This is a genomic window from Micromonospora humi, assembly GCF_900090105.1.
Lineage (GTDB): Bacteria > Actinomycetota > Actinomycetes > Mycobacteriales > Micromonosporaceae > Micromonospora > Micromonospora humi.
Genome location: NZ_FMDM01000005.1, coordinates 334,609 through 391,043, shown reverse-complemented (window position 1 = coordinate 391,043; position 56,435 = coordinate 334,609). Strand labels below are relative to the sequence as shown.

Annotated in this window: 53 protein-coding genes and 1 pseudogene (1 of these 54 running past the window's edge); 25 read left to right on the top strand and 29 right to left on the bottom strand. The window is 73.2% G+C overall.

The features are described from left to right. The first annotated feature begins 3 nt into the window (after positions 1 to 3). The 4 genes from GA0070213_RS12570 to GA0070213_RS12555 all read left to right on the top strand — a co-directional run bounded on the left by GA0070213_RS12570 (position 4) and on the right by GA0070213_RS12555 (position 3,805). Complete coding sequence (locus GA0070213_RS12570) at positions 4 to 456, top strand: SCP2 sterol-binding domain-containing protein (RefSeq protein ID WP_091062186.1); 453 nt, start codon at positions 4 to 6, stop codon at positions 454 to 456. Between the two features lie 2 nt (positions 457 to 458). After that, positions 459 to 1,673, top strand: a complete 1,215-nt coding sequence (locus GA0070213_RS12565) for an acyl-CoA dehydrogenase family protein (RefSeq protein WP_091062183.1) — start codon at positions 459 to 461, stop codon at positions 1,671 to 1,673. 145 nt (positions 1,674 to 1,818) lie between these two features. Beyond that, positions 1,819 to 3,384, top strand: a complete 1,566-nt coding sequence (locus GA0070213_RS12560; protein ID WP_091062181.1) for an AMP-binding protein — start codon at positions 1,819 to 1,821, stop codon at positions 3,382 to 3,384. A 172-nt stretch (positions 3,385 to 3,556) separates the two neighbouring features. Then, positions 3,557 to 3,805 (top strand): hypothetical protein, encoded by a 249-nt coding sequence (locus GA0070213_RS12555; RefSeq protein ID WP_091062179.1) that lies wholly within the window; start codon positions 3,557 to 3,559, stop codon positions 3,803 to 3,805. A gap of 24 nt (positions 3,806 to 3,829) precedes the next feature. Here GA0070213_RS12555 and purD read toward each other — a convergent pair whose 3' ends face one another. The 3 genes from purD to GA0070213_RS12540 form a co-directional block, all read right to left on the bottom strand. Beyond that, positions 3,830 to 5,077, bottom strand: a complete 1,248-nt coding sequence (purD, locus tag GA0070213_RS12550; RefSeq protein ID WP_091062177.1) for a phosphoribosylamine--glycine ligase — start codon at positions 5,075 to 5,077, stop codon at positions 3,830 to 3,832. A 91-nt stretch (positions 5,078 to 5,168) separates the two neighbouring features. Continuing rightward, a complete protein-coding gene (locus tag GA0070213_RS12545) occupies positions 5,169 to 6,239 on the bottom strand; it encodes a type IV toxin-antitoxin system AbiEi family antitoxin domain-containing protein (protein WP_245716365.1) in 1,071 nt (356 codons plus the stop codon). Between the two features lie 42 nt (positions 6,240 to 6,281). After that, positions 6,282 to 7,571 (bottom strand): adenylosuccinate synthase, encoded by a 1,290-nt coding sequence (locus GA0070213_RS12540; protein WP_091062175.1) that lies wholly within the window; start codon positions 7,569 to 7,571, stop codon positions 6,282 to 6,284. Positions 7,572 to 7,693: 122 nt separating this feature from the next. On the opposite strand from GA0070213_RS12540, the gene GA0070213_RS12535 reads away from it, so the two are divergent. After that, positions 7,694 to 8,692, top strand: a complete 999-nt coding sequence (locus GA0070213_RS12535; RefSeq protein ID WP_091062173.1) for a diacylglycerol kinase family protein — start codon at positions 7,694 to 7,696, stop codon at positions 8,690 to 8,692. 568 nt (positions 8,693 to 9,260) lie between these two features. Then, a complete protein-coding gene (locus GA0070213_RS12530; protein ID WP_425412822.1) occupies positions 9,261 to 10,910 on the top strand; it encodes a MinD/ParA family ATP-binding protein in 1,650 nt (549 codons plus the stop codon). Positions 10,911 to 10,961: 51 nt separating this feature from the next. Here the strand turns inward: GA0070213_RS12530 and GA0070213_RS12525 are convergent, their stop codons facing one another. After that, a complete protein-coding gene (locus tag GA0070213_RS12525) occupies positions 10,962 to 11,390 on the bottom strand; it encodes a DUF3151 domain-containing protein (protein ID WP_091062169.1) in 429 nt (142 codons plus the stop codon). Positions 11,391 to 11,651: 261 nt separating this feature from the next. Here GA0070213_RS12525 and GA0070213_RS12520 point away from each other — a divergent pair, with 261 nt between their 5' ends. Next, positions 11,652 to 12,863 carry an SLOG cluster 4 domain-containing protein gene (locus GA0070213_RS12520; RefSeq protein WP_091062167.1) on the top strand — a complete coding sequence of 404 codons (1,212 nt, stop codon included), beginning with the start codon at positions 11,652 to 11,654 and terminating at the stop codon, positions 12,861 to 12,863. A 93-nt stretch (positions 12,864 to 12,956) separates the two neighbouring features. Here the strand turns inward: GA0070213_RS12520 and fbaA are convergent, their stop codons facing one another. Together fbaA and GA0070213_RS12510 are read right to left on the bottom strand one after the other, a co-directional pair. Continuing rightward, positions 12,957 to 13,979, bottom strand: a complete 1,023-nt coding sequence (gene fbaA, locus GA0070213_RS12515; RefSeq protein WP_091062164.1) for a class II fructose-bisphosphate aldolase — start codon at positions 13,977 to 13,979, stop codon at positions 12,957 to 12,959. A 132-nt stretch (positions 13,980 to 14,111) separates the two neighbouring features. Further along, positions 14,112 to 14,495: a phage holin family protein gene (locus GA0070213_RS12510; protein WP_091062162.1), complete on the bottom strand. Its 384-nt coding sequence runs from the start codon at positions 14,493 to 14,495 to the stop codon at positions 14,112 to 14,114. Positions 14,496 to 14,629: 134 nt separating this feature from the next. Here GA0070213_RS12510 and GA0070213_RS12505 point away from each other — a divergent pair, with 134 nt between their 5' ends. Beyond that, a complete protein-coding gene (locus tag GA0070213_RS12505; protein ID WP_091062160.1) occupies positions 14,630 to 14,839 on the top strand; it encodes a hypothetical protein in 210 nt (69 codons plus the stop codon). A 7-nt stretch (positions 14,840 to 14,846) separates the two neighbouring features. On the opposite strand, the gene GA0070213_RS12500 is transcribed toward GA0070213_RS12505, so the two are convergent. Both GA0070213_RS12500 and GA0070213_RS12495 read right to left on the bottom strand, forming a co-directional pair. Further along, on the bottom strand, positions 14,847 to 15,899 hold the full coding sequence (locus GA0070213_RS12500; protein WP_091062158.1) for an LCP family protein: 1,053 nt from the start codon (positions 15,897 to 15,899) through the stop codon (positions 14,847 to 14,849). Continuing rightward, positions 15,899 to 16,381, bottom strand: a complete 483-nt coding sequence (locus GA0070213_RS12495; protein WP_091062156.1) for a SigE family RNA polymerase sigma factor — start codon at positions 16,379 to 16,381, stop codon at positions 15,899 to 15,901. The genes GA0070213_RS12500 and GA0070213_RS12495 overlap by 1 nt, the downstream gene beginning before the upstream one ends. Positions 16,382 to 16,548: 167 nt before the next feature. Here GA0070213_RS12495 and GA0070213_RS12490 point away from each other — a divergent pair, with 167 nt between their 5' ends. The 4 genes from GA0070213_RS12490 (at position 16,549) to GA0070213_RS12475 (ending at position 23,098) form a co-directional block, all read left to right on the top strand. Further along, a complete protein-coding gene (locus GA0070213_RS12490; RefSeq protein WP_091062154.1) occupies positions 16,549 to 18,105 on the top strand; it encodes an LPXTG cell wall anchor domain-containing protein in 1,557 nt (518 codons plus the stop codon). Between the two features lie 169 nt (positions 18,106 to 18,274). After that, positions 18,275 to 19,723, top strand: a complete 1,449-nt coding sequence (locus GA0070213_RS12485; protein ID WP_091062153.1) for a 3' terminal RNA ribose 2'-O-methyltransferase Hen1 — start codon at positions 18,275 to 18,277, stop codon at positions 19,721 to 19,723. Beyond that, positions 19,720 to 22,236 (top strand): polynucleotide kinase-phosphatase, encoded by a 2,517-nt coding sequence (locus tag GA0070213_RS12480; protein ID WP_091062152.1) that lies wholly within the window; start codon positions 19,720 to 19,722, stop codon positions 22,234 to 22,236. Before GA0070213_RS12485 ends, GA0070213_RS12480 begins: the two co-directional genes overlap by 4 nt. Positions 22,237 to 22,315: 79 nt before the next feature. Then, positions 22,316 to 23,098, top strand: coding sequence for a DedA family protein (locus GA0070213_RS12475; RefSeq protein WP_091062427.1), 783 nt, complete (start codon positions 22,316 to 22,318; stop codon positions 23,096 to 23,098). 211 nt (positions 23,099 to 23,309) lie between these two features. Here GA0070213_RS12475 and GA0070213_RS12470 read toward each other — a convergent pair whose 3' ends face one another. The 15 genes and pseudogenes from GA0070213_RS12470 to GA0070213_RS12400 all read right to left on the bottom strand — a co-directional run bounded on the left by GA0070213_RS12470 (position 23,310) and on the right by GA0070213_RS12400 (position 36,463). Continuing rightward, positions 23,310 to 23,687 carry an ArsR/SmtB family transcription factor gene (locus tag GA0070213_RS12470; RefSeq protein ID WP_007073957.1) on the bottom strand — a complete coding sequence of 126 codons (378 nt, stop codon included), beginning with the start codon at positions 23,685 to 23,687 and terminating at the stop codon, positions 23,310 to 23,312. Positions 23,688 to 23,744: 57 nt separating this feature from the next. Beyond that, positions 23,745 to 24,284 carry an orotate phosphoribosyltransferase gene (pyrE, locus tag GA0070213_RS12465; protein ID WP_091062149.1) on the bottom strand — a complete coding sequence of 180 codons (540 nt, stop codon included), beginning with the start codon at positions 24,282 to 24,284 and terminating at the stop codon, positions 23,745 to 23,747. Positions 24,285 to 24,440: 156 nt separating this feature from the next. Further along, positions 24,441 to 25,250, bottom strand: a complete 810-nt coding sequence (locus GA0070213_RS12460; protein WP_091062147.1) for an SDR family NAD(P)-dependent oxidoreductase — start codon at positions 25,248 to 25,250, stop codon at positions 24,441 to 24,443. A gap of 239 nt (positions 25,251 to 25,489) precedes the next feature. Continuing rightward, positions 25,490 to 26,086, bottom strand: a pseudogene (locus tag GA0070213_RS12455) (hypothetical protein); the annotation flags it as partial. Between the two features lie 72 nt (positions 26,087 to 26,158). Next, positions 26,159 to 26,953 carry a hypothetical protein gene (locus tag GA0070213_RS12450; RefSeq protein ID WP_091062146.1) on the bottom strand — a complete coding sequence of 265 codons (795 nt, stop codon included), beginning with the start codon at positions 26,951 to 26,953 and terminating at the stop codon, positions 26,159 to 26,161. Positions 26,954 to 27,020: 67 nt separating this feature from the next. Further along, a complete protein-coding gene (locus GA0070213_RS12445) occupies positions 27,021 to 28,019 on the bottom strand; it encodes a hypothetical protein (RefSeq protein WP_175441326.1) in 999 nt (332 codons plus the stop codon). Between the two features lie 40 nt (positions 28,020 to 28,059). Further along, the gene (locus tag GA0070213_RS12440; RefSeq protein WP_091062141.1) at positions 28,060 to 29,628 is read right to left on the bottom strand and encodes a polyamine aminopropyltransferase; all 1,569 of its coding nucleotides are present in this window, start codon (positions 29,626 to 29,628) and stop codon (positions 28,060 to 28,062) included. Beyond that, the gene (locus GA0070213_RS12435) at positions 29,625 to 30,458 is read right to left on the bottom strand and encodes a hypothetical protein (RefSeq protein ID WP_091062138.1); all 834 of its coding nucleotides are present in this window, start codon (positions 30,456 to 30,458) and stop codon (positions 29,625 to 29,627) included. The genes GA0070213_RS12440 and GA0070213_RS12435 overlap by 4 nt, the downstream gene beginning before the upstream one ends. Next, positions 30,458 to 30,880, bottom strand: a complete 423-nt coding sequence (locus GA0070213_RS12430) for a DUF350 domain-containing protein (protein ID WP_091062136.1) — start codon at positions 30,878 to 30,880, stop codon at positions 30,458 to 30,460. The genes GA0070213_RS12435 and GA0070213_RS12430 overlap by 1 nt, the downstream gene beginning before the upstream one ends. A 33-nt stretch (positions 30,881 to 30,913) precedes the next feature. After that, complete coding sequence (locus GA0070213_RS12425; protein ID WP_091062134.1) at positions 30,914 to 31,339, bottom strand: DUF4247 domain-containing protein; 426 nt, start codon at positions 31,337 to 31,339, stop codon at positions 30,914 to 30,916. Next, positions 31,336 to 31,830 (bottom strand): DUF2617 family protein, encoded by a 495-nt coding sequence (locus GA0070213_RS12420; protein ID WP_091062425.1) that lies wholly within the window; start codon positions 31,828 to 31,830, stop codon positions 31,336 to 31,338. The genes GA0070213_RS12425 and GA0070213_RS12420 overlap by 4 nt, the downstream gene beginning before the upstream one ends. A 2-nt stretch (positions 31,831 to 31,832) precedes the next feature. Next, positions 31,833 to 32,468 carry a DUF4178 domain-containing protein gene (locus tag GA0070213_RS12415; RefSeq protein ID WP_091062133.1) on the bottom strand — a complete coding sequence of 212 codons (636 nt, stop codon included), beginning with the start codon at positions 32,466 to 32,468 and terminating at the stop codon, positions 31,833 to 31,835. 93 nt (positions 32,469 to 32,561) lie between these two features. Further along, positions 32,562 to 32,927 (bottom strand): hypothetical protein, encoded by a 366-nt coding sequence (locus GA0070213_RS12410; protein WP_091062131.1) that lies wholly within the window; start codon positions 32,925 to 32,927, stop codon positions 32,562 to 32,564. Positions 32,928 to 33,140: 213 nt separating this feature from the next. Further along, positions 33,141 to 35,732: an ATP-dependent chaperone ClpB gene (gene clpB / locus GA0070213_RS12405; RefSeq protein WP_091062129.1), complete on the bottom strand. Its 2,592-nt coding sequence runs from the start codon at positions 35,730 to 35,732 to the stop codon at positions 33,141 to 33,143. An 86-nt stretch (positions 35,733 to 35,818) separates the two neighbouring features. After that, positions 35,819 to 36,463, bottom strand: coding sequence for a TetR/AcrR family transcriptional regulator (locus tag GA0070213_RS12400; RefSeq protein WP_091062128.1), 645 nt, complete (start codon positions 36,461 to 36,463; stop codon positions 35,819 to 35,821). A gap of 82 nt (positions 36,464 to 36,545) precedes the next feature. Here GA0070213_RS12400 and GA0070213_RS12395 point away from each other — a divergent pair, with 82 nt between their 5' ends. Further along, on the top strand, positions 36,546 to 37,682 hold the full coding sequence (locus GA0070213_RS12395) for an epoxide hydrolase family protein (RefSeq protein WP_091062126.1): 1,137 nt from the start codon (positions 36,546 to 36,548) through the stop codon (positions 37,680 to 37,682). A 60-nt stretch (positions 37,683 to 37,742) separates the two neighbouring features. On the opposite strand, the gene GA0070213_RS12390 is transcribed toward GA0070213_RS12395, so the two are convergent. Then, a complete protein-coding gene (locus GA0070213_RS12390) occupies positions 37,743 to 38,006 on the bottom strand; it encodes a hypothetical protein (RefSeq protein ID WP_091062124.1) in 264 nt (87 codons plus the stop codon). Positions 38,007 to 38,234: 228 nt separating this feature from the next. Between GA0070213_RS12390 and GA0070213_RS12385 the strand changes: the two genes are divergently transcribed. The 4 genes from GA0070213_RS12385 (at position 38,235) to GA0070213_RS12370 (ending at position 40,844) form a co-directional block, all read left to right on the top strand. Continuing rightward, positions 38,235 to 38,453, top strand: a complete 219-nt coding sequence (locus GA0070213_RS12385) for a GntR family transcriptional regulator (protein ID WP_091062423.1) — start codon at positions 38,235 to 38,237, stop codon at positions 38,451 to 38,453. Positions 38,454 to 38,528: 75 nt separating this feature from the next. Beyond that, on the top strand, positions 38,529 to 39,029 hold the full coding sequence (locus GA0070213_RS12380) for a cation:proton antiporter regulatory subunit (RefSeq protein ID WP_091062123.1): 501 nt from the start codon (positions 38,529 to 38,531) through the stop codon (positions 39,027 to 39,029). Between the two features lie 5 nt (positions 39,030 to 39,034). Beyond that, the gene (locus GA0070213_RS12375; RefSeq protein ID WP_091062121.1) at positions 39,035 to 40,246 is read left to right on the top strand and encodes a cation:proton antiporter; all 1,212 of its coding nucleotides are present in this window, start codon (positions 39,035 to 39,037) and stop codon (positions 40,244 to 40,246) included. A 169-nt stretch (positions 40,247 to 40,415) separates the two neighbouring features. Then, positions 40,416 to 40,844, top strand: a complete 429-nt coding sequence (locus GA0070213_RS12370) for a hypothetical protein (RefSeq protein WP_091062119.1) — start codon at positions 40,416 to 40,418, stop codon at positions 40,842 to 40,844. A gap of 330 nt (positions 40,845 to 41,174) precedes the next feature. Here the strand turns inward: GA0070213_RS12370 and GA0070213_RS12365 are convergent, their stop codons facing one another. The 5 genes from GA0070213_RS12365 to dnaK form a co-directional block, all read right to left on the bottom strand. Further along, positions 41,175 to 41,381 (bottom strand): hypothetical protein, encoded by a 207-nt coding sequence (locus GA0070213_RS12365; protein WP_043327580.1) that lies wholly within the window; start codon positions 41,379 to 41,381, stop codon positions 41,175 to 41,177. A gap of 300 nt (positions 41,382 to 41,681) precedes the next feature. Next, a complete protein-coding gene (locus tag GA0070213_RS12360; protein ID WP_091062116.1) occupies positions 41,682 to 42,122 on the bottom strand; it encodes a heat shock protein transcriptional repressor HspR in 441 nt (146 codons plus the stop codon). 24 nt (positions 42,123 to 42,146) lie between these two features. Then, positions 42,147 to 43,334 carry a molecular chaperone DnaJ gene (gene dnaJ / locus GA0070213_RS12355; RefSeq protein ID WP_091062114.1) on the bottom strand — a complete coding sequence of 396 codons (1,188 nt, stop codon included), beginning with the start codon at positions 43,332 to 43,334 and terminating at the stop codon, positions 42,147 to 42,149. Positions 43,335 to 43,413: 79 nt separating this feature from the next. Further along, entirely contained in the window at positions 43,414 to 44,166 is a 753-nt protein-coding gene (grpE, locus tag GA0070213_RS12350; RefSeq protein WP_091062112.1) for a nucleotide exchange factor GrpE, read from the bottom strand. Positions 44,167 to 44,214: 48 nt separating this feature from the next. After that, positions 44,215 to 46,092: a molecular chaperone DnaK gene (dnaK, locus tag GA0070213_RS12345; RefSeq protein WP_091062107.1), complete on the bottom strand. Its 1,878-nt coding sequence runs from the start codon at positions 46,090 to 46,092 to the stop codon at positions 44,215 to 44,217. 211 nt (positions 46,093 to 46,303) lie between these two features. On the opposite strand from dnaK, the gene GA0070213_RS12340 reads away from it, so the two are divergent. The 8 genes from GA0070213_RS12340 to GA0070213_RS31500 all read left to right on the top strand — a co-directional run. Then, a complete protein-coding gene (locus GA0070213_RS12340) occupies positions 46,304 to 48,142 on the top strand; it encodes a P-loop NTPase family protein (protein ID WP_091062105.1) in 1,839 nt (612 codons plus the stop codon). Continuing rightward, positions 48,139 to 49,818: a GTPase gene (locus tag GA0070213_RS12335; protein WP_091062103.1), complete on the top strand. Its 1,680-nt coding sequence runs from the start codon at positions 48,139 to 48,141 to the stop codon at positions 49,816 to 49,818. Before GA0070213_RS12340 ends, GA0070213_RS12335 begins: the two co-directional genes overlap by 4 nt. Positions 49,819 to 49,870: 52 nt before the next feature. After that, positions 49,871 to 51,097 carry a hypothetical protein gene (locus tag GA0070213_RS12330; RefSeq protein ID WP_091062100.1) on the top strand — a complete coding sequence of 409 codons (1,227 nt, stop codon included), beginning with the start codon at positions 49,871 to 49,873 and terminating at the stop codon, positions 51,095 to 51,097. 108 nt (positions 51,098 to 51,205) lie between these two features. Further along, positions 51,206 to 51,844, top strand: a complete 639-nt coding sequence (locus GA0070213_RS12325; protein WP_091062097.1) for a hypothetical protein — start codon at positions 51,206 to 51,208, stop codon at positions 51,842 to 51,844. 609 nt (positions 51,845 to 52,453) lie between these two features. Then, complete coding sequence (gene pdhA, locus GA0070213_RS12320) at positions 52,454 to 53,632, top strand: pyruvate dehydrogenase (acetyl-transferring) E1 component subunit alpha (protein ID WP_091062095.1); 1,179 nt, start codon at positions 52,454 to 52,456, stop codon at positions 53,630 to 53,632. Next, positions 53,632 to 54,621, top strand: a complete 990-nt coding sequence (locus GA0070213_RS12315; protein ID WP_091062093.1) for an alpha-ketoacid dehydrogenase subunit beta — start codon at positions 53,632 to 53,634, stop codon at positions 54,619 to 54,621. The genes pdhA and GA0070213_RS12315 overlap by 1 nt, the downstream gene beginning before the upstream one ends. Positions 54,622 to 54,626: 5 nt before the next feature. Next, positions 54,627 to 56,078 carry a dihydrolipoamide acetyltransferase family protein gene (locus GA0070213_RS12310; protein ID WP_091062091.1) on the top strand — a complete coding sequence of 484 codons (1,452 nt, stop codon included), beginning with the start codon at positions 54,627 to 54,629 and terminating at the stop codon, positions 56,076 to 56,078. Positions 56,079 to 56,300: 222 nt separating this feature from the next. Further along, positions 56,301 to 56,435, top strand: the 5' portion of a protein-coding gene (locus GA0070213_RS31500) for a hypothetical protein (RefSeq protein ID WP_175441309.1). 3 nt of this gene lie beyond the right edge of the window; the window shows 135 of its 138 coding nt (coding positions 1-135); the start codon lies at positions 56,301 to 56,303; its stop codon lies off the right edge, out of view.

Genomic DNA, 56,435 nt, shown 5'->3' with positions numbered 1-56,435 from the left:
CCCATGACTGACTTCGACCCGGCCAACTTCGCCAACGTCGGCCCGAAGGAGTTCGCGCAGCTGGTCAAGTCCACGCCGGACGACAAGATCGCCGAGATCATGTCCGGTGAGCAGCGCGGCAAGATCCTCAGCGAGGTCTTCAACCGGATGCCCACGCTGTTCCGCGCCGACCGCGCCGGCTCCACCAACGCGGTCATCCACTGGAACATCACCGGCCGTCCGGACGGCGGCACCGACACCTACGAGATCGTCATCGAGAACGGCACCTGCACCGTCTCGGAGACCCCGACCCGGGACCCGAAGCTCAGCCTCACCATGGGCCCGGTCGAGTTCCTGAAGATCGTCTCCGGCGGCGCCAACCCGGTGATGATGTTCATGACCGGCAAGCTGAAGGCCAAGGGTGACCTGGGCCTGGCGGCCAACATCGCCAACCTGTTCGACATCCCCAAGGCCTGACCATGGCCGAGTTCTCGCTCGACCTGAACGAGGAGCAGCGAGACCTTCGCGACTGGGTGCACGGCTTCGCCGCCGAGGTCGTGCGCCCGGCCGCGGCCGAGTGGGACGCCCGGGAGGAAACTCCCTGGCCGGTCATCCAGGAGGCGGCGAAGGTCGGCCTGTACGGGTTCGAGTTCCTCGCCACCTGCTGGGCCGACCCCACCGGCCTCTCGCTGCCGATCGCCAGCGAGGAACTCTTCTGGGGTGACGCCGGCATCGGCCTGAGCATCTTCGGCACCGCGCTCGCGGTCGCCGGGATCTACGGCGCCGGCACCCCCGACCAGCTCGTCGAGTGGGTGCCGCAGTGCTTCGGCGACGTCGATTCCCCGGCCGTCGCCGCGTTCTGCACCAGCGAGCCGGAGGCCGGCTCCGACGTCGGGTCGATGCGCACCCGCGCCGTCTACGACCAGGCCACCGACGAGTGGGTGCTCAACGGCCAGAAGGCGTACGCCACCAACGGTGGCATCGCCGGGGTGCACGTGGTCACCGCCTCGATCGAGCCGGAGCTGGGTTCACGCGGGCAGGCCGCGTTCGTCGTACCGCCGGGCACGCCCGGCCTCAGCGCCACCCGCAAGCTGCGCAAGCTCGGGCTGCGCGCCTCGCACACCGCCGACGTCTTCCTCGACGACGTCCGGGTGCCGGGCCGCTGCCTGCTCGGGGGCAAGGACGCCCTCGACGAGCGGCTCGCCCGGGCGCGCGCCGGCCAACGCGCCTCCGGCCAGGCCGCGATGCGCACGTTCGAGCTGTCCCGCCCGACCGTCGGCGCGCAGGCGCTCGGCGTGGCCCGCGCGGCCTACGAGTACGCGCTCGACTACGCCAAGAGCCGGGTGCAGTTCGGGCGGCCGATCATCACCAACCAGGCGGTCGCGTTCGCGCTCGCCGACATGAAGATGGAGATCGACGCGGCCCGGCTGCTGGTCTGGCGGGCCTCCTGGATGGGCCGCAACAACCGGCCGTTCACCGCCGGCGAGGGCTCGATGTCCAAGCTCAAGGCCGGCGAGGTGGCCGTCTCGGTGACCGACCGGGCGGTCCAGCTCCTCGGCGGGGCGGGCTTCCTGCGCGACCACCCGGTCGAGCGGTGGTACCGGGACGCCAAGATCTACACCATCTTCGAGGGCACCTCCGAGATCCAGCGGCTGGTCATCTCCCGGGCCATCTCCGGGATGCAGATCCGCTGATCGCCGCCGGACCCCGACCCGCGACGGGCCGCGCCGTGCCGGGCGCATCCGTTGCGGGTCGGGCCCCCTCCGGCCCGTCCGGTCGCATCGGCCGGACGGGCCGGAGGCAAGATCGGGAGACCACGAACGCGAAGGAGGTTGCGCCGTGGACCTGCCGTTCATCGTCGCCACGCTGACCCGACGCGGTCTGCTCACCCCGGGCCGCCCGATCCGGGTCGCCTCGCAGCTCAACGCGCTGCGCCGGTGGGGCTGGAGCCTCGCCGGGGAACTCCGCCAGGCCGCCGCCCGGGATCCGGGCCGCGTCGCCGTCGTGGACGAGCACGGCGCCACGTTCACCTACCAGCAACTGCTGGACCGGTCCGAGCGGCTGGCCCGCTCCCTGCGCGCCGGGCTCGGCGTGCAGGCCGGCGACCGGGTCGGGCTGCTCTGCCGCAACCACCACGGCCTGATCGAGGCGATCGTCGCGTCGATGCTGCTCGGCGCGGACGCCGTCCTGGTCAACACCGGTCTCTCCGCCGCGCAGCTGGTCACCGTCGCCGAGGAACAGGGGCTACGCGCGCTGGTGCACGACGCCGAGTTCGCCGACCGGGTCCTCGGCCTCCCGGCCGAGCTGCACCGGGTCGACGAGCGGCGACAGGAGGAGCTGATCGCCGGCGCCGTGCCGGGCGACAAGCTCCAGCCGCCGGAGCGCGACGGCCGGACCATCGTGCTGACCTCCGGCACCACCGGCACCCCCAAGGGCGCCCGCCGCCCCACCCCGCACGGCTTCGGTCCGCTGGTGTCCATCATCGACCGGATCCCGCTGCACGTGCACGACGTCGTGATGATCGCCGCGCCCGTCTTCCACACCTGGGGGTACGCCGCCCTCCAGGTGTCGTTCGCGCTGCGCGCCACGGTGGTGCTGCACCGCCGCTTCGACCCGGCCGCCACCCTGGCCGCGCTGGCCGAGCAGCCGTGCGACGCGCTCTTCGCCGTACCGGTGATGCTGCAACGGCTCATGGAGGTCGCGCCGCCGCAGCCCCGGCCGCCGCTCAAGGTCGCCGCGGTCAGCGGCTCCGCCCTGCCGGGCAATCTGGCCACGGCGTTCATGGACCGTTACGGCGACGTGCTCTACAACCTCTACGGCTCGACCGAGGTCTCCTGGGCGTCCATCGCCGGCCCGGCCGAGCTGCGCGCCGCGCCCACCACGGCCGGCCGGCCCCCGCACGGCACCCGGCTGGAGATCGTGGACGAGGCCGGCCAGCCGGTCCGCACCGGCCAGGTGGGGCGGATCTTCGTCGGCAACGAGATGCTCTTCGAGGGCTACACCTCGGGCGCCGGCCGGGAGAGCCGCGACGGCCTGCTGGACACCGGCGACCTCGGCCGGCTCAACCCGGACGGCCTGCTCTTCGTCGACGGACGCGCCGACGACATGATCGTCTCGGGCGGGGAGAACGTCTTCCCCTCCGAGGTGGAGGATCTGATCGCCCGGCTGCCGCAGGTCCGTGAGGTGGCGGTGATCGGCGTGCCGGACCCGGAGTACGGGCAGCGGCTGGCCGCGTTCCTGGCGCTGCGCCCCGGCGAGACGCTCGACCCGGAGGCGGTCCGCGAGTACGTCCGGCGCTACCTGGCCCGCTTCTCGGTGCCCCGGGACGTGGTCCTCGTGAAGTACCTTCCCCGCAACGCCACCGGCAAGGTGCTCGGCCGGGAGCTGCGCCGCTACTTCGGCTGACCGGGCCACTCGCCGACTCTGCGTTATGCGGCTTATGCCGTTATGTGCATGGGAATCTCATCGCCGCTCTCCCATTTACGTGCTCCCATCGCCTACTGTCCATAGAGAAGCATGAGCGGGTTCTCGAACGGTCGGCGTCGTCGACGCCGGCACCGGCGGAGGGACGTGCGGCATGGGACTCCCGGTCCCGGGTGACACGGGCGGCGGCAACGGTGACGACGACGGCCACCCCGTCGGCGTCGAGAGGTGGATCTGGGCCATCGCGGGCAGCGGGCTCCTGACCGTCCTCCTGCTGACCGTGCTCGCCGCGTGCGGCGTGGACGTCGGCGAGACCGCCACCGCGGGCATGGGCGTGGTCGGCACCATCGTCACCGCGGCCTTCGGCGTCCTCGCGGTGCTCATCCGCAAGCGCGGCCGTTGACCGGCGCGCCGGCCGCCCCGACCGTCAGCCGGGGATCGTGATCCGGCCGTCGACCGCCGCCGCCGCGATGTCGGTGCGGTGGTGGGCGCCGGCCAGCTCGATGCCGCGTACCAGCTGGTAGGCGGCGTCGCGCGCGGCGGCCAGGTCCGCGCCGGTCGCCGTACCGCAGAGGACCCGGCCGCCCGCGGAGCGCAACGTGCCGTCGGCGTCCCGGCGGGTGCCGGCGTGGATGATCCCGGCGCGGTCCGCGCCGGTGATCACATCACCGGTACGCGGACCCTGCGGATAGCCCTCGGCCGCGACCACGACGGTGACCGCCGCGCCGTCGCGCCACCGCAGCGGCGGGTGCGCGCCCAGCGAGCCGGTGGCGGCGGCGTGCAACAGCCCGCCCAGCGGCGTCTCCAGCAGGGCCAGCACCACCTGGGTCTCCGGGTCGCCGAAGCGCGCGTTGAACTCGATCACCCGCGGGCCGGCCGGGGTCATCGCCAGGCCCACGTAGAGCAGGCCGCTGAACGGGGTGCCCCGGCGGCGCAGCTCGGCCAGCGTTGGGTGCACCACGTCCCGCATCACGTCGTCGACCAGGTTCGGTGGCGCCCACGGCAGCGGCGAGTAGGCCCCCATGCCGCCGGTGTTCGGCCCGGTGTCGCCGTCGCCGACCCGCTTGAAGTCCTGCGCGGGCAGCAACGGCAGGGCCGCCTCGCCGTCGGTGACCACGAAGAGCGAGACCTCGGGGCCGGACAGGTACTCCTCGATCACCACCCGGCCGCACTCGGCCGCGTGCCGCTCGGCGGCCGACCGGTCGTCGGTGACCACCACGCCCTTGCCGGCGGCGAGCCCGTCGTCCTTCACCACGTAGGGCGCGCCGAACTCGTCGAGCGCCCGCGCCACGGCCGCCGCGTCGGTGCAGGTGTACGCGCGCGCGGTCGGCACGCCGGCGGCCGTCATCACGTCCTTCGCGAACGTCTTCGAGCCCTCCAGCCGGGCCGCCTCCGCACCCGGGCCGAACACCGCGATGCCCTTGGCGCGTACCGCGTCGGCGACGCCCGCCACCAGCGGCGCCTCGGGGCCGACGATCACCAGGTCCGCCGCGACCTCGACGGCGAGCGCGGCCACCGCCGCCGGATCGGTCGCGGTCACCTCCCGCAGCGAGGCCACCTCGGCGATCCCCGGGTTACCCGGAGCCGCGACCACCGCCTCCACCGACGGATCGGCGACCAGTCCGAGCGCGAGAGCATGCTCCCGCCCCCCACCACCCACAAGAAGAACCCGCACGACCGAGCATCCTACCGACCCCCACCCTCCACATCGTTGATCAAGGAGTTCGCGTCCCAGAATCGTGTTCCGGCTGACGCGAACTCCTTGGTCAACCGGCGTGGTGCAGAGCCCGTCGGACCGTTTCCGGGATGTAGTCGGGGCGGAGGGTGTCGGCCCAGGTGAAGCGGAGCAGGCGCCAACCGGCGTTCACGAGACGGTTCTGCCGGAACCGGTCGGCATAGACGGCCGGTGGAGTCAGGTGCGGGGCCCGACCGTCCGCCTCCGCGATGAGGCGAGCGTCCCGCCAGGCCAGGTCACCGATACCGAGCAGGTAACCGTCGTCATCCCGGACATGCAGTTGCAGGGCATCCGGCGGGACGCCGCCGTCGACGCATCGGAGCCGGGCGCGCGTCTCCAGGGGCGACTGGGCCCGGCCGTCGGCCTCGGCCACGTGTCGGCGCGCGGCAACCGCGCCGCGGCGCCCGGCGACGAGCGCGAGCAGCAGGGGCAGGTCGGACTCGGCCAGGAGTCGCTGGTTGAGCGCCGAGTCGAGGACGCACACCGCCGGATAGCGCTCCGCACGCAGCACGAGGTCAGCCACCGTGCGAACAGGATCCGTCGTCGGCACGCCGCCGACCTGGACGATCTCCGCCGGGTCGAACGCCAGTTGATGCACCGCAAGTGCCGGCTCGGACCTGCGCTGCGCGTGCGGGCGATCGGGCGGTACGGACACGTGTATCGCGGCCGTCGGTCGTAGACCGGCGATGCCGTGCAACTCGGCAGCGGTGTGCAGCACGGCGACCGCACCCGGGCCCAGGCTCGCCACCGCAGCGCTGATGCGGGTACGTCGCAGTGCGGCGGCGGGCGGATCCGGCATCGGCAGGTAGCAGCCGCGCGAGACACGAGTCCACCGACCCGAGCGGACCAACTGGCGGATCTGGTCACGGCTGAGTCCCCGCCGCAACGCCTCCGACACCGTCACGAACTCACCCTGCCGAAGGGACCGCCGTCCGAACTCGTCGAGTTGCCTCACCGACCCACGGTCCCGCTCCCATCCCACCCGGGAAACCCCTGTGGAAAACCCTGTGGAGAACCCCCCACCCCCGCCCACCCTCGGGAAGTCGACCAAGGAGTTCGCGTCACCGTTCGCGCCGGTTTCCGACGCGAAATCCTTGATCACCGGCGACTCGGGAGGGCAGGGGGTGAGAGGCAGGCAGCGGGGTTAGGGGAGGAGGGGGTGGCGGAGGACGTTTTCGTCTCGGCCTGGGCCCACTCCGACGACGCTCACGCGGGTGTTGGTGAGTTCCTCGATGCGGGCGATGTAGCGGCGGGCGTTCTCGGGGAGCTCGTCCTCGGTTCTCGCCTTGGTGATGTCCTCCCACCAGCCGTCCAGCTCTTCGTAGATCGGCGTGGCGTGGTGGAAGTCGGTCTGCGTCATCGGCATGTCGTCGAAACGCTCACCGTTGATCTCGTAGCCGACGCAGATCGGGACCTTCGGCAGGCCGGTCAACACGTCCAGCTTCGTGACGACCAGGTCGGTCACACCGTTCAGGCGACACGCGTAGCGGGCCACGACGGCGTCGAACCAGCCGGCGCGGCGTTCCCGGCCGGTGGTGGTGCCGTACTCGTGACCGATCTTGACCAGGTGACGGCCGTTGTCGTCGAACAACTCGGTGGGGAACGGGCCCGCGCCCACCCGGGTGGTGTACGCCTTGCTCACCGCGATGACCTTGGTGATCGCGGTCGGCGGGATGCCCGTGCCCACGCACGCGCCACCGGCCGTCGGGTTCGACGAGGTGACGAACGGATAGGTGCCGTGGTCCATGTCGAGCATGGTGGCCTGGGCACCCTCCAGCAGCACGGTCTCACCGCGGTCCAGCGCGTCCCAGAGCATCACCCGGGTCTCCGCGATGTACGGCCGCAGCCGCTCGGCGTACTGGAGGTATTCCTCGACGGTCTCGTCGACGTCGATCGCCTTGCGGTTGTAGATCTTGAACAGCAGCTGGTTCTTCTCGCGCAGCGCCAGTTCCAGCTTCTTGCGCAGGATGCCCGGGTCGAGCAGGTCCTGCAGCCGGATGCCCATCCGGGCGACCTTGTCGCCGTAGGCGGGGCCGATGCCCCGGCCGGTGGTGCCGATCCGGGAGCTGCCCAGGTAGCGCTCGACCACCCGGTCGATCCCCCGGTGGTGCGGCATGATCAGGTGCGCGTCACCGGAGATGCGCAGCCGGGAGACGTCCACGCCCCGCTCGGCGAGACCGTCGATCTCCTGCAGCAGCACCTTCGGGTCGACCACCACACCGTTGCCGATGACGATCATCGCGCTCGGGGAGAGCGCGCCGGACGGCATCAGGTGCAGCGCGTACTTCTGGCCGTCCGGGGTGATCACCGTGTGACCGGCGTTGTTGCCGCCGGAGTAGCGCACGACGTAGTCGACCCGCTCACCCAGCAGGTCGGTAACCTTGCCCTTGCCCTCGTCGCCCCATTGGGCGCCGAGGAGCACGATCGCTGGCATCTTCTCCGCCTCCAGAAGGCTCGGGTGCCAGGTGGCGACCGGTCGGCGAGCCCGGGGTGTCAGGCTAACAAGTAGTGACGGCGGGACCGGCAGGGGTTCGTCGAGAAGCAGGAGGCTCCTTCGTGTACGACGTGGTGCTGCTCACCCTCGGCTCGGGGCGGGACGCTCCCGGTGGGGCCTGTGGCAGTGGCGGAGCCTGCTGCGGTGGCGCGGACGACACCGCCGCCACGCCCGACGCCGAACGCTGCGAGACGCCGCGCGTACCGGTGCTGGCCTGCACGGACGCCCTGACCGCCCGGGGCGCGCGGGTGACCACGGTGACCGCCCGGTCGGACGCGGAGATCGACGAGGTGCTGGCCCGCCTGGACGGGCCGCCCCGCGCCGACGGTCTCGCCTGGCCGGACTCCGACGGCAAGACCCGGCTGGTCGTCGCCACGGCCAGTGACGGTCAGTTGCGCGCCGTGCTGCGCCGGCTGGTCCGGCGGTACGCTCCGCCGCCCAGCCGCCGCCCGGCCGACCTGGCCGAGGACCGGACGCTGCCCGACCTGCCGCCGGTGGGCGTACTCCCGTTGGACCCGGCCCGGTCCGGAACGGTGCGGGACCTCGCCGCGCAGCTCGGGCTGCCGCGTGACCCGGCGGCGGTGGCCGCGGCGGTGCTGGACGGCACGCCGCGCCGGCTCGACCTGCTGCGCAACGACGGCGGTTCGGTGACGCTGGACGGCGCGTTGCTCGGCGCGGCCGACGACGCCGGCCGGCCGCTGCACTGGCGGGCCCGGGTCGAGGTCGACGGCACGGTGCTCAGCGACGGCAGCGAGCCGATCAGCGCCTGCGCGATCGGCAACGCCGGCGGGTACGCGCACCTCGGCGAGGTGGCCCTGCTGGCCGACCCGGATCCGGCCGACGGCCGACTGGCGGTGGGCGTGGCCGTGCCCGTGGTCACCCGATCCGCGTTGGGCCGGAAGAGGGTGCGGCTCGAGGTGCGCCGGGCCCGGGGCCGGGCGGTGGCGGTGGTGCCCCGCGACGAGAAGGTGCCGTTCCTCGACGACGGTGTCGAGGGTGAGCTGAGCCGGAAGCGGTCCTGGTGGACCGAGCCGGGGGCCTGGGCGGTCTGGACGGGCTGACCTCGATCGATCCGCACCCGGCTCGCCCGGCTGGCTGGACCGCCTATCCTCGGCGGGAGGGATGGGGAGGAACCGCGTGGTGCATGAGAACGACGACCGAACCCCCGTGCCGGGCCGATCGCAGGTGCCGGAGCGGGACGTCGAACCGCTCTGGCCGCCCGAGGAGATCGACGGGGTGGTGGCCGCGCCGCCGTGGGCGGCTCCGGCCCAGCCGGCCGCACCGCCCTGGCCTCTCCCGCACGCCGGCGCCCCCGTGCCGGCACCGCAGGTCACCCCGGCACCGTCGCCGCAGGCCAGCCCGGTACCCCCACAGCCCAGCCCGGCACCGTCGCCGCATGGCAGCCCGGCACCGCCACAGCCGAGCCCGGCACCGCCGCGCGTCAACCCGGCACCGCCGCAGCCCAGCCCGGTGCCACCACAGCCGAGCCCGGCACCGCCGCAATCCGGCGCCCGACCGTCGCAGTTCGGTCCGGCGCCCGGGCCGGCGGCGTCCGGCGCCGTCCCGGTGACGGCCACGCCGGGTCCGGGGGCCACGACCGACCGACCCGCCGCCCACGAGGACGGTCCCATCGCCACGGCGCCGGCTGCCGGCGGCGGTGACGCCCCGGCCAACGGGCGGGCCGCGTCGCCGTGGGCGCAGCCACCGCAGCGCACCACGGCTGATGCGGCCGGCTCGGCGGGCCCGGTCCCGGCGCCCGCCGTCGGCGCGCCGGCTCACCCCCACGCGCCGAGCCAACCGGCCGTCGGCGGCCCTGGCGGGCTCAGCGCCGGACCGTCCGTCGGCCCCACCCCCGTCGGCCCGACACCGCTCGACGCCCCGACACCGGTCCAGGGCCTGACCACGGTCGACGGGCCGACGTCCATCGGCACGGCGCGGGTCGTCGGCCCGCAGCCGGCGGGGCCGGACGGGCCCGCCGAGGACGCGCCGCCCCGACTCGGTCCGTTCCCGCCGTCGCCGGGGATGCCGATGCAGCAGCCGCCGCCGTACGGCAACGGGACGGCCTACCCGCCGGTCCCCTACCCGCAGCAACCCGACCAGACCGGCCAGCCGGGCTGGTACCCACCCGGGTGGCCCCCGCAGACCGAGGCGCCCCAGGCGGGCGGGCCGGCGCAGCAGCCCGGGCCGGTCCCGCACGCCGGGCCGGTCCCGCACGCCGGGTCCGGGCAGGAGAGCGGGCCGCCCCGGCCCGGTGGGCCGGCACAGCCCTCACCGGCGTCCGGCCCGCAGGCGCCGCAGCAGCCCCTGCCGCCCGGGGTGTACCCGGAGCCGGGGTGGACGCCCCAGCAGGCGGCACCCCCGACCGCCGAGGACTTCGCCCGCCGGCGGCAGGCCCGCCCGGTCGACCCGGTGGCCACCATGGGCGTTCGCGCGGTGGTCAACCGGACGGGGCTGGTCCGGCTCGCGCCCGGCCGCCACGAGCAGGAGCTGAAGCGCGACATCGAGATGGTCCGCCGCAACTTCGGCGGACTGCGCCAGGTCACCGTGGTCAACCCCAAGGGCGGGGCCGGCAAGACGGTGGCCATCCTGCTGCTCGCCATGACGTTCGGGCAGAAGCGCGGCGGGTACGTGCTGGCCTGGGACAACAACGAGACGCAGGGCACCCTCGGGATGCGCGCCCAGCAGGACTTCCACGCCCGCACGGTGCGCGACATGCTGCGCGATCTGGGCCAGTTCCAGGGTGCCCACGGTCGGGTCGGCGACCTGTCGCAGTACGTCCGCTCGCAGGGCGAGGGCATGTTCGACGTGCTCGCCTCGGACGAGTCGGCGACCGGCGGCGAGATGCTGACCGCCGCCGCGTTCGCGGAGATCCGCGAGGTGGTCAGCCGCTTCTACAAGCTGATCTTCGTGGACACCGGGAACAACGTCCGGGCGCAGAACTGGCAGGCCGCCATGGACGCGACGGACCAGCTCGTGGTCACCATGTCGGCGCGGAACGACTCGGCCGAGACCGCCGCCCGGATGCTCGACCACCTGGAGCAGAGCGGCCGGCAGCGGCTGGTCCGGCAGGCGGTCACCGTGGTCTCGATGCCGCCGTCCCGCAAGGAGATCGACCTGCCGGCCATCCAGGCCCACTTCGCCGCGCGCACCCGGGCGGTGCTGCTGGCGCCGTACGAGCGGCTCATCGACACCGGCGAGCCGCTGCGCTACGGCCAGCTCTCCACCGCCACCCGCGACGCCTGGTTGAAGATCGCCGCGTCGGTGGCGGAAGGGCTGTAGGAGACGGCACGACGGCCGGCCCGGTGGTCGGGCCGGCCGTCGTCGGACGGGTCAGTCGCTGGCCAGCGCGTCCCCGGCGGCCGGGTCGCAGTCGCGGAGGAACTGGGCGCAGCGGGCCGCCTCGTCCGCCTCGCCGATCTCGCCGGCAGCCCGGGAGAGCACGTAGAGGCAGCGGAGGAAGCCCTGGTTGGGCGCGTGCGACCAGGGCACCGGGCCGTGTCCCTTCCAGCCGCTGCGGCGCAGCTGGTCCAGGCCCCGGTGGTAACCGGTGCGGGCGTACGCGTAGGCCGGAACGACCTGGCCCGCGGTGAGGGCGCGGCCGGCCAGCGCCCCCCAGGCCGCGCTGTAGGTCGGGAAGCGGGCCGCGACCTCGGCGTACGCGTCCTCGGTGCCCTGCTCGGCCGCGGCGGCGAGCGCGGCGTCGGCCTCCTCGGAGACGGGGAGCAGGGTGGCCGGTGGCTCAGGCAACAGGTTCTGCATCGCCCCATTCAACCCGCTTCGCCCCCGGGCGCGCGAGGGGGTCGGGCCGGCCCGTCGGCTGAACGGCTGAGGGTTTCGTCACGCCTGCGGTGGGACCAGACGTACCGGCGGCCCATGCCGCCGGCATGAAAATTGCACTACAACTACAGATCCGGAGCCTCCCCAGGAACCGGTTACGCAGGAGCCCGGCGGCGTGCCCGCCGGGCTCCTGTCCGTACCGCCCGGGTTTGCGAGGTTGCCCGGTCGGGGCAGGATGATCCGGTGCCGACCCCACCACCCGCGGACGTCATCGAGCCGCACGACACCAGCATCGACGAGATCGAGACCCGCGGAGAGTTCGACAGGCGGATGGCCGAGGGGACCCTCGCCGGCCTGACCGTGCAGGGCCTCCGCCTCGACCTGGACCCGGTCCCCGACCTGCGCGACGTCGACGTCGCCGGCACCCTCTTCGTGGGCTGCCGGTTCGCCGACCGCGAGGTGGGCGCGGACCTGGTCCGCCGGGGCGCCAACGTCGTCCCGCCGTTCTCCGGGCTGCCCTACCCGACCCAGCCGTCCCACCTCTACACCGCCGACGACCTGGCCGCCGGCTTCGCCGAGGGCGGGTTCACCGAGATGTACGACACCCGGGTGTACGCGCACTTCCGGGCGCACGGCGGCGCGCTGCCCGACGTCCGTGAGGCGCTCGGCCAGCGGCTGCACGACCACGGCGTGGACAACGCGCTCGCCGACGCCACCCGCTCGTGGCTGGCCGCGCACGGGCCGCAGTCCGTGGTGGGCGTGATGGGCGGGCACGCGGTGCCGCGCGGCAGCGCCGCGTACCGGATGGCGGCCGTGCTGGGCTGGGAGCTGGCACGGGCCGACCGGCTGGTGGTGACCGGCGGCGGCCCGGGCGTGATGGAGGCGGCGAACCTCGGCGCGTTCCTCGCGGCCTGGCCGGCCGACGAGCTGTCCGCCGCGATCGACGTGCTGGCCGCCGCACCGGACTTCACCGACCACGACCGCTACACGGCGGCGGCGCTGGCGGTACGCAAGCGCTACGCGGACGGCCCGTCGCTGCCCACGCCCCGCCCGGCGGCGCCCGGCACCGAGTGGGCCCGCTCCGGCGGCCTGGCCATCCCCACCTGGCTGTACGGCCACGAGCCGGCCAACCTGTTCGCCGGCCGGATCGCGAAGTACTTCTCCAACGCCATCCGGGAGGACACCATCCTGCGGCTGGCCCGGGGCGGGATCGTGTTCGCGCCCGGCCGGGCCGGCACCGTGCAGGAGGTGTTCCAGGCGGCGACGAAGACGTTCTACGGCACCGACGGGGCCAGTGGCGCGTACGTCTTCCTGGACCGGGCGTTCTGGACCACCGAGCTGCCGGTGGAGTCGCTGCTGCGCCCGCTCTTCGCCGGCTCCCCGTTCGGCGACCTGTCCCGCACGATCCACCTCACCGACGACGTCCGCGAGGCGGTCGCCCTCCTGGTGAGGTGAAAGGAGGGGCCCCCTTTTAACGCCTGCGGTAGAGGAGGGGCCCCCTATCAACAGACGCGTTGACAGGGGGCCCCTCCTTACCCGCGGAGCGGGTCACTTCATCCGGGTGCCGGTGGAGCGCAGGTGCTCGCAGGCCTCGACCACGCGGGCGGCCAGGCCGGCCTCGGCCAGCTTGCCCCACGCCCGCGGGTCGTACTGCTTCTTGTTGCCGACCTCGCCGTCGACCTTCAGCACGCCGTCGTAGTTGCGCAGCATGTGGTCCGCGACCGGGCGGGTGAAGGCGTACTGCGTGTCGGTGTCGATGTTCATCTTCACCACGCCGTAGTCCAGCGCCTCCCGGATCTCCTCCAGCAGCGAGCCGGAGCCGCCGTGGAAGACCAGGCTGAGCGGCTTGTCCTTGCCGTACTTGGCGCCGACCGCGTCCTGGATCTGCTTGAGCACCTCGGGGCGCAGCTTGACGTTGCCCGGCTTGTAGACGCCGTGCACGTTGCCGAAGGTCAGCGCCGCCATGTAGCGGCCCTTCTCGCCCAGGCCGAGCGCCTCGACCATGGCCAGACCGTCGTCGACGGTGGTGTAGAGCTTGTCGTTGATGGCGTTCTCGACGCCGTCCTCCTCGCCACCGACGACGCCGACCTCGATCTCCAGGACGATCTTGCCCTTGGCGGCCTCGGCGAGGAGCTGCTCGGCGATCTGAAGGTTCTCCGCCACCGGCACGGCCGAGCCGTCCCACATGTGCGACTGGAACAGCGGCTCCTGGCCGTTCTTGACCCGCTCCTGGGAGATGGCCATCAGCGGCCGGACGAACTTGTCCAGCTTGTCCTTCGGGCAGTGGTCGGTGTGCAGCGCGACGGTCACCGGGTAGTTCTTGGCCACCTCGTGCGCGTACGCGGCGAACGCCGACGCGCCGGTCACCATGTCCTTCACCGACGGGCCGGACAGGTATTCCGCGCCACCGGTGGAGACCTGGATGATGCCGTCGCTCTCCGCGTCGGCGAAGCCCTTGAGCGCCGCGTTCAGCGTCTGGGAGGAGGTCACGTTGATCGCGGGGTACGCGTACCGGCCGGCCTTGGCCCGGTCCAGCATCTCCGCGTAAGCCTCGGGGGAAGCGATGGGCATGTCGAACGCTCCTTACTTACCGCTCTCGGCCGTGCAGGCCGCCGTCTTTCCTCGGGTGCGCCGGACCGCGCTGTCCACCGCGGGAAGTATCCCGTAGGAGCGAACGCGAGGCACAACCGACCCGGGCACCGCTCACCGCTCCTCCAGCCGGTCCGGCACGGCGACGCTGATCAGCCAGCTCACCACCGACACCACGATGGCACCCCAGAACGCGGCCCAGAAGCCGTCCACGTGGAACGGCAGCTTCAACAGGCCGGCGATCCAGTCGGTGAGCAGGAACAGCAGGGCGTTCACCACGAGCGCGAACAGGCCGAGCGTGAGCAGGTAGAACACGCAGCCGAACACCTTGATGAGCGGCTTGAGCACCGCGTTGACCACGCCGAAGACGAGCGCCACCACGATCAGGGTGAAGACGGTGTTGCCACCGTTGCGACCGCTCACCTCCACGCCGGGCACGATCAGCGTCGCGACCCACAACGCGACCGCGGTGATCGCCAGCCGGATCAGGAAGCCCACCCCACCATCCTGGCACCGGCCGCGCGGCGGGGAGGGGACAATCGCCGACTCCACCGTTCGCCCGGCTCCGAGCGGTGGCCCGGACCAGCCCGTACGGTGGGGAAAGACGCCCGCACGAGACGCAGGGAGGGACGATGGGACAGCCCGACGAGGACTTCACCCCGAGCGACCACCTCGCTCCGGAGGAGCGGGATCCCGAGGCGGAGCCGGCCGACGCGGTCGAGCAGGCCGCACCGGTCAGTGACGACGCCGACGGGGAGCCGCACCGGGGCCTGGAGGTCGACGACTGGGACGCCATGGAGCAGGCCCGGGTGGTCACCGCCGACGAGGACGACTACCGCTGAGGGCGGCTCAACGCAGACGGGTGACCTGCGCCGGATGGGCGGTGACCCACCCCGCCATCCGGTCGGCGCGCAGCGCCTCCAGCAGGCTCGGGGCCAGCACCGGATCCGGCTCGAAGCCGTACCCGGTCGGATTCTCGCGGGCCCGCACCGGCAGGGCGAGCGCGAGCGGGTCGGCGCCGCCGGCGGATGCGACCACCGCGGACAGCGCCGCCAGGGACAGGTCACCGGTGTCGGCCGTGACGGTCGGGGCGACCTCGCTGATCAGCCGGCTGAGCCGGACCGGACTCGTCGCCGTGCCCTGCTCCCGCAGCTGCCGGAGCAGACCGGCGGCGTACCGAGCGGCGTTGCGGTCCCGGTCCAGCGCGCCGTCGCGCAGGCCGTACCGCTGCCGGAGCAGGTCCACCGCCTCGGTGCCGTCGAGCCGCTGGCAGCCGACCGGGTAGCGCCGCCCGGTGTGCGCCGAGCGCACCGGCTCCGGCAGGCAGACTTGTACGCCGCCGACCGAGTCCGTCAACGTGCGCGTCGCCCGGTAGGTGAGCACCGCGCCGGCGTCGACCGGCACTCCCGTCAGCCGGTCGACCGCCTGGCGGGTAGCCCGGTAGCCGGCGGTCAGGTTCCCCGTCTCTCCGGAGGCGCGGCCGAAGGTCCAGCTCAGCTTGTCGGCCTCCCCGCCGCCGGGCCGCGGCATCAGCAGGTCACGCGGAATGGAGACGAGGTAGAGCCGGCTCCGGTCTGCCGGCACGTGCACCAGCAGGATCGAGTCGGCGCGCCGGTTCGCGCCCGCTTGGTCGACGCCCAGCAGGAGCAGGTTCACCGCGCCACTCGGGGTCGGCGACGCCGGCAGCGCACCCAGGCGGACTGACTCCGGCGGGCGGGGGACGACCACGGTGAAGCCGACCAGCGCCACGGCGATCGCGGCCAGCGCCGCGCCCGCCGTGCCCACCCGACGACGCCGACGACGACGGTGCACCGCCCGGTCGATGGCGGCCCGGACCGGACCGGCGGGCGGGGCCAACTCCTCGTGCCGGGCGAACGTGGCCCGCAACTCGTGCTCGATCATCAGCAGACCTCCACGTGTTCGGCTCGGAGCGTGGCCAGGGCGCGCGAGATGCTGGACCGGACGGTGCCGACGGCGCACCCGAGCACGTCGGCGATCTCCGCGTCGGGCAGGTCCTCGTAGTAGCGCAGCACCAGAGCCGCGCGTTGCCGCCGGGGCAACCCTGAGAGCCAGGACCAGACCTGGTCACGGTCCACCGCGGACTGGGCGTGATCGGTCGACGCGGGCACCGAGTCGTCCGGCTCGCCGCGCAGGAACACCCGGCGCGCCCAGGAGCCGCGCCGCCAGTCGACGAACTGGTTGGTCAGCATCCGGCGCACGTACCGTTCCGGCGCGTCGCTGCGGGCCACCCGCCGCCAGTGGAGCTGGGCCCGGACCATGGTGTCCTGCACCAGATCCTGGGCCTGGTGCGGATCGCCGGTCAGCATGACCGCGTACCGCAGCAGGGCGCCCAGCCGCGCGTCGGCGAACTCCTCGTACGTCACTGCACCTCCCGGTGTCCCGATCCATGGACGGGTACGGACACCCGAAACGTTGCGGCGGTGTTGATCAACCGTTCGGTCAATGTTCGGCGTCGGGGCGAGCGGAACGGTTTAAGGAATCCTTAAGCTCCACGGGCTCCACCTGATCACCCCCACGGGAGGACCCCCGCATGCTCAGCAACTCCACCCGGCGTTGGTTCGCCGGGTTGGGCGTCGTAGGCGCGTTCGTCGCCGCCTCCGCCACTCCCGCGCTCGCCGCCCCGCCCGCGCTCCCCGAGCCGCCCGCGGACGACCTGCTGCTCTACGCCAACGACGCGATCGTCGCGCCGGGCGGTCCGGCCAAGGCGGTCACCCTCTACGCCTTCACCGAGGCGCTGCCGAAGGACGTCACCGTCACCGTCGACCACCGCGCGGTCGACGCCTTCGCCGACGTCACCCTGACCGACCGGATGCCCGGCTGCGCGGACACCGCGGGCGTCCTCACCTGCCAACTCAAGGGCGCCGACGTCATCGACTACGTGCTCGACCTGACCGTCAGGGCGAAGGACGAGGCCGAGGAGGGCGCCAAGGGCGACCTGCTGCTGAGCCTGGCGCCCAAGGGCGGCAAGGCGGTCAGCACCCGGTCGACCGTGGAGATCGGCGAGGGCGTGGACCTTCGGGCGCCGGAGCGGCTCGGCCTGACCGGCGCCCCGGGCGCCACGGTCCGGACCTCGCTCGGTGTGGCGAACATCGGCGACCGTGCCGTGCACGGGACGGTGCTGCTGCTGGCCACCATGCCGACGCTGACGCCGACCACGAGCTACCGCAACTGCTCCTCGGTCGTCGACTTCGGCTCGACGTTGACCGTGTGCCGCTTCGACGACGACATTCCGGCGGGTGCGGCCCGGCAGCTCGACAGCTCCTCGGCCCTGAAGATCGCCGGTGACGCCTGGGCGCCGAGCCGCCAGTACGGTTCGGCCTTCTGGTTCACCGGGGCCGACTTCGAGGAGTTCGCCGCGGACGTCCTGCCGCCGGACGGCTGGCAGCCGGGCAGCGGGGCCGCGCTCACGCTGGTGCCGGCGCCGTCGGCGCAGGCCAGGTCGCTGCGGCAGACCGACAACGACCCGACCAACAACGTGACGTCCGTCGAGGTCGACGTGACCGGGAACCAGCGGGCCGATCTCGCCGCCACCGGCGCCGAACTGCCGGGTACGCCCGGCCGTACGGTCACCGCCGAGGTCGGCTTCGTGAACAATGGCCCGGCCATGGCCAACACCTTCACGCCGGGCGAGGTCGTCACCATCGCCCAGGTGACCGTTCCGGCCGGCGCGAAGGTCGTCAAGGCCCCCGAGGGGTGCTCGCCGGGCACCCTCGAGGAGCCGACCGGGGGCTACGGCGAGCCGGGCGCGCGCGTCTACTCCTGCGAGTGGTACGACGTGCTGCACAAGGGTGACGCGGCGGTCTTCGCCTTCGGCCTGAAGATCGTCGAGGCGGGCGGCGCGCCGGGCAAGGTGCAGCTGCGTCACTTCGACCTCGGCGACAAGGGCCAGGTCGCCGACCTGAACCCGAAGAACGACACCGCCGCGCTGGTCGTCGCCGCCGCCGAGGGCGGCCAGGGTGGCGGCGGCACGCTGCCGATCACCGGTTCCTCCACCGGCCTGATCGCCGGCGTCGGCGCGCTGCTGCTCGTCGGTGGCGCCGCCGGCTACGTGGTCTCCCGCCGCCGCCGGACCCACTTCGTCGCCTGACCCGAGAAACCACAAGGTGCCCCGTCGACCCGAGGTCGGCGGGGCACCGTCCTACCCGGCCCCAACTCCAGAGACGGCACGGGTATCGACGAGGACCGACCACGACAGGTTCCGGGGAAGCCCGGAAACCCCCACGACAGACGAAGCAAGAGCAAGGAACATCAACCACGTGCTGCTGACCCTCACCACGACCCACCACCCCGCCACCGACCTCGGCCACCTCCTCGTCAAGCACCCGGACCGCGTGCAGAGCTTCGACCTGCCCGCCGGCGCCGCGCACGTGTTCTATCCCGAGGCGGACGAGGCGCGGTGCACGGCGGCGCTGCTGGTCGAGGTGGACCCGCTCAAGCTGGGCGGTGGCCGGGGTCGCCGGCAGGCGACCGCGCCGGAGGGCTTCACCCTCGGGCAGTACGTCAACGACCGCGCGTACGCGGCCTCCAGCCTGCTCTCCTCCGCGCTGGCGAAGGTGTTCCGCTCGGCGCTGCGCGGGGAGTCCCGGGACCGGCCCGAGCTGGCCGCCACCGCGATCCCGCTCACCGTGCGGGTGCCGGTGCTGCGCTGCCGTGGCGGCGCCGACCTGGCGGTACGGGTCTTCGCCCCGCTCGGCTGGACCGTGACGGCCACCCCGATCCCGCTCGACGAGGCGTACCCGGAGTGGGGTGACAGCCGCTACGTGGACCTGACGCTCACCGGTTCGCTGCGGCTCGCCGACGCCCTCAACCACCTGTACGTGCTGCTGCCGGTGCTGGACGACGCCAAGCACTACTGGGTCGCCCCGGACGAGGTGGACAAGCTGCTGCGGGCCGGCTCCGGCTGGCTGGCCGGGCACCCGGAGCGGGGTCTGATCATCCGCCGCTACCTGGCGCACCGCCGGGCGCTGGCCGGCGCGGCGCTGGCCCGCCTGACCGCCCTGCACCCGGCCGACGAGCCGCCCGCCGACGACAGCGTCGACCCGGCCGCCGACGGCGCCGGGGCCACGGCGACGCATCGGGCCCCGCTGGCCGTGCTCCGGCGCGAGGCGGTGCTCGGCGCGCTGCGGGACAGCGGCGCGAGCCGGGTGCTGGACCTGGGTTGCGGCGGCGGCGCGCTGCTCAGCGCGCTGGTGGCCGACCGGCGGTTCACCGAGGTGGTGGGCGTCGACGTGGCCGACCGGTCGCTCGCCGTGGCGGCCCGGCGGCTGCGCCTCGACCGGCTGCCGGAGCGGCAGCGGGAGCGGATCCGGCTGCGCCAGTCGGCGCTGACCTACCGGGACGACCGGCTGCGCGGCTACGACGCGGCGGTGCTGATGGAGGTGGTCGAGCACCTGGACCCGCCCCGGCTGCCGGCGCTCCAGGACGCGGTGTTCGGCCACGCCCGGCCCGGCACGGTGGTGGTGACCACGCCGAACGTGGAGTACAACGTCCGCTACGAGGGGCTCGGGGCCGGCCGGTTCCGGCACGCCGACCACCGGTTCGAGTGGACCCGGGCGGAGTTCGCCGCCTGGGTGGAGCGGGTCGCGGCGGCGCACGGCTACACCGCCACGATCACGGGTGTCGGCGACGCCGACCCGGAGGTGGGCACGCCGACCCAGCTGGCGGTGTTCACCCGCGACGACCGGAACGAGGAGACGGACCGATGACCGTGCTGGACATTCCCGAGTTGGCGCTGGTGGCGCTGGTCGGCGTCTCCGGCGCCGGCAAGTCGACGTTCGCCCGCCGACACTTCGCGCCCAGCCAGGTGCTGTCGTCGGACATGTTCCGTGGGCTGGTCGCGGACGACGAGAACGACCAGTCCGCGTCCGCCGACGCGTTCGACGCGCTGCACCACGTGGCCGGCATCCGGCTGCGGCGGGGCCGGCTGACCGTGGTGGACGCGACGAACCTCCAGCCGCACGCCCGGGCCGGGCTGATCCGGGTGGCCCGGGAGCACGACGTGCTGCCGGTGGCGATCGTGCTGGACGTGCCGGAGGCGGTGGCCTGGGATCGCACCGAGGCGCGCGCCGACCGCACGCACGGCCGGCCGGTGCTCACCCGGATGCGCCGTGACCTGCGGCAGTCGTACGGGCGGCTGGCCCGGGAGGGCTTCCGCAAGGTGCACGTGCTGCGCGGGGTGGCGGAGATCGACGCCGCCGAGGTCCGCTACGAGCGGCTGTTCAACGACCGGCGGGAGCTGACCGGCCCGTTCGACGTGATCGGTGACGTGCACGGCTGCCGCAGCGAGCTGGAGGCGCTGCTGTCCCGGCTCGGTTACGCGCTGCGCCGCGACGACGCCGGCCGCCCGGTGGACGCGACGCACCCCGCCGGGCGTACCGCGGTCTTCGTCGGTGACCTGGTGGACCGCGGTCCGGACTCGCCCGGCGTGCTCCGCCTGGTGATGGGCATGGTGGCGGCCGGCCACGCGATCTGCGTGCCGGGCAACCACGAGCAGAAGCTGCTGCGCAAGCTGCGCGGCCGGGACGTGCGGCTCACCCACGGCCTGGCCGAGACGATGGCGCAGCTCGCCGCGGAGCCGGCGGAGTTCGTCGCCGAGGCGGAGACGTTCATCGACGGCCTGGTCAGCCACTACGTGCTGGACGGCGGCCGGCTGGTGGTGGCGCACGCCGGGCTCAAGGAGGCCTACCACGGCCGGGCGTCCGGCCGGGTGCGGTCGTTCGCGCTGTACGGCGAGACGACCGGCGAGACCGACGAGTACGGCCTGCCGGTGCGCTACCCGTGGGCGCGCGACTACCGGGGTTCGGCCATGGTCGTGTACGGGCACACGCCGACGCCGGAGCCGGAGTGGGTCAACAACACCATCTGCCTGGACACCGGTTGCGTGTTCGGCGGGAAGCTGACCGCGCTGCGCTACCCGGAGAAGGAGCTGGTGGCGGTGCCGGCCGAGCGGGAGTGGTACGCGCCGGCCCGCCCGCTGGTCCCGCCGACGCCGGCGCGGCCGGACACGGTGCTGGACCTGGCCGACGTGACCGGTCGCCGGCACCTCACGCACGCGTACGGGTCGCTGACCGTGCCGGCCGAGAACGCCGCCGCCGCGCTGGAGGTGATGAGCCGGTTCGCGGTCGATCCGGGCCGGCTGGTGTGGCTGCCGCCGACGATGGCGCCCTGCTCGACGTCGACGGTGGAGGGGTTCCTGGAGCACCCGGCGCAGGCGTTCGCCGACTACCGCGCGGCCGGTGTGGAGCGGGTGGTCTGCGAGGAGAAGCACATGGGCTCGCGGGCCGTGGTGCTGGTGGAGCGGGAGCCGGGCCGGTTCGGCGGTGGCGTCGTGCACACCCGTACCGGTCGGCCGTTCTTCGGTCCGCCGCTGGACGAGGAGCTGCTGGCCCGGGTCCGCGCGGCGGTCACCACCGCCGGCCTCTGGGCCGAGTTGGACACCGATTGGCTGCTGCTCGACGCGGAGCTGCTGCCCTGGTCGGCGAAGGCGGGCGGGCTGATCCGCGAGCAGTACGCCGGGGTCGGCGCGGCCGGCCGGGCGGCGCTGCCCGCGGTGCTGGCCACGGTGGACGCCGCGGCCGGGCGAGGGCTGCCGGTGGACGGGTTGCGGGCCCGGATGGCCGAGCGGGCGGCCGAGGTGACGGCGTACTCGGCGGCGTACCGGGCGTACGTCGGGCCGACCGACGGGCTGCGCGGGGTGACGCTGGCGCCGTTCGCGGTGCTGGCCGGGGCCGGGGTGAGTTACGCGGACCGCGACCACGGCTGGCACCTGGCGCTGGCGGACCGGCTCCGGGCGGCCGACCCGGAGTTCTTCACGCCGACCCGGCGGCTGGTGGTGGAGTTGGCCGACGAGGCGGCGGTGACGGCCGCGACCGACTGGTGGCTGGCGCTGACCTCCTCCGGCGGCGAGGGCATGGTGGTCAAGCCGTACGCGGGCCTGGCCGCGCGCACGCCGAAGGGTGCCCTGCTCCAGCCGGGGATCAAGTGCCGGGGCCGGGAGTACCTGCGGATCATCTACGGTCCCGGCTACACCGAGCCGGCGCAGCTCGCCGCGCTGCGCCGGCGTTCGCTGGGCCGTAAGCGCGGGTTGGCCCTGCGTGAGCACGGTCTGGGTCTGGCCGCTCTGGACGCGCTGGCCGAGGACGCCCCGCTCTGGCGTCGGCACGAGCTGGTCTTCGCGATCCTCGCCTGCGAGTCGGAGCCCGTCGACCCGCGCCTGTGAGGAGGTGACCCGGTCCGCCGCGCGGCCGGACCGGGCCCGGGTACCCTTTGTGGCCGTGGACACAGCTGAGAAGACCCGGATGATCTCCGAGAACGTGGCGTTGAATCCGCTCGACCCGAAGGACCTCATCCACACCTTCGGGATGATCGGCGTCTGGGCGATCCTGTTCGCCGAGACCGGTCTGCTGGTCGGCTTCTTCTTCCCGGGCGACTCGCTGCTCTTCCTGGCCGGGGTGGCCGCCTCCCCGGTGGCCGACGCCATCTTCGGTGACGGCACCCGGCTCTCGCTGGCCGGGCTGATGATCGGCGGCCCGATCTGCGCGATCGCCGGCGCCCAGCTCGGGCACTGGCTCGGCGCGCGCTACGGCCGGCGCATGTTCGACAAGCCCAATTCCCGCCTGTTCAAGCGGGAGTACGTGGCGAAGGCGGAGTACTACTTCCAGAAGTTCGGCCCGGCCAAGGCCGTGGTGCTGGCCCGCTTCATCCCGATCGTGCGGACGTTCCTGAACCCGGTGGCCGGGGTGCTCGGCATGCCGGCCCGGCAGTTCTTCGTGTGGAACGTGGTCGGCGCGGTCCTCTGGGTGGACGGCATCCTGCTGATCGGCTACCTGCTGGCCCGCCAGATCTACGACGCCATCGGCGACAAGATCGACCGGTACATCCTGCCGGTGGTCGCGCTGATCATCCTGATCTCGGTGCTGCCGATCTTCTTTGAGTTCCTCCGCGACCGGAGGGCGCGCAAGCGCGGCGAGGCGGTCGCGGTGATCGCCGCGGCGACCGCCGCCGGTGCCGTGGACGCGGCCCGCGACGCCCTCGACGGCGACGACAACCCGCACGGGCACGGCGGTCAGCACCGCCACTGACCGGCACGGACACCGAAGGCCGGCCCCCGGGCGGGGGCCGGCCTTCGCGCATGACCTGTCGAATCGAGGCACCGAGGACGTCAACGTGTGACTGATGGCGCCACCCCTGGCACGCCACCGATCACGCCGACGGGACGTCCGTCGGATCCGGCGCGCGTGTCATCGCGCCGGGACCTCGGCCGGCCGGCCCGTCCACGGACGGGCCGGGACGTCAGCGAGCCTTCTTGGTGGCCCGCTTCCGCGGCGGGGTGAGCAGATCCGCGATCGTCGCGATCGCGGTCGGCACCAGCCGGTAGTACGCCCAGACCCCGCGCTTCTCCCGCTCCAGCAAGCCGGCCTCGGTGAGGATGCGCAGGTGGTGGCTGACCGTCGGCTGCGAGAGGCCGAGCGGCGCGGTGAGGTCACACACGCACGCCTCCCCCTCGGGAGCCGACTGGATCAGGCTGAGCAGCCGCAGCCGGGCGGGGTCGGCGAGGGCCTTGAGGACCCCCGCGAGCCGCTCGGCATCGGCGCGTTCGATCGGCTCGCCGGCAAGCGGCGAGATCTGAGGCATGGTCATTTCAGCCAACGCAGTTCCCACGTATTCCATCCTTCCACCAGCAGCATCGATCCGCCTGCATATCAGCAGATCCGAATCGGCAAACTTTTAGGCCACAAGGCCAAGGTCAGCCAACGTATAGGCCGCCCGATAAGGCAATCCGGCGGCTCGCACCGCGTCGCCGGCACCTCGATCAACAATAACCGCAACGCCCACGACTTCCGCCCCGGCCGCACGCAACGCCTCGATGGCGGTCAACACACTTCCGCCCGTCGTCGAGGTGTCCTCCACCGCCAGGACGCGACGCCCGGCCACGTCCGGCCCCTCGATGCGACGCTGGAGGCCGTGCGCCTTGCCCTCCTTGCGGACCACGAAGGCGTCCAGCGGACGTTCCGTGCCGGCCGAGGCGTGCAGCATCGCGACGGCCACCGGGTCGGCACCGAGGGTCAGCCCGCCGACCGCGTCGTACGCCCAGTCCGCGGTGAGGTCGCGCATCACCCGGCCGATCAGCGGGGCGGCCTGGTGATGGAGCGTGACGCGACGCAGATCGACGTACCAGTCCGCCTCGCGGCCCGATGAGAGCACGACCCGACCGTGGACCACGGCCAGGTCAGTGATGAATTTACGCAGGTCGTCGTGGTCCCCCATGGCAAGAGAGCGTACTTCGCGAGTCTGTGCGCCGTCCGTGGGGTCCACCGCGGTCCACCCGGCGGGCGACCGATGAGTGGCGATGCCCGGCTACGCTGTGCGACCGTCCATCCCGGTCCGCCGCCGCCCGGAGCCGACCGACCGCACCGTGTCCGGTCAGTCTCGCGCCCGGTCGACCCGACCCCGGGTGTCCCGCGTGAAGCGTCGCAGCAGCCGCTTCGGGGCGTGCCGGAGCCCGGCCACGGCCACCTTGTACTTCCAGTCCGGAACGCTCACCAGCTTGCCTTTACGCAGGTCAAGCAGGCCTTCGTCGACTACCTCGTCGGCCCGCAGCCAGGCCCAGGCCGGCAGGCGCGACATGTCGATGCCGGCGCGCTCGTGGTTGCCGGTGCGTGTGTAGCCGGGGCAGAGGGCCATCACCCGCACACCGAGCGGTGCCACCGACTGGCCGATCGATTCACTGAAATTCGTCACCCACGCCTTGCTGGCCGAATAGGTCGATCCCGGCATGGGGACGCCGAAACTCGCAACCGAAGAGACATTTATCACTGCCCCTTCGCCCCGTTCGATCATCGGGCCGAGCGCCGCGTGGGTCAGCCGGAGCACCGCCAGCACGTTGAGCCGCACCAGCCGGGACTCGTCCGGAACTGTCGACCGGACGAACGGGGTGTTGAGGCTGATCCCGGCGTTGTTCACCAGCAGGTGCACCGGCGGGCCGTCGGTCAGCCGGCGCTCCACCACGGCGCAACCGTCGTCCGTGGACAGATCGGCCGGGATCGTCCGTACCTCGCCGCCGTGCCGCCCGGTCAGCTCGGTCGCCAGGGCATCGAGCCGGGCGAAGTCCCGGGCCACCAGCACCAGGTCCCAGCCGTCGGCGGCGAGCCGGCGCGCGAACGCCTCGCCGATGCCCAGACTGGCGCCGGTGACCACGGCGCAGCGGCGGGCGGGCGGGGATGCGCCGGTCATGCGCGGTCCTCCGGAGGTGACGGCGGCCCGGCCGGCGGCGGCGCGGCCGGCGTGGACGGGGGCGGCGGCGCGGACGTGGTGGACGGCCGCGCGGACGGGGGTGGCGGTGGCGCGGGCGGGGTGGACGCGGGCGGCGGAGCGGACGCCGGTGGCGCCGACGGCGAGGTCAGGCCGGGCGGCGGGCCCCAGGGCGTCGGCCCGGCCACGGGAGCGCCGGACGCGGTCGCGCCGTAGCCGGTCGGCGGACCGGGCGGCCGACCCGCCGAGGGCCGGTGGCGGTGCAGGAAGTGGTTGGCCGAGGGCAACGTGAGCAGCGCGGCCACCACCAGGTAGCCGAGGATCTGCGCCACCGACAGTGCCGCGTTCACCGGGATCCACCACGCCGGGTACGCGTCGCCGGCCAGCCCCAGCAGGTCGGCGGTGACCCGGTCGTCGGCGCCGAGCCGCAGCGGGGCGGCCCGCTGCCCGACCAGCACCGCGAGACCGCAGCAACCGCAGAGCAGGCCCAGCCCGGCGACCACCCAGGTGGCCACCCGCGCGCCGGGGCGACCCGCGAACAGACCGAGCGCGAGCCCGACCAGCAGCGCTGCGGCCAGCACGCCGAGCACGGCGGCCAGCACTGTCGAACCGCGCAGCAGGCCGGCCACCCGGTCGACGTCGCCGCCGCCCGCGTCGGTTTCCGCCGCGGCGGCCCGGAACCTCTCGACCGTGCCGCCGGCCACCGCCAGGTTCGTCGCCGCGTACGCCACGGCGCCGACCGCCATCAGCAGCAGCACCGCCACCGCCGCGACGACCGTGGCCGGCCGGCGGGGCGCGGCCCGATCGGGGTACGACACGACGGATCCCTCCGGTAGGCGTTGGGAAGCAACCTACTCGGAGGGATCGTCGGCGTCGCTGTTATCCGGGCGTCAACTTCCGGGTGGCGGCTCCGGGTCGCGCCGCTCGCCCGGCTGACCGGTCGGACCGGCCGGCGGCTGGTCACCGGGCGTCGCCGGCGGCGTGGTCGGCTGCCCCGGCGTCGACGGGTACGCCGGGTCGCCCGACTGGCCCGGGGTCGACGGGTAACCCGGCTCGGCGGACTGGCCCGGGGTCGACGGGTACGCCGGGTAGGCGCCACCCGGGACCGGCGGCTCCCAGGCCGCCTTCGGCTTGCGGAAGAACTCGTTCGCCTTCGGCAGCGCCAGCAGGATCAGCGCGCCCAGCAGGGCGAGCAGCGCGACGATGCCGAGCAGCAGGCTGACCGGGGCGTACCAGGACGGCAGCGCGTCCTCCAGCCGGCGCTGGATCTCCTGCGTGCTGGGCAGGTCACCGTTGGCGTTGCCGCCGCCGCCCATCATGCCGCCGGAGACGCCGTTGAGCAGGCTGCCACCGGTGCAGCAGAGCAGGATCCCGCCCACCACCCAGGTGATGATCCGGGAGACGTTGCGCCCCCGGTTGTTCAGCAGCGCGAGCACGACCAGACCGATCGCGAGCAGCAGCGTCAGCACCGACGAGCCGATGGTGAAGGCGTACGCGAGGTCACCTGCCGACTCGGCCGACGTGCCGGCGTACGCGTCCTTGAGCACGTCGCGGATCTTGCCGATGACGGCCAGCGTCACGATCAGGTTCAGCACCTGGATGACGGCGACGAGAATGAGCAGCCAACTGGAAAGCGTCACCACACTGGGACGCGCGCGGGGCGTGGTGCCCGGAGCATCGACCATGATTCTCCCTCCCTGGATCAGATGACCACCGTAGCGATGTCGGACCAGGTGGGCACGGTAGAAGGGCTCAGCGGTCGGCGGCGCGGCGCAGCCGCCGGTGCTCGGCGGTGACCACGCCGAGCAGCGCCAGGTCCAGCGCGACCGCGAAGACCGCGCCGAACTGGTTGACCGTGAAGTTGAAGACCTGCCCGAACAGCAGGTCGACCAGCAGTGCCAGCTTGAACAGCCGGAACGCCTGCGTCCGGTCGCGACGCAGCAGCCAGGCCGCCCGCAGGCTCAGCACGGCGGTGACCAGCGCGGTGGCGCTGACGCCGAGCACCGCGCCCCATTCCCGCTCCTGGTCCAGCGCGCCCGTCACGCCGTCGAGGATCACCGCCACCACGGTCACCACCGGCTCCGCCACCAGCCAGACCACCACCGGCCAGACCAGCCAGCGTTGGTCGACCGCCCAGGCGGCGAGTCGCCGGGCCCACTCGACGCCGCGCTGCCAGAACCGCACCGGCGGTGGTTCCCGGCGGGGCACCGCGTCGAGCAACTGGGCGACCGCCGCCTCGGTGGCCGGCCCGGTGCCCCGCACGAGGCGCAGCACGGCGGCGCGACGCCGGTCGGTCAGCCCGCCGGGCAGTCCGCTGAGCACCACGTCCAGCGCGTTGGCGGTGCGTTCGGGCGGGGTCAGCCGGGACCGGCCGGTGCGTCCGCGTACCGCCTGGGTGAGCAGGACCAGCAGGGCGAACGCGACGTAGATGATGGCGGCGGCCGGGGCGTAGAAGTAGTCGGTGCGGGCGGTGACGAACTTGCCCACCTCGTCGATGAAGAGCCCGAACCCGACGCCGCCGACCACCGCCCCGGCGGTGCGCGGGCCGCCGCCGAGGAAGACCAGCGCGATCCCCAGGCCGACGACGAGCAACAGGCCACCCCAGAGCACGTGCGCGATGTGCAGCCCACCGCCGCCGAGCTGCGGGTAGTTCGTGGCCTGGAGGTACGCCCGTACGGCCAGCACGGTGACCACGCCGGACAGCACGAACGCCTGGAGGTACGCGGCCGCGTCGATCGCCCGGGTCGGCAGCCGACGGGCCAGCCGGTGGTGTGACCGCATGCCCCGAAACCTAGTAGCCGCGCCACTCCTCGCGGGCGTACTCCAGCACCCTGGGCTGCAACAACGTCGAGGCCGGCACGTCGACCCGGCCCCGGTCGGCGGGGAACGTGGCGGCGGCGGCGAGCACCGCCGGGGTGAGGAAGCGCAGCGGCGGCACGTCGGCCGGCAGCGCCAGCTCGGGGGCGGTGCCACCGGGCGCGGCGAGCACGAAGCCCCAGTCGCCGAAGCTCGGCACGTCGACGTGGTAAGGCACGGTGGCGAAGCCCGCCTCCCGCACCGACCGTTCGATCGACCAGTACGACCGGGGCGCGAAGTAGGGCGACCCGGACTGCACGACGAGCCGGCCGCCGGGGGCCAGCACCGGGCGGACCAGCGAGTAGAACTCGACGGTGTAGAGCTTCGCGGTGGCCGTCTCGTCCGGGTCGGGCAGGTCGGCGATCACCACGTCGAAGCGTTGCGTGGCGGTCCGCAGCCAGCCGAACGCGTCCAGGTTGAGCACCCGCACCCGGGGGTCGGTGAGCGACCGGCGGTTCAGGTCGCGCAGTTGCGGCTCGCTGCGGGCCAGCGACACCACGGCCGGGTCGAGGTCGACGAGCGTCACCGACCGCACGTCCGGGTACTTGAGGATCTCCCGCGCGGCCAGCCCGTCACCGGCGCCGAGCACCAGCACGTCGCCGTGCGGCCCGCGCATCGCCGGGTGCACCAGCGCCTCGTGGTAGCGGTACTCGTCGACGGAGCTGAACTGGAGGTCGCCGTTGAGGAACAGCCGCAGGTCGGTGTCGGCGTGGCCGACCTCCCGCACCGACCGGGTCAGCACGATCTCCTGGTAGCGGCTGCGCTCGGCGTGCACCACCGGGTCGCGGTAGAGCTGCTGGCGGGCGGTCACCTCGAAGTCTCCGGCGGTGACCCACGCGTACCCCAGCAGGAGCCCGACCACGACGGAGCCGGCGCAGAGGCCGACCCGCGCCCGGCGGCCGAGTTCGTCGCGGAACACGGTGAGGACCAGCGCGACGCCGGCGACCGCGTTCACCGCGCCGACCACGAGCGCGCCCTTGAGCTGGCCGAAGACCGGCATCAGCAGGAACGGGAAGGCCAGCCCGCCGAGCAGCGCGCCCACGTAGTCGGCGGCGAACAGGTCGGCCACCGCGCTGCCGGCGGACTGCTCCCGGATGCGTTGCAGCATCACCATGAGCAGCGGGATCTCCGCGCCGATCAGCAGCCCGAGCACGAACGCGGTGCCGACCAGCGCCGGGCCGTAGAGGTCGAGCCAGGCGAACGCCGCGTAGAGCCCGAGCACGGAGAGGCCACCGAGCAGCGCCAGGGTCAGCTCGATCGCGGCGAACGCGGCCGCCGCCCGGGACTGCAACGGCTTCGCCACCAGCGCGCCGACGCCCATCGCGAAGACCATCACGCCGAGCACGATCGACGCCTGGCCGACCGCGTCGCCGATCAGGTAGCTGCCGAGCGCGACCAGCGCCAGCTCGTACACCAGGCCGCAGGCCGCGCAGACGAAGACCGCTAGCAGGACCGCCGCGCGGGCCGCGCGCCACCGCGGCCGCGCGGGCGCGTCGACGGTCACGCTCCCTCCCGGGTACGCCCGGCGACGCCCGCCCCGGGGCGCTGCGCGGTCACCGGTCCCCGAGGCTGCCGACCGCTCCCGCTCGGCGCGCCCGCCGCCGTGCCGCGACCCGGAGCGGTCGCCCGGCGGCGCTGCCGCACGCCCACCGTGATGAACAGCGCGGCGACCAGCAGCAGGACGGCGGCGGTGAGCAGCCAGCCCCAGCGGTCCCGCAGCAGGTCGTTGCCGGCGCTCGGCAGCGGGGCCGGCGTGCCGGACGACGCCGGGGTCGCGGCGGTGGGTGCCGGATCGGCCAGGCCGACCTCGGCGGCGAGCAGCGGCAGCACGGTGGTCGCCCGGGTGATCGCCCAGCCGGGTTCGTCGACGAACGCGTCCGCGTCCAGCCCGAACCGGCCCAGCCCGGAGGCGATCGGGTAGAGGTCGGCCCGCTCGATGTCGGGGGAACCGTCGACGCCGATGCTCGCCGAGTCCTGCGACTCGCTGCTGGAGGAGGTGTAACGGACGGCGGCGGAGACCTCGATCCAGCGCGGGCAGCGCGGGTCGTCCCGCACCGACGTGCCGTCGCCCAGGTTGGAGCCGACGCTGATCTCGGTGCTCCAGTCGTAGAGCCGCCAGCCGTAGCAGACGCCCTGGGCCTCGAACGCGGACGCCAGCAGCGGCACGGTGGCGGTGCGCTGCTCGGTCGTCGGCGCGGACACGTCGGTGCTCTCGCCCCCGTTGACGATCCCGATGGCGCAGGGCACGCCGACGAACAGCCCGAGCACGACGGTCCAGACCACCGCCGTACTCCGTTTGTCCTTCGCCTTCGCGGCGGCGGCCGGTCCGGTCATCAGCTGATCGCGGCGGCGATGATCGCGCCGGTGGCGACGTGCACGGTGGCGGAGATCCAGACCGCCGGGTGCGGCTCCGGGTCGACCAGCAGCTCGCCGAGCTTGCCGGGGGTGGCCACGTCGAGCAGCACGAACGCCGCCGCCATGATCACCAGACCGAGGATCCCGTACGCCGCGGCGCCGACCAGCCCGAGCGCGAAGTCGTCGTCGCTGGCCACGATCGCGGCGACCACCACGGTGCCGACGCCGAGCAGGTTGGAGGCGAGCAGCAGCGTGGCGTTGCGGTTGCGTTCGACCCAGATCAGCTCGTGGAGCTTGCCGGGGGTGGCCAGGTCGACCAGCAGGTAACCGACGGCCATCAGGACCACGCCGACCACGCCGTAGGCGAGGGTGACCAGCAGGTCGGTGACGAGATGCTCCACAGGGACTACTCCAGGGTGAGGGGGTCGGACGGGCTACTTGCCGGCGCCGGGGCCGCCGCCCCGGACGGTGCTGCCTCGGCCCCAGCCCCAGCTGTTGCCGACGACGCCGTGGTACCGGGGATACGCGGTTCTCATCCGCTCCAGCAGGATCACCGAGCCGACCGCGAGCGGGAGGATCACCACCGAGTCGTCGTCGTAGCGCAGGTAGACGCCGCTGCCGTCGACGTACTGGTCGGCCGGCTGCCAGGTGTCGGTGATCTCCTTCGACACCTGGCTGGGCGACTTGTTCGAGGTGTACGCGATCGCCTGCGAGCCGATGTCCCGCCCGGACGCCCGGGAGAAGTGGTCCTGCACGTAGCCGCGGGGCGAGAAGTTGCCGTAGAAGATCGCGAAGGCGGCGACCAGGGCGCCGACGACGGCGACCGCCACGCCCACCACGAACCACCGTCGGTACGTCACAGCTCCTCCACCACCGTCTCGGTCAGGACCAGCTCGTTGGTCTGCGGGTAGGCGTGCCAGGTGCGCCACGCGACCGCGCCGTCCGGCGGGTCGGGCGCGACGGCGAGCGCGGTGACCGCGTCCTCGTCGCCGGGAAACACGCCGACCAGCGCGTACGGGTCGCCGGCCAGCTCGGCGCGGAGCGCCGCGACCCGGGTGCGCAGGCCGTCGCCGGCCGGCCGGAGCACGGTGGCGGTGAAGCGGTAGCCGGCGGTCGCGTCGTGCAGGGTGTCCGGCAGGTGCGGCCGGCGGCCGGGCAGGCAGGCGACCGTTTCGGTCAGTGCGCCGGCGACGACCTGGTGCGAGGCGCCGAGCAGGCGCAGCCGCAGCCGTGGCCGGCCGGGCAGGTCGAGGTCGCGGACGGCGAGCGCCGGCAGCTCCGGGCCGCCGAGGGTCAGGCTCAGGTCGGCGGCGCGGCTGTCGACGTACGGGGTCCGAAGGGCGACGAGCACGCTCACTTCACCTGGTCCGGGCCGCCCTGCGGGTAGATCATCACCTCGGCGCGGCGCAGCTCCTCACCGAGGTTCACCTCCCAGCCGGCCTCGCCGTACGCCTCGAACGACAGCCGGGCACCGCCGGGCGCCTGGTAGTCGTGGTAGCGCATGGTGCCGCGCGGGTCGAGCCCGGTGCCCTCGGTGGCGGTGTAGCGGGCCTGGCCGGACTCGTCCCAGTTGTAGCGCCGGCCGGCGATCTCCAGGGTCGGGGCGCCCGGCGTGATCGTGGCCCCCGGCTCGCTGGCCCAGAGCACCATCTCCAGGTCCGGCTCCGCCTCGACGGAGAGCCAGCGCTTCACCCCGCCCGCGTCGTCGAGCAGGTGCTCGGCCCAGCTCCAGCCGCCCTCGACCAGGTGCACCGAGCCGCGCACGGTGTAGGGGACCTGGCGGATCTCGACGATGTCGCCGGGCTTGAGCGCGCGCGGGTCGCCGCGCAACGCGTCCGCGTCGGAGTCCCGGAACGGGTCACCGGGCGCCGCCGCCTTCGGACGTGTCGCCGACCGGGACCTGCGCAGGGCGATCACGGCGATCACCACACCGGCCACCCCGAGCAGACACCCCAGCGTGGCCACCACGTACGCCAACGAACCGTTCACGACTCGCCTCCCCCAACGTGCATCGGCGGAGACGGTAACAACCCCGCGCACCTTGCCTGAAGTGCTGTTCGCTGAGTGTGTGATCAGCTACGGTCAGCCGTCGGCGAGGCGCTCGGCGGCGTACTCGCCCAGCGTCGTCCGACCCATCACACAGCCGCTGAACGTGGTGAACTCGCCGTCGTCGCCGCGCAGCCGCTCCCAGGCGTCCCGCCCGGCGGCCGGGTCGACCGCCTCCAACAGCGTCGCCGCGTAGGCCTTACCGGCCGGCGTGCCCTTCTTCAGCAGCCGTTCGACGCGCTTCCGGGCCGCCTCCGGCTGCTCGCGCAACTCCTGCTCCAGCACCCGGTACGCCTCGGTCGCGGGCAGGACCTGCCCCGCGAACCCGACCCCGCCGAACGCCAGGGTGTCCGCGTCGTCGAGCGCCCGCACCGCCTGGTCCAGTTCCCGCTTCCCGCTCATACCCCACTATGTGCCCACCCCACCCCCTCCTCACCCCTGCCCACCCCGCCCCCACCGGCCCGCACCGGCGTCGATCAAGGAGTTCGTGTCACCCGCCGTGCTCCCGGATGACACAAACTCCTTGATCAACGGGGAGGGGCGGGAGGGCGGGGCGGAGGGGCAGGCAGGGCGAAGGCCCGGCTGGAGGGCCGGGCCTTCGTCGGGTGGTGCGGGTCAGGCGGAGGTGACCGCCAGGGCGTCCTTCGTGTCCGCGAGGTCCACCCGGACGGTGTCGCCGTCGCGGATGTCGCCGGACAGCAGCGCCTTGGCGAGGCGGTCGCCGATGGCCGACTGCACCAGGCGGCGCAACGGCCGGGCGCCGTAGATCGGGTCGTACCCGTGCTCGGCCAGCCAGGTGCGGGCGGGATCGGTGATGTCCAGGCCCAGCCGGCGGTCGGCCAGCCGGCGCCGCAGCCGGTCGAGCTGGATGTCGACGATCGCCCGCAGGTCCTGGCCCTGGAGCGCGGCGAACACCACGATGTCGTCGAGCCGGTTGAGGAACTCCGGCTTGAAGTGCGATCGGACCGTCGCGAGCACACCCTCGCGGCGCTCCTCCTCGGTCAGCGTGAGGTCGCTGATCACCGCCGAGCCGAGGTTCGAGGTGAGGATCAGGATCGCGTTGCGGAAGTCCACCGTGCGGCCCTGGCCGTCGGTGAGCCGACCGTCGTCGAGCACCTGGAGCAGCACGTCGAAGACGTCCGGGTGGGCCTTCTCGATCTCGTCGAACAACACCACCGAGAACGGCCGGCGACGCACCTTCTCGGTCAGCTGCCCACCCTCGTCGTAGCCGACGTAACCGGGCGGGGCACCGACCAGCCGGGCCACCGAGTGCTTCTCGCCGTACTCGCTCATGTCGATGCGGACCATGGCCCGCTCGTCGTCGAAGAGGAACTCGGCGAGCGCCTTGGCCAACTCGGTCTTGCCGACACCGGTCGGGCCCAGGAAGAGGAAGCTGCCGGTCGGGCGGTCCGGGTCGGCGACGCCGGCGCGGGCGCGGCGGACCGCGTCGGAGACCGCGCCGACCGCCTCGGCCTGGCCGACCACCCGGGAGCCCAGCGACTCCTCCATCCGCAGCAGCTTGGCGGTCTCGCCCTCCAGCAGCCGGCCGGCCGGGATGCCGGTCCAGGAGGCGACCACGGCGGCGATGTCGTCGGCGCCGACCTCCTCCTTGAGCATCGCGCCGTCGGCCTGGAGCCGGGCCAGTTCCTCCTCGGCCTGCTTCAGCTCACCCTGGAGCGCGGGGATCCGGCCGTACCGCAGCTCGGCGGCGCGTTCCAGCTCGCCGTCGCGTTCGGCCCGTTCGGCCTCGCCGCCGAGGCGCTCCAGCTCCTCCTTGGCGGTGGAGAGCTTGGTGATGTGGCTCTTCTCGGTCTGCCAGCGCTCGGAGAGCGCGGTGAGCTGCTCGCGCTTGTCGGCCAGCTCCTTGCGCAGCCGCTCCAGGCGCTCGGCGGAGGCGGCGTCGGGCTCCTTGGCCAGCGCCATCTCCTCGATCTCCAGCCGGCGTACCGCCCGCTCGATCTCGTCCACCTCCACCGGGCGCGAGTCGATCTCCATGCGCAGCCGGGACGCGGACTCGTCGACCAGGTCGATGGCCTTGTCCGGCAGGAACCGGTCGGTGATGTAGCGGTCGGAGAGCGCGGCGGCGGCGACCAGCGCGGCGTCGGTGATCCGTACGCCGTGGTGCACCTCGTAGCGCTCCTTGAGCCCGCGCAGGATGCCGATGGTGTCCTCGATGGTCGGCTCGCCGACCAGCACCGGCTGGAAGCGGCGCTCCAGCGCCGGGTCCTTCTCGATGTGCTCGCGGTATTCGTCGAGCGTGGTCGCACCGACCATCCGCAGCTCGCCGCGGGCCAGCATCGGCTTGAGCATGTTTCCGGCGTCCATCGAGCCCTCGCCCTTGCCGGCGCCGACCACGGTGTGCAGCTCGTCCAGGAACGTGATGACCTGCCCGTCGGAGTTCTTGATCTCCTCCAGGACGGACTTCAGCCGCTCCTCGAACTGCCCGCGGTAGGACGCGCCGGCGACCATCGCGCCGAGGTCGAGCGAGACGAGCTTCTTGTCCCGCAGCGACTCGGGGACGTCGCCGGCCACGATCCGCTGGGCCAGGCCCTCCACGATGGCGGTCTTGCCGACGCCCGGCTCGCCGATCAGCACCGGGTTGTTCTTGGTGCGCCGGGACAGCACCTGGATCACCCGGCGGATCTCCGAGTCCCGGCCGATCACCGGGTCGATCTTGCCGTCGCGGGCGCTCGCGGTGAGGTCGACGCCGTACTTGGCCAGCGCCTGGTAGGTCTGCTCCGGGTCGGCGGTGGTGACCCGTCGGTCGCCGCCTCGCACGGTCGGGAACGCCGCGACCAGGTTCTCCTCGGTGGCGCCGGCGTTCTTCAGCGCGACCGAGACCGCGCCGCCGACCCGGGCCAGCCCGGCCAGCAGGTGCTCGGTGGAGGTGTATTCGTCGCCCAGCGGCCGGGCGATCTGCTCGGCGGCGCCGATGGCGTTGACGAACTCGCGGGCCAGGGTCGGCTCGGCGAGGCTGGAGCCGCGCGCGGCGGGCAGCGCGTCGACCGAGCGCAGCGCGACCCGGCGCAGCTCGGCCGGGTCGGCCCCGACGGCGCGCAGCAGGCCGGCGGCGGTCGAGCCGTCCGTGTCCAGCAGTGACAGCAGCAGGTGCCAGGGCTCCACGGTGGCGTGACCGCGCTGGTTCGCCAGCGCGACGGCACCGGTGATGGTCTCGCGGCTCTTGGTGGTGAGACGTTCCGTGTTCATGGGCTCCCCCGGGATCGGCGTGTCCACTGGGAACGACACAACCAGACTTGAGTCTATTCCGCTCAACTCCAGTGGTGTGACCCGAGTCACTTACCTGTCGCCCGCCACCGCCAGTCGAGCTCTCCGGCGGCCGGCGGCGGCCCGGGCAGCGCCGGCCCGCCGGCAGCCAGGCCGGCCAGCAGCACCGCGAGGTGGCGGCGGCGCAGCTCCCGGGTCCGGTCCGGATCGGGTACGCGGATCGCCGCGCACCCCTCCAGCAACAGTCCGACGTCCTGCGTGACCGCGTCCGGCCGGAGCCGCCCGGATCTCCGCGCCCGCCCGACGAGCCCGTCGACCAACTCGTTCGCCCGCACCGCGGCCCGGCCCATCTCCTCGGTCGGGGTGAAGGTGCCGGCCAGGTGCACGGTCAGGGAGTGCACGTCGGCGTCGACGACCCGCTCCAGGAAGCCGGCGAACGCGGCCCAGTCGTCCGGCTCGGCGGCGGCCTCCTCGGCCGCCGCGACGAACCGGAGCAGCCCGTCGTGGCAGAGCGTGCGCAGCAGGTCCTCCTTGCCGGCGTACCGCCGGTAGAGGGCGCTGATGCCGACGCCGGCCCGTTCGGCGACGGCAGCGATGGGCGCCTTCGGGTCGTCCAGGAAGACCGCGCGGGCGGCCGCCAGGATCGTGGCGTCGTTGCGCGCCGCCTGCGCGCGACGGCCGGCCAGCGGCGGGTTGTCGGTCGGGTTCGGCATGGGTCGACGATACCAGTGGAACGGATCGTTCCGCTCTGCTACTGTCAAACGGAACGAAGCATTCCGTTCTGAAGGAGATGTCATGCCGGACGCCACCCTCCGCCCGTTCCGCGTCGAGGTCCCCCAGCACGCCCTCGACGACCTCGCCGACCGGCTCGACCGCACCATCTGGCCGAACGAGCTGCCCGACGCCGGCACCGCCTACGGAATGCCGACCGACCGGGTCCGCACCCTGGCGACCTACTGGCGGGAGAAGTTCGACTGGCGGGCGGTGGAGGCCCGACTGAACGCCCACCCGCAGTTCGTCACCGAGATCGACGGCGAGGAGATCCACTTCCTGCACGTCCGGTCGTCCCGGGCGGACGCCACTCCGCTGCTGCTCACCCACGGCTGGCCCGGTTCCGTGGTCGAATACCTGGACGTGATCGCCCCGCTCACCGAGCCCACCGACCCGGACGCGCCCGCGTTCCACCTGGTGATCCCGTCGCTGCCCGGCTTCGGCTTCTCCGGCCCGACCCGCAGCGCCGGCTGGAACCGCTTCCGCACCGCCCGGGCCTGGGCCGCGCTGATGGCCCGCCTCGGCTACGACCGGTACGGCGCGGTCGGCAACGACGCCGGCTCGATGGTCTCGCCCGAGCTGGGCCGGCTCGACCCGGACCATGTGCTCGGCGTACACGTCACCCAGCTCTTCTCGTTCCCGTCCGGCGACCCGGCGGAGTTCGAGGGGCTGACCGAGGCCGACCAGGCCGCGTTGCGGCACCTCCAGTGGTTCTACGACAACAAGTTCTCCTTCAACCAGGTGCAGAGCCAGCAGCCGCAGACCCTCGCGTTCGCGCTGGCCGACTCACCGGTCGGCCTGCTCGCCTGGAACGCCCAACTGCTCGACGAGAGCCTCGACCCGGACTTCGTCCTGGCCCACGTGGCGATCTACTGGTTCACCGGCACCGCCGCCTCGGCGATGCGGTTCTACTGGGAGGACGCGCACGCCGCCGAGCAGCCGACCGGGCCGACGACGACGCCGACCGCGCTGGCGATGTTCCCCGGCGACTTCCAGTCCATCCGCCGGTTCGCCGACCGCGATCACACCAACATCGTCAGCTGGCACGCCTTCCCGGCCGGGCCCGGGCAGCGCGGCGGCGTCGGCGGCCACTACGCCGCGCACGAGGCGACCGACGTGCTGGTCGGCGACATCCGGCAGTTCTTCGCCGGGCTCCGCTGAGCGGTCCCGGTGTTCGGGTGCACCTGTTGCCGCCCCAGCGACAACACGTGCACCCGGTCGTCAGAGACTGCGGCGGCCGGCGAGGCGTGCGGCGCAGGGGGTCACGTGGTCGGCGCGCAGCACGCACCGTCGGCCGCCGTCGAGCGTGCGGTCGCAGAAGACCCAGTGGCGTACGCACTGGTCGTCCTCGGCCGAGACGGTGATCCCGCCCAACTCGACCACCGCCAGGAACCCCAGCGCCCGGCCGGCGGTGCGACCGAGCACCTTGGCCCGGGCCAGGTCGGAAGCCCGCACCGGCAGATGGATCACGTACCGCCCGGTCATCGACGACTTGCCAGGTCACGCATCACGTTGGTCCCCTTTCTCCGAACGGGGGTCGGGACGGACCACGGGGGTGCCCGCCCCGACCCGAGGAAGCGCTCCAGGTGCCATCCGGGAGCGTTCACGAGCAACCTACAATCGGTACCGGTTGTAGGTCAACGACCAACCCACGATTGCTTGAGGTTGGAGGTCGATGCGTGGTCGAATGGGCGTGCCATCCGGGGAGTGTGCATGCCCAAGCAGCAGTACCAGGTGCTCGCAGACGAGCTGAAGCGCAAGATCGATTCGGGAGAGTGGCCACCCGGCCACAAGCTGCCGAGTCGCGCCCAACTGTGCAGGGAGTACGGCGTCTCCGACACGGTGGTCGGCAAGGCGATGATGATCCTTCGCGCGACCGGCCTCACCGAGACCCTCGAAGGCGTCGGCGTGTTCGTCGCCGAGCCGAAGTAGGCGAGCCGGAGCCCGGATCGGGAGGTGACTCGGCCCGCGAGCCACCAGGTGCCCGGCAGAGGTAGCCTCACCCGCGTGCGAGTACGTGTCGAACAGACCGCCTTACCCGGGATCGGCGTACGTCATGACCTCATGACGGAATCCGGCCGCCGGCTCGGCGTGGTCTCCCACCGCAATGGCCGCCGCGACCTGGTCCTCTACGACCCGGACGATCCCGACTCCTGTCAGCACGACATACCGCTGACCGACGACGAGGCGGAGGCGCTCGCCGACATCCTCGGCGCGTCGCTGATGCTGGGTCAGCTCTCCGGGCTGCGCGAGCAGGCCGCCGGGCTGCTGACCGAGCAGATCGTGATCCCGGCCGGCTCCAAGTACGTCGGTCGGCGGCTCGGCGACACCAAGGCCCGCACCCGGACCAGCGCGTCGATCGTGGCCGTGCTGCGTCAGGGCGAGGTCAACGTCTCGCCCGACCCCACCTTCCGGTTCGAATCCGGCGACGTGGTCGTCGTGGTCGGCACCCGTCAGGGTCTCGACGGCGTGACAGCGATCCTCGCCGAGACCGATCCGGACGGCTGACGCGTATGCACGAAACCACCATCCTGCTCATCGAGGTCGGGGCGCTGCTGCTCCTGCTCGGCCTGCTGGGCCGGCTGAGCCGTCGTGTCGGCGTCTCGCCCATCCCGCTCTACCTCCTCGCCGGCCTCGCGTTCGGCCACGGTGGCCTGCTGCCGCTGAACGCCAGCGAGGAGTTCTTCGCCGTCGGGGCGGAGATCGGCGTGATCCTGCTGCTGGTCATGCTCGGCCTGGAATACAGCGCCAACGAACTGGTGGGCAACCTCCGGTCGGCGGCGCCGGCCGGAGTGATCGACGCGGTGTTCAACGCGCTGCCCGGTTTCGCCTTCGCGTTGCTGCTCGGCTGGGGCTGGGTGGCCGCCGTGGTGCTCGCCGGCGTCACCTGGGTCTCCTCCTCGGGCGTGATCGCCAAGGTGCTCGGCGACCTGGGCCGGGTCGGTAACCGGGAGACCCCGGTGATCCTCTCCGTCCTGGTGATCGAGGACCTGGCGATGGCCCTCTACCTGCCGCTGGTCACCGCGCTGCTCGCCGGGGTCGGCCTGGTCAAGGGCGGCTTCGCACTCGCCGTCGCGGTGCTCACCGTGGTCGTCGTGCTGGCCGTGGCGATCCGGTACGGCCACCTGATCTCCACCGCGCTCTCCGCCAAGGATCCGGAGGCGCTCCTGCTCGGGGTGCTCGGCCTGACCCTGCTGGTCGCCGGCCTCGCGGCGAAGCTCCAGGTCTCCGCCGCGGTCGGCGCGTTCCTGGTCGGCATCGCGTTGTCCGGCCCGGTCGCGCACCACGCCACCGAGCTGCTCTCCCCGCTGCGGGACCTCTTCGCCGCGGTCTTCTTCGTGTTCTTCGGGCTGGTCACCAACCCGCTGGACATGCCGCCGGTGCTGCTGCCCGCGCTGCTGCTGGCCGTGGTGACCATGGCGACGAAGGTGGCCACCGGCTACCTGGCCGCCCGTCGGGCCGGGATCGCCGAGCCCGGGCGCTGGCGGGCCGGCCTGGCGCTCACCCCGCGCGGCGAGTTCTCCATCGTCATCGCCGGGCTGGCCGTCTCGGCCATCTACCCGGTGGAGCCCAAGCTGGCCGCGCTCGCCACGGCGTACGTGCTGATCACGGTGGTGACCGGGCCGCTGCTCGCCCGGCTGCCGGACACGCCGTGGTTCAAGCAGTGGCTGCGCCAACGCGCCGCCGCCACCCGGGCCGCGGCCCAGGTACGGGTGGGCGACTGACCTCGGCCGGGCCGGAGCCGCGACTCAGCGGCCCGGCCCGGCCAACGGTTGTCAAATTGATCCCGGGAAGGTCTACCACTGCTCCGCCCAACCGCGTTAACGTGTCGCCCCAGCAGGCAGCATCTGCGGGTGGCCAGCGCCCCCGCCAGCGATTGCGGAAGGTCGGCCGGTGAGCGTGCAGGAAGAGACGTTCCACGGCTTCGCCAACCCGGTCGACCCCTCGCCCGCCGAGCTGCGGGCGTGGGCCTACCAGCCGGACTCGGTGCCGCTGACCTCCATGCCGCCGGACTGGGACCTGCTGGTCGCCGGTGACCACCTGGTCCAGACGCTGTTCGACCTGGCCATGGACCAGAACTGCCCGGCCCGTCGGTTCGCGCTGCACTGCCTCTACATCTACGCCGCCGACGGCATCCGGACGAACTTCCGGGCGCACCCGAAACGGCGCTTCCGGAAGCTGGTCGAGCACGCCGAGCGGGCCGGCGACGACCTGATGCGCAACTGGGCGCACAACAGCCGGGTCCTGCTCGCCCGCCCCGACCTCTTCGTCTACCGGGACTGGTGCGAGGGCGGCCTGGTCCGCGAGAACCGCCGCCTCTAACCCACCCCACCCCACCCCACCCCGCCGATCTTGGACTTGTGGTGCCAAGGAATGCCCCTTATCGGGGGAATGACGAGCCGCCACAACTCCAAGATCGACGGAAGGGGCGACCCCGGCCCGGCGACCACGAGATTGACGGCGAACTTGATCTCCGCCGCCGCACCCTCCAGGTGATCAAGGAGTTTGTGTCGGAGTGGATCTCGGGGGTGACACGAACTCCTTGGTCACGTGCGTGGGGGGCGGTTGTGAGGCGGGAACGGCCGGGAGCGGCAGGAAATGGCGAACGGGCCGGGACCCCCCGTGGGTCCCGGCCCGCACGTCGGCGGATCGTCAGGTCGATCCGCCCTGCTTCTTCCGGCGTTCGTCGTCCCTGGCCCGGTCCACTCCGTGGTCGGTCTGGTCGGCGAACCGCCCTTCCTTGACCTTGTCGCTGAAGCGACCCTCGGTCACCCGGTCGAACCGCTCCCGGACGTTCTCGGCCACCTTCTCCAGCCGTTCCTCCGCCCGTTCCGCCACCTTCTTCGCCGGTTCCGCCATGGCTCCCCCCGCCAGCCCGGATTCCGTTTCAGGGCATTTATCCCTGATCAGCAGCGTAGTGCACGCCGCCCTGCCGCACCCGGCTTTCCGGGCAACCTCGGCCCGGACACGCGCGGTGGGCGCCACCCGCCCTTCAGCGCGCCGTGGACACCCATGGCGCTCCACCGGTAGGTGGCATCGACGACGAACCCCCAGCGGCCCGGAAGCGCCACCCACCAGCCGCGGAGGCAGCGCGCATGACGAAGGCCGGCACCCCCGGGAGAACCCGGGGCGGTGCCGGCCTTCGGTGGAACGCGAGCGTCAGCGGTCGGGGGTGCGGCGGGGACGCCAGACGACGAGCGCGGTGGAGGTGCGGTTGGTCGGCACGAGGTCGCCCCGGGCGAAGCCGCCCAGCGACTCCAGCTCGGCGATCCGCCGGTACGCGGCGTCCAGCTCCGCCTCCAGCCGGGCCACCCGCTGCTGCGCCTCCTCCAGCAGCCGCTCCAGCCCGATGATCCGCTTCACCCCGGCCAGGTTGATCCCGTCGTCCTGGCTGAGGCGCTGCACCTCGCGGAGCAGCACCACGTCCCGGACGCTGTAGCGTCGGCCGCCACCGGCCGCCCGGCCGGCCTGCACCAGGCCCAACCGGTCGTACTGGCGCAGCGTCTGGGGGTGCATGCCCGCCATCCGCGCGGCCACCGAGATCATCAAGATCTTGGCCTCGTAGGCCGGGTCACCTGACCCGACGTACTCCTCCGACATGCCCGCTCACCTCCGCTGCCGCCGTCAACTGAATCGACGTACCCGCGCTTCGAGATGTTCCCGCGCGGCGGGCGGGGTCTGCGCCGCGAAGGTCTCCAGGGCCGCCCGGGCCTCGTCCGACACCGTCGCCGGGACCACCACGTCCAGCGTGACCAGCAGGTCACCGACGCGGCCGTCCTTGCGGACGACGCCCTTGCCCCGGGCCCGCAGCACCCGTCCGGCGGGAGTACCCGGTGGCACCCGCAGGGTCACCGTGCCGTCCAGGGTCGGGACCCGCAGGTCGGTGCCGAGCACGGCCTCGGCGTAGGTGATCGGGACGTTCAGGGTCAGATCGTCCCCGGTGCGCCCGAACAGCTCGTCCGGGCGGACCTTCACGTGCACGAACAGATCTCCGGCCGGGCCGCCCCGCTCACCGGGCTCGCCCCGACCCGCCAGGCGGATCCGCTGCCCGTCGGCCACCCCGGCCGGAAAGCGCACGGTCAGCGTGCGGGTCTTGGTGACCCCGCCGGTGCCGTGGCACTCCGGGCACTTCTCCTCGACGATCGTGCCGACGCCCTGGCAGTTGCGACACGGCTCGGAGAAGCTGAACGACCCCTGGTTGCGGGTGGTGACCCCGGCGCCGTGGCAGACCGGGCAGGCGACCGGTTGGGTGCCCGGCTTCGCGCCGTTGCCGTGGCAGGTGTCGCAGACCCCGGGCGCGCGCAGGGTCAGCGGCAGCGTGACGCCGCGGACCGCGTCGGAGAAGTCGAGCGCCACCTCGGCCTCGACGTCCCGACCCCGGGCCGGGCCGCGCGGACGGGCCGCGCCCCCACCGCCGCCACCGGAGAAGATCGTGCTGAACAGGTCGGTGAAGCCACCCCCGCCGAACCGGGTGTCGGCACCGCCGGCGCCACCGCCGCCGAACAGGTCGGAGACGTCGAACGGCGCGCCGCCGGGCTGGCCCGCGCCGCGGGCGCCGCGCCGGAACGCCCCCGAGCCGAAGAGCGACCGCATCTCGTCGTACTCGCGCCGCTTCTTCTCGTCGCCGAGCACCGCGTACGCCTCGGAGACGGTCTTGAACCGCTCCTCGGCCCCGGTGTCGCCGGGGTTGTGGTCCGGATGCGACTCCCGGGCCAATTTCCGGTACGACTTCTTGATGTCGTCCGAGGAGGCGGACTTGTCCACGCCCAACGCGGCGTAGTAGTCCTTCTCGATCCAGTCCTTGGAACTCACCGGTCCACCCCCTTCCACGGGTCGAATCCCGGTCGTCCCGCCCGCCCGAGCGGGGCGGGCGGGACGTCACGGGTCGGCACTACTCCGGGTCCGCGACCGCGACCAGGGCCGGCCGCAGCAGCCGCTCACCGAGCTGGTAGCCCCGGCGCATGACCTGCACGCAGGTCGGCTCGGTCACGTCGGCGGAGGTCTGGTGGGCCACCGCCTCGTGCCGGGTCGGGTCGAACGGGTCGCCCTGCTCGCCGAACGCGGTCAGGCCGAACTTGCCCAGCGCCCCGGTGAGCTGCTCGGCCACGCTGCCGAACGGGCCCACCAGGTCACCGTGCTCGCGCGCCCGGTCCAGGTCGTCGAGGATCGGCAGCAGCGCGGTGAGCACCCCGCCGGTCGCCTGCTCCTGGACCAGGTTGCGGTCGCGGTCGACCCGCTTGCGGTAGTTGGCGTACTCCGCCGAGACCCGCTGGAGGTCGCGGGTGCGCTCCTCCAGATCGGAGCGGAGCGACTCCAGCTCGGCCCCGAGCGGAGCCGACGTGCCGCCGGTCTCCCCGCTCGGCTCGGCGGGCGAGTCGACCACCGGCGGCCCGGCGACCTCGGCCTCGCCGACGATCTCGTCGACCACGACCTCGGCCTCCTCGACCAGGCCCTCGGCGGGCGCGTCGGCGGCGGCGTCGGCGGCCGAGGCGTCGTTCGCCGGTTCCTCGGTCACCTTGCCGAGCTTGCGCTTGTCGCGGATGACGACCCGCGGCTCGTCGCCGGCGTCCTTGCCGGCGCCCGGGGAGCCACCCGGCGCCGACCCGGTCGAGCCCGGGTCGGCCGCTCGTGGCTTGTCCGTCATGCGGTTACCTCATCCCTCTGCGGTGCGAGTCGTGTCGGGGACCGACTGTCACTTCTTGTCCTCGTCCACGATCTCCGCGTCGACCACGTCGTCGGGGCCGCCGGCCTGCGGGCCACCGGTCGCACCGGCGCCGGCACCCGGCCCGGCAGCACCGGCGCCCGGAGCGCCCTGGGCACCCGGCTCGCCCTCCTGCTGCTGGGCGTAGAGCAGCGAACCAGCCTGCTGGGAGACCTGGGCCAGCTTCTCGTGCGCGGCCTTGATCTTGTCGATGTCCTGCCCGCCGAGGGCGCTGCGCAGCTCGCCGAGCGCCTCGTTGAGCTGGTCACGGTTCTCACCCGGCAGCTTGTCGCCGCTCTCGGCGAGGAACTTCTCGGTCTGCCACTGGAGCGCCTCGGCGACGTTGCGGGTCTCCGCCTCCTCGCGGCGACGCTTGTCCTCGTCGGCGTGCTCCTCGGCGTCCCGGCGCATGCGCTCGATGTCGTCCTTCGGCAGCGAGGAGCCGCCGGTGATCGTCATCTTCTGCTCCTTGCCGGTGCCCAGGTCCTTGGCGTGCACGTTCACGATGCCGTTGGCGTCGATGTCGAACGTGACCTCGATCTGCGGCACGCCGCGCGGCGCCGGCGGGAGGCCGGTCAGCTCGAAGGTGCCGAGCTTCTTGTTGTAGGCCGCGATCTCCCGCTCGCCCTGGAACACCTGGATCAGCACCGACGGCTGGTTGTCGTCGGCCGTGGTGAAGACCTCGGAGCGCTTGGTCGGGATGGTGGTGTTGCGCTCGATGAGCTTGGTGAAGATGCCGCCCTTGGTCTCGATGCCCAGGCTCAGCGGGGTCACGTCGAGCAGCAGGACGTCCTTGACCTCGCCCTTGAGCACGCCGGCCTGGAGGGCGGCGCCGACGGCGACGACCTCGTCCGGGTTGACGCCCTTGTTCGGGTCACGGCCGGTGAGCTGCTTGACCAGGTCGGTGACGGCCGGCATCCGGGTGGAGCCGCCGACCAGGATGACGTGGTCGACGTCGGAGACCTTGATCCCGGCGTCCTTGACGGCCTGCTCGAACGGGCCCTTGCAGCGGTCCAGCAGGTCCTGCGTCATGCGCTGGAACTCGGCGCGGCTCAGCGTCACGTCGAGGTGCAGCGGGCCGGCCGAGCCGGCGGTGATGTACGGCAGGTTGATGTTGCTGGTGGTGGCCGCGGACAGCTCGATCTTGGCCTTCTCGGCCGCCTCCTTGAGCCGCTGCATGGCCATCTTGTCCTGCGAGAGGTCGATGCCGTGCTCGCCACGGAACGTCTTCACCAGGTGGTCGATGATGCGCTGGTCCCAGTCGTCGCCACCGAGCTGGTTGTCACCGCTCGTCGACTTGACCTCGACCACGCCCTCGGCCAGCTCCAGCAGCGACACGTCGAAGGTGCCGCCACCGAGGTCGAAGACCAGGACGGTCTGCTCCTTGGAGCCCTTGTCCAGGCCGTACGCCAGGGCGGCCGCGGTCGGCTCGTTCACGATCCGCAGCACGTTGAAGCCGGCGATCTCACCGGCCTCCTTGGTGGCCTGGCGCTGCCCGTCGTTGAAGTAGGCCGGGACGGTGATCACCGCGTCGGCGATCTGCTCGCCCAGGTACGCCTCGGCGTCCCGCTTGAGCTTCATCAGCGTCCGGGCCGAGATCTCCTGCGGGGTGTACTTCTTGCCGTCGATGTCGACGGTCCAGTTGGTGCCGATCTCCCGCTTGACCGAGCGGATGGTCCGGTCGGGGTTGGTCACCGCCTGGCGCTTGGCGACCTCACCGACGAGCACCTCGCCGTTGCGGGCGAACGCGACGATCGAGGGAGTCGTCCGCGAGCCCTCGGCGTTGGCGATGACGGTGGGCTCACCGCCCTCGAGAACGCTGACGCAGGAGTTCGTCGTGCCGAGGTCGATGCCGACCGCACGTGCCATGTTCGCTTCCTCGCTTCGTAACGGGTGAGCAGGTCAGACGACCTGCCCGGCGGGGTCGCCCGGAGGCGGCCGCACCACAAGTTGAGTGAACTTGACTCAATGGTGCCACGCCCTCGGCAAACCGCAAGTCGAGGTTGAGTCGACTCGGCGCAACCTGACCGTTATTACCGTCCGGTTGTCTTACCTTGCGTCGGTCGGGCACGCTTTAGCGGTGACGACGCATGGCGATCCCGCCACCCGTGCCGGCGCGCCCGCCGTCGCAGCCCGCACCGGAACCACCCACGGCGAGAACCAGCCCGGCGGAGACGCCGCGGGCCTGCCCGCCGCGCTAGCCGGCCTGCGGTCCGCGATCGACGCGGCTCGCTTCCCGTTGACGCTGCCGTCGGCCGATTCGGCCCGGCAGGCCGCCCGCAGCCTCACCGACCAGCTCGACGACTACCTGCTGCCGCGCCTGGCCCGGCTCGACGCCCCACTGCTCGTGGTGGTCGGCGGCTCGACCGGTGCCGGCAAGTCGACGTTGGTCAACAGCCTGGTCCAGGCGCGGGTCAGCGCGGCGGGTGTGCTCCGCCCGACCACCCGCTCCCCGGTGCTGGTCTGCAACCCCGCCGACGCGGCCTGGTTCCGCCAGGGCGAGCTGCTGCCCGGCCTGACCCGCACCACCGACCCGAGCGAGCACCCCGGCACCCTGCAACTGGTCACCGCCCCGGCGCTGCCGCCCGGCCTGGCCTTCCTCGACGCCCCCGACATCGACTCGGTGGTCGACGCCAACCGGGCGCTCGCCGGGCAGCTGCTCGCCGCCGCCGACCTCTGGCTGTTCGTCACCACCGCCGCGCGCTACGCCGACGCCGTCCCCTGGGAGCTGCTGCGCAGCGCCCGGGCCCGGGGCACCGCCGTGGCCATGGTGCTCGACCGGGTCCCGCCCGAGGCGGCCGACGAGATCGCCGCCCACCTGTCGCAGATGCTGGCCAGCCAGGAGCTGGGCGCCGCGCCGCTGTTCGTGCTGCCGGAGACGTGGGTGGACGGGCAGGGGCTGCTGCCCGACCGGATGACGGCCCCGCTGAGCGGGTGGTTCGCCCGGCTCGCCGGCGACGCGGAGGCCCGCTCGGCGGTGGTCCGGCAGACGCTCGACGGCGCGCTGGCCGCCCTGCACCCGGTGGTCGAGGCGCTGGCCGACGCCGCCGACGAGCAGGTGGCCGCCGCCGAGGCGCTGGACGAGCGGGTCCGGGCCGCCTACCGGGGCGCGGAGCGCACCGTCGACCAGGGGCTCAAGGACGGCCGGCTGCTCCGCGGCGAGGTGCTGGCCCGCTGGCAGGAGTTCGTCGGCACCGGCGAGTTCTTCCGCAGCCTGGAGGCGCGGATCGGGCGGCTGCGCGACCGGGTGGTCGCGACCATCACCGGACGACCCGCGCCCGCCGCGGAGCTGCGTACCGCTATCGAGTCCCAGCTGGTCACGCTGCTGCGCGGGGTGGCCGCCGAGGCAGCGGAGAACGCGTACACCGGGTGGAAGGCGCATCCGGCGGGCGCGGCGCTGCTCGAGCCGGAGCTGGCGCACGCCTCGGCCGACCTGCCCGCGCGCGGTGAGCAACTGGTCCGCGACTGGCAGCGCGGGGTGCTGGAGCTGGTCCGCGTCGAGGGCGCCGACCGCCGTTTCGTGGCCCGCACGGCCGCCTACGCGGTCAATGCCACCGGTCTGGCCGTCATGATCGGCGTCTTCGCCTCCACCGCCTTCATCCCCACCGGGCTCGAGGTCGCCGCGGGCACCGGCACCGCGGTCGCCGGCCAGACCGTGCTCCAGGCCATCTTCGGCGACCAGGCGGTGCGGAACCTGTCCCGCAAGGCGCGGGTCGACCTGCTCGACCGGGTCGGCGCGTTGATGGCCGAGGAGGCCGCCCGTTTCCTGGCCCGCACCGAGGCCGCCCGCCCGGCCGCCGACGCCGGCGAGACGCTGCGCCGGGCCGCCGTGGCGGTCGAACGGGCCCGGCACCGCAGCGGTCTGTCCACGGCCGACGCCGCGTTGCCCACCACCGAACAGGACGGTCGACACCCATGACGAACATCGTGGGACGGGTACGCGAGGCGTTCCGGGCCGACCAGCGGGTCGATCCGGACGTCCTGATCGCGCGCCTGGAGGCGGTCCAGCGGTTCCTCCGCGCGGTGGACGGCCAGGTGCCCGACGCCCAGCTCGTGGCCGGGCACACGGTGGTCGAGCGGGCCGGTGACCGGCTCGCCCTCTCCGGCCGCCACACCCTGGTCGCCCTGGCCGGCGCGACCGGCAGCGGCAAGTCGAGCCTGTTCAACGCGCTCGCCCGGATGGACCTCTCCCCGGTCGGCGTGCGCCGCCCGACCACCGGGGTGGCCCATGCCTGCGTGTGGGGTCCGCTCGACGGCGCGGTCCGGCTGCTCGACTGGGTCGGCGTGCTCCCCCGGCACCGTTTCGTCCGGGAGAGCCCGCTGGACGGCGACGACGAGTCGACCCTGCACGGCCTCGTCCTGCTGGACCTGCCCGACTTCGACTCGGTGCAGCACCACCACCGGCTGGAGGTCGACCGGCTGCTCGGCCTGGTCGACCTCGTGGTCTGGGTGGTCGACCCGCAGAAGTACGCCGACCGCGTGATCCACACCAGCTACCTGCGCGAGTTCCACCGGCACAAGGACGTGACCGTGGTGGTGCTCAACCAGGCCGACCGGTTGCACCCGACCGAGCTGCCCACGGTCCTCGACGACCTGCGCCGGCTGCTCGACGCCGACGGGCTGGGCGGGGTGCCGCTGCTGCCCACCGTGGCCACCGACCCGGCCGGGTTGGCCGGGCTACGGGCCGAGTTGGAGAAGACGGTCGCCGAACGGCAGGCCGCCCTGCGCCGGCTCTCCGGGGACGTGGACGCCGTGGTGGCCGATCTGGAACCGCTGGTCGGGCCGGAGCCGCCGCGCACCCGACCCGGTGACGCCTCGGCCCAGGAGCTCACCCGGGCGCTCGCCGGGGCGGCCGGGGTGCCGACCGTCGCGCAGGCGGTCGAGGGCGCCTACCGGCACCGGGCGGTGAGCAGCACCGGCTGGCCGCTGGTGCGGAGCTGGCGGAAGCTGCGCCCCGATCCGCTGCGCCGGCTGCACCTGCCCGGGCGCGACCCGGAGGCGCCGGCGGAGAGCCTGATCTCGGCGACCTCCGTACCCGATCCGACCGCCGCGCAGCGGTCGTCGCTGCACCTGGCCATCCGGGCGGTGGCCGACCGCTCCAGCACCGACCTGCCGGCGCCCTGGCCGGCCGCGGTGACCGCCGCGGCCCGGTCCCGGTTGACCGACCTGCCGGGCGCGCTGGACCACGCGGTAGCGGCCACCGACCTCGGCATGGACCGGCGGCCCGCGTGGTGGCGGGTGGTCGGCGGGATCCAGTGGCTGGTCACCCTCGCCGCGCTCGGCGGATTGCTCTGGCTGGTCCTGGGCTACGCGGTGCGCTTCCTCGGCCTGCCGCCGCTGGAGCACCCGAGGCTCGGCGAGGTGCCCTGGCCCACCGTGCTGCTGCTGGGCGGCCTGCTGGCCGGGTTGCTGGTCGCGGCGCTGACCCGGCCGGTGGTCGGCTGGGCGGCCCGGCGGGCCCGCCGTCGCGCCGAGCAGCGCCTGCTCACCTCCGTGGGCAGCGTCGGCGAGAAGTACGTGCTGGATCCGGTCTGGGCCGTGCTGGCGCGCTACGGCGCGGCGCGGGACGCGCTGCGGGAGGCCGAGCAGCGCTGAACCCGGCGCGCTGACCGGTGTGGTGGCCGGGGGCGCGGCGTAGGGTCGGTGCATGGCCACGCCACAGACCCCTTACGACGCGGTGCTGCACGCCGCGCGCGACGTGACGAGGCTCGACTCCGCGCTGGACGCGGAGATGCTCGGCGCCGCGCTGCTGGGCAGCGTCTACGCCGTCGCCGAGCACGACCGGGAGCAGGCCGTCCGCGAGTTCGTGGCCGGCTTCCTGGCCGCCACGTCCCGCCGGCGCAGCGCCGCCGCGACCACCATCCGCGCCGTCTTCGCCAGCCTGGTGCCGGACGCTGCGGGCGCCGCCCGGGTCCGGCCCGGCGCGCACGCCCCGGCGTGGGCCGGGCAGCTCGGCCGGGTGCGCCTCACCGGCACCTGGGCCTACGGCGACGTGTACGGCGACCAGACCTCCTACCTCGCCACGTTCGCCTACGACGACGAGGAGCAGGGCGGGCCGGAGCACGCGCTGGTGGCCCTCGTCGACCACAACATCGGCATCACCAAGGACGTGTTCGTCGGCGGGCCGGCGGGCCGGATCGTCGAGCAGGCCCGGGAGATCTGCACCGAGGACGAGCTGACCTGGTTCCGCACCGAGGACCCGGCCCGGATGCACGCCGAGGTGAGGCGGCATCTGGCGGTCACCGACGACCTCGGCGAGCTGCCCGCCCAGGGTTCGCTCGCCACCGATCGGGCGCTGGTGGGCGCCCGGCTGGCCGCGCTGCCCGGGCCGGCCCCGTCGGCCGGCCCGAGCGGCACGCCGCCGCCCACCGACGAGGAACGGACCCGGCTGGTACGCGCCTTCCTCGACGCGCCCGAGGCCACCCGCTTCGGCCTGCCCGAGGTGGCCGACGGCGAGCTGGCCTCCCTGCACTTCTGTCTGGGCCTGCTGCTGGACCACGCGGCGAGCTTCCCGGACGCGGACCCGATGCGGTGGAGCCCGATGGTCGCCGAGCTGTTCCTGCTCGACTGGGTGCACCGCCGCGCCGTGCTGGACATGGACGACGCCGCGATGCTGCCCCGGGTGCTGCGCGCCTGGGCGGCGTACGCGGCCCGGCAGCGGGGGCTGTCGCGGGCCGCCGCCGACCGGACGGACGAGGCGATCACCGAGATGGTCCCGGAGTTCGCCCGGCTCTACAGCACCGGTGAGCGACGCAGCCCGGCCACCGCCGCGGTGGCGCAGCTGATGGCGGACGGGGTGGACCCGGACGACCCGGAGGCGCTGAACGCCTGGATCGAGGCGAACCGGCACCGCCTCACCGACGACCCCGCCTGATCCCCTCGCCGCAGGGGTGAGCGCCCCGCCCCCGAGCGGATCTCAGACTCCATGACCGCTCCGCATCGCCGTTGCCGTCGCCGGAGCCGCGGCGCTCACCCGCCCGGCGTGGCGGAGCTGGTCGGCGTCGCGGAGCGGGTCGGCTTCGACGTGGCGGTGGGACCGCCGCTGGGGCTCGGTTCCGGCGACTCGCCCGGCGGCGTGGTGGTCGGTTCCGGACCGCCGCTCGGGCTCGGCGCCGAGGTGCTGGTGGACGGATCCGGCGTCGTCGAGGGGTCGGACGGGTGCGGTGTGGCCGAGGTGACGGTCGGCTCCGGGGCCGGGCTCGGGTCGGGCGAGGGCGACGGGGACGGCGAGGGCGACGGCGAGGGCGACGGGGCCGGCGACTGTCGGGGCGGGCGGGGCGACGGCCGGGTGGGCGGGGGTGCCGGGGCCGGTACGACCGACGGCCGGGACCGGTGGCCGGAACCCGGGTCGCCGCCCTCGGGCAGGGACGGTGCGGCCGGGAGGAGCGGGCGCGGGGGCTCGGTGGTGGTGGCGCCGACCGCCGGCGTGGGTGCGGGTGGCACCGGGCCCTGGGTGCTCTGGGGCAGCGGGATGACCACCGGCCCGACCGAGGGGGTCGGCATGAACCGGGTACCCGCGTCGGGCAGTGCGCTGTTGCCCACGGAGGCCGAGCCGGTGCTGATCGCGGCGAGGATCGGCATCGACGCGGTGCCGGCGAGCAACGCCACGGTCAGCAGGTAGCCGCGACTCGGTCCGCCGGCGCCGGGAGCGCGGTGCGCGCCGACGACCCGCCGGTAGCGGGCGGGCGTCGCCCGGTGCCGGCCGAGGAAGGGAGCACCGGGAGGACCCTCTGGCTCGGACACCGGCACACTCCTCGTACGTGTCGACGGGGCGGGACGAGCACGCGCGAATAACGGACAAATGCCGCGCAATGGCTCCCCGTCAGCTTGACCCAGTGACGCTCAGTTCACCAGCCACGACGGCGTGTCGACACACAATTTGTCCGACCGTCCCGCACGGCCTATCCGACAAAAGCGTCCATGAGCCCACGAACCCGATGGAACCTCACCGGTGGGGGAGGCCATACTGTGGGCCCGCTCACCTCCTCTGCAATCATTCAGGCACGACGGCAACGCAGCCGACACCTCCGCGCACCCCGCGGCTGGTGCGGAACGGCGCCGGCGCTCCCGGGCCTGGGTCCCCCGACGGACCCCGGCTCACGCCGCGCGGCAACCCTCACCGGGGCTATGGCGCGGCCGCCAGGGACCGACCCGGCACCTGCCGGGCGGGCGCACGACGTGCGCGGCTCGGGTCACCCCCGGCGCGGCGCAGACAGACAGGGAGAGACGGATGGCAAAGGGCGACCCCGGGGGCGCCACCCGCAGCAAGCGGGCCGCACCCCGTACCAGGCGCGCCGCCGCGACCGGCGAACCGGAACTCGTACAGCTGCTCACCCCGGAGGGCGAGCGGATCGAGACCGCGCTCGGTCCGGACGGGACCGAGTACCGCGTCGACTTCACCGACGAGGAATACCGCGGGCTCTACCGGGACCTCGTCCTGGTCCGCAAGCTCGACGCCGAGGCGACCGCCCTGCAACGCCAGGGCGAGCTGGGCCTGTGGGCCAGCCTGCTGGGCCAGGAGGCCGCGCAGGTGGGCTCCGGCCGGGCGCTGCGCGCGCAGGACATGGCCTTCCCGACCTACCGGGAACACGGCGTGCTCTACTGCCGCGGCATCGACCCGATCATGCCGCTCGGCCTGTTCCGCGGCGTCGACCAGGGCGGCTGGGACCCGAACGAGTTCAAGTTCAACATGTACACGATCGTGATCGGGGCGCAGACCCTGCACGCGACCGGATACGCCATGGGCGTCGCGATGGACGGCAAGACCGGCGGCGAGGACGGCGAGGCGGTGATCGCCTACTTCGGCGACGGCGCCACCAGCCAGGGCGACGTCAACGAGTCGTTCGTCTGGGCCAGCGTGTTCAACGCGCCGCTGGTCTTCTTCTGCCAGAACAACCAGTACGCCATCTCGGAGCCGCTGGAGCGGCAGACCCGCGTCCCGCTCTACCGGCGCGCCGGCGGGTTCGGCTTCCCCGGCGTCCGGGTGGACGGCAACGACGTGCTCGCCTCGTACGCGGTGACCCGGCACGCGCTGGACACCGCGCGCAACGGCCAGGGCCCGTCGCTGATCGAGGCGTACACCTACCGGATGGGCGCGCACACCACCTCCGACGACCCGACGCGCTACCGGATCGCCAGCGAGGTCGAGGCCTGGCAGGCCAAGGACCCGATCGCCCGGATGAAGGCGTTCCTGCTCAAGCAGCAGATCGTCAACGAGTCGTTCTTCGCCGAGATCGACGAGCAGGCCCGCGCCGAGTCGGTGCACCTGCGCGAGCGGGTGCTCAACATGCCCGACCCGCAGCCGGTCAGCATGTTCGACCACGTCTACCCGCACGGCTCCGCCGAGCTGGACGAGCAGCGGGCCCGGTTCTCGCAGTACATGGAGTCGTTCGAGGGGAGCGCGCACTGATGGCCACGGAGACGCTCACCCTCGGCAAGGCGCTCAACACCGGCCTGCGGCGGGCCCTGGAGAACGACCCGAAGGTCGTCATCATGGGCGAGGACGTCGGCAAGCTGGGCGGCGTGTTCCGCATCACCGACGGCCTGCAGAAGGACTTCGGCGACCAGCGGGTGATCGACACCCCGCTCGCCGAGTCCGGCATCATCGGCACCGCGGTCGGCCTGGCCATCCGGGGTTTCCGGCCGGTCTGCGAGATCCAGTTCGACGGCTTCGTCTACCCGGCGTACGACCAGATCGTGTCGCAGGTGGCCAAGATGCACTACCGCTCGCAGGGCAAGGTGCGGATCCCGATGGTGATCCGGATCCCCTACGGCGGTGGCATCGGCGCGGTCGAGCACCACTCCGAGTCGCCCGAGGCCTACTTCGCGCACACCGCCGGCCTGAAGGTGGTGACCTGCGCGAACCCGCAGGACGCGTACGTGATGATCCAGCAGGCGATCGCCTCGGACGACCCGATCGTCTTCCTGGAGCCGAAGCGGCGCTACTGGGAGAAGGGTCCGGTCGACCTGGACGCCCCGCTCGCGGACGCGTACCCGCTGCACAGCGCGCGGGTCGCGCGGCCCGGCACGGACGCCACCGTGCTGGCGTACGGCCCGATGGTGCGCACGGCGCTGGACGCGGCCACCGCCGCCGCCGAGGACGGCCGGGAGCTGGAGGTCGTCGACCTGCGGACGCTCTCGCCGCTGGACCTGACCGCCGCGTACGAGTCGGTGAAGCGCACCGGCCGCTGCGTGGTCGTGCACGAGGCCCCGGGCAACCTGGGCCTCGGCTCGGAGGTCGCGGCCCGGATCACCGAGGAGTGCTTCTACTCCCTGGAGTCCCCGGTGCTGCGGGTGACCGGTTTCGACATCCCCTACCCGGCCGCCCGGGTGGAGGAGGAGTACCTGCCCGACCTCGACCGGGTGCTCGACGCCGTCGACCGCACCTTCGGCTGGTGAGCGGCATGTCACGGGTCAAGGAGTTCAACCTGCCCGACCTGGGCGAGGGCCTGACCGAGGGCGAGATCCTCGCCTGGCTGGTCAAGGTGGGCGACGACATTGAGCTGAACCAGCCGATCGTCGAGGTGGAGACCGCGAAGGCGGCGGTGGAGATCCCGGCGAAGTGGGCCGGCCGGGTGCAGGCGATCTTCCACCCGGAGGGTTCGACTGTCGAGGTCGGCGTGCCGATCATCGCGATCGACACCGACCCGAACGCCGGGCCGCTGGAGCAGTCCACGACCGGCGCGCCGGCCGAGGCGCTGCCGACCCCGTCGGCCGCGTCGCTGGCCGCGGTGGAGGTCGCGCCGGCCGAGGGCATGGTCGAGCCGGGCCTGATCGGCGGCGCCGCCCCGGGTGGGCGTACCGCCGTGCTGGTCGGCTACGGCCCGCGCAACGCGCCGGCCAAGCGCCGGGCCCGCAAGGGTGACGTGCCGGCGCAGGCGACGGCGGCGCCGGTCGCTCCCGTGCCGGCTCCGGCTCCGATCGCGCCCGCTCCGGCGATGAACGGCAACGGCCGGGTCACCGGTCCGGTGCTGGCCAAGCCGCCGGTCCGCAAGCTCGCCAAGGACCTCGGGGTCGACCTGGCCACGCTGACCGGTTCCGGTCCGCTGGGCTCGATCACCCGCGAGGACGTACAGCGGGCGGCGAGCGGGACCCCGGCGGCGGCCGAGCCGCTGACGGTCGCGGCCCCGGCCGCGTCGGTCGCGAGCTTCGGCGCGGACCGCGAGCAGCGCATCCCGGTCAAGGGGGTACGCAAGCTGACCGCGGAGAACATGGCCCGGTCGGCGTTCACCGCCCCGCACGTGACGGAGTTCCTCACCGTCGACGTGACCCGGTCGATGAAGGCGCTGGACCGGCTCCGCGACCGACGCGAGTGGCGCGACGTCAGGGTGTCGCCACTGCTGCTGGTCGCCAAGGCGGTGCTGCTGGCGGTCGAGCGCCACCCGATGGTCAACTCGACCTGGGCCGGCGACGAGATCGTGGTGAAGGAGTACGTCAACCTGGGCATCGCGGCGGCCACCGAGCGCGGCCTGATCGTGCCGAACATCAAGGACGCCGGCCGGCTCTCGCTGCGTGAGCTGGCGGACGCGATGACGGCGCTGGTGCAGACCGCGAAGTCGGGGCGGACGTCCCCGGCGGACATGTCCGGCGGCACGCTCACCATCACCAACGTCGGCGTCTTCGGCGTGGACACCGGTACGCCGATCCTGCCCCCGGGCGAGTCGGCGATCCTGGCCTTCGGCGCGGTACGCGAGCAGCCGTGGGTGCACAAGGGGAAGGTCAAGCCGCGCCTGGTCACCACGCTCGGCCTCTCCTTCGACCACCGGATCGTCGACGGTGAGCTGGGTTCGAAGTTCCTGCGCGACGTGGGGGACTTCCTGGCCGATCCGGAGGCGGCGCTGCTCGCCTGGACCTGACCTATCACGGTTCCGGCCACGGCCGGTGTGCCACGGGTGAACGCCCGGCACACCGGCCGTTGCCGTTGGGAGGCGAAATCGTCGGCCCGGCACGGCTGTCGACCTACGATCCTTAGGCAGGTGGCTCAGCTCACCTTGTAATCGATGGCAATCGGCGTCGTGGTGCGCTTAAATAGAGACATCAAGGGCTGACAACCGAATAGCCAGGAGGAGAGACCCAAGATGAGCATGATCGAGCGAATCCGCACCCGCCGCGACGCCAACCGCCGGGCCCGTGCCATTGAGCACGCCCTGCGTTCCGCCAACTCGCCCGCGGTCCGCCAGGAGCTTCTCGCCATCGCCCAGCGTCACATGAGC

Bases quoted from the DNA above. Each gene is read 5' to 3' on its own strand.
- pdhA (WP_091062095.1), top strand. From the start codon at position 52,454: ATGGCAAAGGGCGACCCCGGGGGCGCCACCCGCAGCAAGCGGGCCGCA.
- GA0070213_RS12315 (WP_091062093.1), top strand. From the start codon at position 53,632: ATGGCCACGGAGACGCTCACCCTCGGCAAGGCGCTCAACACCGGCCTG.
- GA0070213_RS12310 (WP_091062091.1), top strand. From the start codon at position 54,627: ATGTCACGGGTCAAGGAGTTCAACCTGCCCGACCTGGGCGAGGGCCTG.
- GA0070213_RS12500 (WP_091062158.1), bottom strand. From the start codon at position 15,899: ATGATCGAGCACGAGTTGCGGGCCACGTTCGCCCGGCACGAGGAGTTG.
- grpE (WP_091062112.1), bottom strand. From the start codon at position 44,166: ATGACGGACAAGCCACGAGCGGCCGACCCGGGCTCGACCGGGTCGGCG.
- clpB (WP_091062129.1), bottom strand. From the start codon at position 35,732: ATGAACACGGAACGTCTCACCACCAAGAGCCGCGAGACCATCACCGGT.
- GA0070213_RS12375 (WP_091062121.1), top strand. From the start codon at position 39,035: ATGCACGAAACCACCATCCTGCTCATCGAGGTCGGGGCGCTGCTGCTC.
- GA0070213_RS12505 (WP_091062160.1), top strand. From the start codon at position 14,630: ATGGGACAGCCCGACGAGGACTTCACCCCGAGCGACCACCTCGCTCCG.
- GA0070213_RS12450 (WP_091062146.1), bottom strand. From the start codon at position 26,953: ATGGTCGATGCTCCGGGCACCACGCCCCGCGCGCGTCCCAGTGTGGTG.
- GA0070213_RS12410 (WP_091062131.1), bottom strand. From the start codon at position 32,927: ATGAGCGGGAAGCGGGAACTGGACCAGGCGGTGCGGGCGCTCGACGAC.
- GA0070213_RS12385 (WP_091062423.1), top strand. From the start codon at position 38,235: ATGCCCAAGCAGCAGTACCAGGTGCTCGCAGACGAGCTGAAGCGCAAG.
- GA0070213_RS12470 (WP_007073957.1), bottom strand. From the start codon at position 23,687: ATGGAATACGTGGGAACTGCGTTGGCTGAAATGACCATGCCTCAGATC.
- GA0070213_RS12525 (WP_091062169.1), bottom strand. From the start codon at position 11,390: ATGCAGAACCTGTTGCCTGAGCCACCGGCCACCCTGCTCCCCGTCTCC.
- GA0070213_RS12570 (WP_091062186.1), top strand. From the start codon at position 4: ATGACTGACTTCGACCCGGCCAACTTCGCCAACGTCGGCCCGAAGGAG.
- GA0070213_RS12540 (WP_091062175.1), bottom strand. From the start codon at position 7,571: ATGCCAGCGATCGTGCTCCTCGGCGCCCAATGGGGCGACGAGGGCAAG.
- GA0070213_RS12490 (WP_091062154.1), top strand. From the start codon at position 16,549: ATGCTCAGCAACTCCACCCGGCGTTGGTTCGCCGGGTTGGGCGTCGTA.
- GA0070213_RS12400 (WP_091062128.1), bottom strand. From the start codon at position 36,463: ATGCCGAACCCGACCGACAACCCGCCGCTGGCCGGCCGTCGCGCGCAG.
- GA0070213_RS12460 (WP_091062147.1), bottom strand. From the start codon at position 25,250: ATGACCGGCGCATCCCCGCCCGCCCGCCGCTGCGCCGTGGTCACCGGC.
- GA0070213_RS12475 (WP_091062427.1), top strand. From the start codon at position 22,316: ATGATCTCCGAGAACGTGGCGTTGAATCCGCTCGACCCGAAGGACCTC.
- dnaK (WP_091062107.1), bottom strand. From the start codon at position 46,092: ATGGCACGTGCGGTCGGCATCGACCTCGGCACGACGAACTCCTGCGTC.
- GA0070213_RS12565 (WP_091062183.1), top strand. From the start codon at position 459: ATGGCCGAGTTCTCGCTCGACCTGAACGAGGAGCAGCGAGACCTTCGC.
- GA0070213_RS12480 (WP_091062152.1), top strand. From the start codon at position 19,720: ATGACCGTGCTGGACATTCCCGAGTTGGCGCTGGTGGCGCTGGTCGGC.
- pyrE (WP_091062149.1), bottom strand. From the start codon at position 24,284: ATGGGGGACCACGACGACCTGCGTAAATTCATCACTGACCTGGCCGTG.
- fbaA (WP_091062164.1), bottom strand. From the start codon at position 13,979: ATGCCCATCGCTTCCCCCGAGGCTTACGCGGAGATGCTGGACCGGGCC.
- GA0070213_RS12435 (WP_091062138.1), bottom strand. From the start codon at position 30,458: ATGACCGGACCGGCCGCCGCCGCGAAGGCGAAGGACAAACGGAGTACG.
- GA0070213_RS12360 (WP_091062116.1), bottom strand. From the start codon at position 42,122: ATGTCGGAGGAGTACGTCGGGTCAGGTGACCCGGCCTACGAGGCCAAG.
- GA0070213_RS12335 (WP_091062103.1), top strand. From the start codon at position 48,139: ATGACGAACATCGTGGGACGGGTACGCGAGGCGTTCCGGGCCGACCAG.
- GA0070213_RS12555 (WP_091062179.1), top strand. From the start codon at position 3,557: ATGGGACTCCCGGTCCCGGGTGACACGGGCGGCGGCAACGGTGACGAC.
- GA0070213_RS12330 (WP_091062100.1), top strand. From the start codon at position 49,871: ATGGCCACGCCACAGACCCCTTACGACGCGGTGCTGCACGCCGCGCGC.
- GA0070213_RS12395 (WP_091062126.1), top strand. From the start codon at position 36,546: ATGCCGGACGCCACCCTCCGCCCGTTCCGCGTCGAGGTCCCCCAGCAC.
- GA0070213_RS12390 (WP_091062124.1), bottom strand. From the start codon at position 38,006: ATGACCGGGCGGTACGTGATCCATCTGCCGGTGCGGGCTTCCGACCTG.
- GA0070213_RS12365 (WP_043327580.1), bottom strand. From the start codon at position 41,381: ATGGCGGAACCGGCGAAGAAGGTGGCGGAACGGGCGGAGGAACGGCTG.